This is a genomic window from Azospirillum sp. SYSU D00513, from assembly GCF_017356015.1.
GTDB lineage: Bacteria > Pseudomonadota > Alphaproteobacteria > Azospirillales > Azospirillaceae > Azospirillum.
On sequence record NZ_JAFIQV010000013.1, the window covers coordinates 1 to 56,180 of the forward strand.

General features: G+C 67.8%; 49 protein-coding genes. 22 read left to right on the forward strand and 27 right to left on the reverse strand.

The genetic code is table 11. The features are described 5' to 3' along the window. Positions 1-175: 175 nt before the first annotated feature. Positions 176-832: a response regulator gene (locus tag JUB11_RS11710; RefSeq protein WP_207458723.1), complete on the reverse strand. Its 657-nt coding sequence runs from the start codon at positions 830-832 to the stop codon at positions 176-178. 230 nt (positions 833-1,062) lie between these two features. On the opposite strand from JUB11_RS11710, the gene JUB11_RS11715 reads away from it, so the two are divergent. From JUB11_RS11715 to JUB11_RS11725, 3 genes are read left to right on the forward strand one after another with little or no spacing between them, the layout of a single operon-like run. Then, positions 1,063-2,058, forward strand: coding sequence for an ABC transporter substrate-binding protein (locus JUB11_RS11715; RefSeq protein WP_207458724.1), 996 nt, complete (start codon positions 1,063-1,065; stop codon positions 2,056-2,058). Positions 2,059-2,064: 6 nt separating this feature from the next. Next, positions 2,065-2,826 carry an ABC transporter permease gene (locus JUB11_RS11720; protein ID WP_207458725.1) on the forward strand — a complete coding sequence of 254 codons (762 nt, stop codon included), beginning with the start codon at positions 2,065-2,067 and terminating at the stop codon, positions 2,824-2,826. 1 nt (position 2,827) lies between these two features. Continuing rightward, on the forward strand, positions 2,828-3,532 hold the full coding sequence (locus JUB11_RS11725) for an ATP-binding cassette domain-containing protein (protein WP_207458726.1): 705 nt from the start codon (positions 2,828-2,830) through the stop codon (positions 3,530-3,532). 8 nt (positions 3,533-3,540) lie between these two features. Here JUB11_RS11725 and JUB11_RS11730 read toward each other — a convergent pair whose 3' ends face one another. The 9 genes from JUB11_RS11730 to JUB11_RS11770 all read right to left on the reverse strand — a co-directional run bounded on the left by JUB11_RS11730 (position 3,541) and on the right by JUB11_RS11770 (position 14,405). Next, entirely contained in the window at positions 3,541-4,347 is an 807-nt protein-coding gene (locus JUB11_RS11730) for an ABC transporter permease (RefSeq protein ID WP_207458727.1), read from the reverse strand. Next, positions 4,344-5,132 carry an ABC transporter ATP-binding protein gene (locus JUB11_RS11735; RefSeq protein WP_207458728.1) on the reverse strand — a complete coding sequence of 263 codons (789 nt, stop codon included), beginning with the start codon at positions 5,130-5,132 and terminating at the stop codon, positions 4,344-4,346. Before JUB11_RS11735 ends, JUB11_RS11730 begins: the two co-directional genes overlap by 4 nt. Before the next feature lie 116 nt (positions 5,133-5,248). Continuing rightward, complete coding sequence (locus JUB11_RS11740) at positions 5,249-6,502, reverse strand: MFS transporter (RefSeq protein WP_207458729.1); 1,254 nt, start codon at positions 6,500-6,502, stop codon at positions 5,249-5,251. A gap of 127 nt (positions 6,503-6,629) precedes the next feature. Continuing rightward, on the reverse strand, positions 6,630-7,334 hold the full coding sequence (locus JUB11_RS11745; RefSeq protein ID WP_207458730.1) for a phosphatase PAP2 family protein: 705 nt from the start codon (positions 7,332-7,334) through the stop codon (positions 6,630-6,632). 113 nt (positions 7,335-7,447) lie between these two features. Continuing rightward, positions 7,448-9,235, reverse strand: a complete 1,788-nt coding sequence (locus tag JUB11_RS11750) for a tetratricopeptide repeat protein (RefSeq protein WP_207458731.1) — start codon at positions 9,233-9,235, stop codon at positions 7,448-7,450. A gap of 51 nt (positions 9,236-9,286) precedes the next feature. Further along, on the reverse strand, positions 9,287-9,643 hold the full coding sequence (locus JUB11_RS11755; protein WP_207458732.1) for a Lin0512 family protein: 357 nt from the start codon (positions 9,641-9,643) through the stop codon (positions 9,287-9,289). Positions 9,644-9,775: 132 nt separating this feature from the next. After that, positions 9,776-10,855 (reverse strand): osmoprotectant NAGGN system M42 family peptidase, encoded by a 1,080-nt coding sequence (locus tag JUB11_RS11760; RefSeq protein ID WP_207458733.1) that lies wholly within the window; start codon positions 10,853-10,855, stop codon positions 9,776-9,778. Continuing rightward, positions 10,855-12,606 carry an N-acetylglutaminylglutamine synthetase gene (gene ngg, locus JUB11_RS11765; RefSeq protein WP_207458734.1) on the reverse strand — a complete coding sequence of 584 codons (1,752 nt, stop codon included), beginning with the start codon at positions 12,604-12,606 and terminating at the stop codon, positions 10,855-10,857. The genes JUB11_RS11760 and ngg overlap by 1 nt, the downstream gene beginning before the upstream one ends. Before the next feature lie 23 nt (positions 12,607-12,629). Beyond that, entirely contained in the window at positions 12,630-14,405 is a 1,776-nt protein-coding gene (locus JUB11_RS11770; protein ID WP_207458735.1) for an N-acetylglutaminylglutamine amidotransferase, read from the reverse strand. Between the two features lie 276 nt (positions 14,406-14,681). Here JUB11_RS11770 and JUB11_RS11775 point away from each other — a divergent pair, with 276 nt between their 5' ends. The 3 genes from JUB11_RS11775 to JUB11_RS11785 all read left to right on the forward strand — a co-directional run bounded on the left by JUB11_RS11775 (position 14,682) and on the right by JUB11_RS11785 (position 18,570). Next, positions 14,682-16,517, forward strand: coding sequence for a tetratricopeptide repeat protein (locus tag JUB11_RS11775; RefSeq protein WP_207458736.1), 1,836 nt, complete (start codon positions 14,682-14,684; stop codon positions 16,515-16,517). Positions 16,518-16,616: 99 nt separating this feature from the next. Beyond that, positions 16,617-17,726 (forward strand): NAD(P)/FAD-dependent oxidoreductase, encoded by a 1,110-nt coding sequence (locus JUB11_RS11780; RefSeq protein ID WP_207458737.1) that lies wholly within the window; start codon positions 16,617-16,619, stop codon positions 17,724-17,726. A 76-nt stretch (positions 17,727-17,802) separates the two neighbouring features. Then, a complete protein-coding gene (locus tag JUB11_RS11785) occupies positions 17,803-18,570 on the forward strand; it encodes an SDR family oxidoreductase (protein ID WP_207458738.1) in 768 nt (255 codons plus the stop codon). A gap of 124 nt (positions 18,571-18,694) precedes the next feature. Here the strand turns inward: JUB11_RS11785 and JUB11_RS11790 are convergent, their stop codons facing one another. Further along, a complete protein-coding gene (locus tag JUB11_RS11790; protein ID WP_207458739.1) occupies positions 18,695-18,901 on the reverse strand; it encodes a hypothetical protein in 207 nt (68 codons plus the stop codon). Between the two features lie 334 nt (positions 18,902-19,235). Here JUB11_RS11790 and JUB11_RS11795 point away from each other — a divergent pair, with 334 nt between their 5' ends. The 3 genes from JUB11_RS11795 to JUB11_RS11805 are packed head-to-tail and all read left to right on the forward strand — an operon-like array spanning position 19,236 to position 21,124. Then, positions 19,236-19,961 (forward strand): ABC transporter ATP-binding protein, encoded by a 726-nt coding sequence (locus tag JUB11_RS11795; RefSeq protein ID WP_207458740.1) that lies wholly within the window; start codon positions 19,236-19,238, stop codon positions 19,959-19,961. Next, the gene (locus JUB11_RS11800) at positions 19,942-20,535 is read left to right on the forward strand and encodes an energy-coupling factor transporter transmembrane protein EcfT (protein WP_207458741.1); all 594 of its coding nucleotides are present in this window, start codon (positions 19,942-19,944) and stop codon (positions 20,533-20,535) included. Before JUB11_RS11795 ends, JUB11_RS11800 begins: the two co-directional genes overlap by 20 nt. 34 nt (positions 20,536-20,569) lie before the next feature. Next, positions 20,570-21,124 (forward strand): biotin transporter BioY, encoded by a 555-nt coding sequence (locus JUB11_RS11805; RefSeq protein WP_207458742.1) that lies wholly within the window; start codon positions 20,570-20,572, stop codon positions 21,122-21,124. A gap of 70 nt (positions 21,125-21,194) precedes the next feature. On the opposite strand, the gene JUB11_RS11810 is transcribed toward JUB11_RS11805, so the two are convergent. From JUB11_RS11810 to JUB11_RS11830, 5 genes are all read right to left on the reverse strand, one after another. Continuing rightward, entirely contained in the window at positions 21,195-23,003 is a 1,809-nt protein-coding gene (locus JUB11_RS11810) for a PTS fructose-like transporter subunit IIB (protein WP_207458743.1), read from the reverse strand. Between the two features lie 30 nt (positions 23,004-23,033). Then, positions 23,034-23,978: a 1-phosphofructokinase gene (gene pfkB, locus JUB11_RS11815; RefSeq protein WP_207458744.1), complete on the reverse strand. Its 945-nt coding sequence runs from the start codon at positions 23,976-23,978 to the stop codon at positions 23,034-23,036. Further along, complete coding sequence (ptsP, locus tag JUB11_RS11820; protein WP_207458745.1) at positions 23,975-26,473, reverse strand: phosphoenolpyruvate--protein phosphotransferase; 2,499 nt, start codon at positions 26,471-26,473, stop codon at positions 23,975-23,977. The genes pfkB and ptsP overlap by 4 nt, the downstream gene beginning before the upstream one ends. Before the next feature lie 193 nt (positions 26,474-26,666). Further along, entirely contained in the window at positions 26,667-27,611 is a 945-nt protein-coding gene (locus JUB11_RS11825; protein ID WP_207458746.1) for a diguanylate cyclase, read from the reverse strand. Between the two features lie 87 nt (positions 27,612-27,698). Next, on the reverse strand, positions 27,699-28,643 hold the full coding sequence (locus JUB11_RS11830) for a LysR substrate-binding domain-containing protein (RefSeq protein ID WP_207458747.1): 945 nt from the start codon (positions 28,641-28,643) through the stop codon (positions 27,699-27,701). A gap of 102 nt (positions 28,644-28,745) precedes the next feature. Here JUB11_RS11830 and JUB11_RS11835 point away from each other — a divergent pair, with 102 nt between their 5' ends. The 4 genes from JUB11_RS11835 to JUB11_RS11850 all read left to right on the forward strand — a co-directional run bounded on the left by JUB11_RS11835 (position 28,746) and on the right by JUB11_RS11850 (position 35,657). Further along, positions 28,746-30,209 carry a catalase gene (locus JUB11_RS11835; protein ID WP_207458748.1) on the forward strand — a complete coding sequence of 488 codons (1,464 nt, stop codon included), beginning with the start codon at positions 28,746-28,748 and terminating at the stop codon, positions 30,207-30,209. Between the two features lie 299 nt (positions 30,210-30,508). Further along, entirely contained in the window at positions 30,509-31,648 is a 1,140-nt protein-coding gene (locus JUB11_RS11840; protein ID WP_247886998.1) for an ABC transporter substrate-binding protein, read from the forward strand. Positions 31,649-31,730: 82 nt separating this feature from the next. Beyond that, positions 31,731-33,857, forward strand: a complete 2,127-nt coding sequence (locus JUB11_RS11845) for an ATP-binding protein (protein ID WP_207458750.1) — start codon at positions 31,731-31,733, stop codon at positions 33,855-33,857. Between the two features lie 159 nt (positions 33,858-34,016). Then, the gene (locus tag JUB11_RS11850) at positions 34,017-35,657 is read left to right on the forward strand and encodes a carboxylesterase family protein (RefSeq protein ID WP_207458751.1); all 1,641 of its coding nucleotides are present in this window, start codon (positions 34,017-34,019) and stop codon (positions 35,655-35,657) included. A gap of 20 nt (positions 35,658-35,677) precedes the next feature. Here the strand turns inward: JUB11_RS11850 and JUB11_RS11855 are convergent, their stop codons facing one another. Further along, positions 35,678-36,721, reverse strand: coding sequence for a HAMP domain-containing sensor histidine kinase (locus JUB11_RS11855; RefSeq protein WP_207458752.1), 1,044 nt, complete (start codon positions 36,719-36,721; stop codon positions 35,678-35,680). Further along, complete coding sequence (locus JUB11_RS11860) at positions 36,718-37,485, reverse strand: histidine kinase N-terminal 7TM domain-containing protein (protein WP_207458753.1); 768 nt, start codon at positions 37,483-37,485, stop codon at positions 36,718-36,720. The genes JUB11_RS11855 and JUB11_RS11860 overlap by 4 nt, the downstream gene beginning before the upstream one ends. 359 nt (positions 37,486-37,844) lie before the next feature. Between JUB11_RS11860 and JUB11_RS11865 the strand changes: the two genes are divergently transcribed. Continuing rightward, positions 37,845-38,975, forward strand: a complete 1,131-nt coding sequence (locus JUB11_RS11865; RefSeq protein WP_207458754.1) for a hypothetical protein — start codon at positions 37,845-37,847, stop codon at positions 38,973-38,975. Positions 38,976-39,128: 153 nt separating this feature from the next. Here JUB11_RS11865 and JUB11_RS11870 read toward each other — a convergent pair whose 3' ends face one another. Then, positions 39,129-40,622 carry a DHA2 family efflux MFS transporter permease subunit gene (locus JUB11_RS11870; RefSeq protein WP_207458755.1) on the reverse strand — a complete coding sequence of 498 codons (1,494 nt, stop codon included), beginning with the start codon at positions 40,620-40,622 and terminating at the stop codon, positions 39,129-39,131. Next, on the reverse strand, positions 40,619-41,068 hold the full coding sequence (locus JUB11_RS11875; protein WP_207458756.1) for a MarR family transcriptional regulator: 450 nt from the start codon (positions 41,066-41,068) through the stop codon (positions 40,619-40,621). Before JUB11_RS11875 ends, JUB11_RS11870 begins: the two co-directional genes overlap by 4 nt. A 160-nt stretch (positions 41,069-41,228) precedes the next feature. On the opposite strand from JUB11_RS11875, the gene JUB11_RS11880 reads away from it, so the two are divergent. Continuing rightward, positions 41,229-42,008, forward strand: a complete 780-nt coding sequence (locus JUB11_RS11880; protein WP_207458757.1) for a hypothetical protein — start codon at positions 41,229-41,231, stop codon at positions 42,006-42,008. On the opposite strand, the gene JUB11_RS11885 is transcribed toward JUB11_RS11880, so the two are convergent. Beyond that, positions 42,009-43,073 carry an AAA family ATPase gene (locus JUB11_RS11885; RefSeq protein WP_207458758.1) on the reverse strand — a complete coding sequence of 355 codons (1,065 nt, stop codon included), beginning with the start codon at positions 43,071-43,073 and terminating at the stop codon, positions 42,009-42,011. Between the two features lie 250 nt (positions 43,074-43,323). Between JUB11_RS11885 and JUB11_RS11890 the strand changes: the two genes are divergently transcribed. Further along, complete coding sequence (locus JUB11_RS11890) at positions 43,324-44,202, forward strand: LOG family protein (RefSeq protein WP_207458759.1); 879 nt, start codon at positions 43,324-43,326, stop codon at positions 44,200-44,202. Positions 44,203-44,224: 22 nt separating this feature from the next. On the opposite strand, the gene JUB11_RS11895 is transcribed toward JUB11_RS11890, so the two are convergent. Beyond that, on the reverse strand, positions 44,225-44,998 hold the full coding sequence (locus tag JUB11_RS11895; protein WP_348771418.1) for a DUF3750 domain-containing protein: 774 nt from the start codon (positions 44,996-44,998) through the stop codon (positions 44,225-44,227). 279 nt (positions 44,999-45,277) lie between these two features. Between JUB11_RS11895 and JUB11_RS11900 the strand changes: the two genes are divergently transcribed. Then, complete coding sequence (locus tag JUB11_RS11900) at positions 45,278-45,760, forward strand: hypothetical protein (RefSeq protein WP_207458761.1); 483 nt, start codon at positions 45,278-45,280, stop codon at positions 45,758-45,760. A 164-nt stretch (positions 45,761-45,924) separates the two neighbouring features. Here the strand turns inward: JUB11_RS11900 and JUB11_RS11905 are convergent, their stop codons facing one another. The 5 genes from JUB11_RS11905 to JUB11_RS11925 form a co-directional block, all read right to left on the reverse strand. Beyond that, on the reverse strand, positions 45,925-46,956 hold the full coding sequence (locus JUB11_RS11905) for an anti-sigma factor (RefSeq protein WP_247887000.1): 1,032 nt from the start codon (positions 46,954-46,956) through the stop codon (positions 45,925-45,927). Then, positions 46,953-47,462 carry a sigma-70 family RNA polymerase sigma factor gene (locus JUB11_RS11910; RefSeq protein WP_207458762.1) on the reverse strand — a complete coding sequence of 170 codons (510 nt, stop codon included), beginning with the start codon at positions 47,460-47,462 and terminating at the stop codon, positions 46,953-46,955. Before JUB11_RS11910 ends, JUB11_RS11905 begins: the two co-directional genes overlap by 4 nt. 241 nt (positions 47,463-47,703) lie before the next feature. Further along, positions 47,704-48,084 (reverse strand): VanZ family protein, encoded by a 381-nt coding sequence (locus JUB11_RS11915; RefSeq protein WP_207458763.1) that lies wholly within the window; start codon positions 48,082-48,084, stop codon positions 47,704-47,706. A 123-nt stretch (positions 48,085-48,207) separates the two neighbouring features. Then, positions 48,208-50,133: a propionyl-CoA synthetase gene (locus JUB11_RS11920; protein WP_207458764.1), complete on the reverse strand. Its 1,926-nt coding sequence runs from the start codon at positions 50,131-50,133 to the stop codon at positions 48,208-48,210. A 147-nt stretch (positions 50,134-50,280) separates the two neighbouring features. After that, on the reverse strand, positions 50,281-50,742 hold the full coding sequence (locus tag JUB11_RS11925) for a DUF29 domain-containing protein (protein ID WP_207458765.1): 462 nt from the start codon (positions 50,740-50,742) through the stop codon (positions 50,281-50,283). A 129-nt stretch (positions 50,743-50,871) separates the two neighbouring features. Between JUB11_RS11925 and JUB11_RS11930 the strand changes: the two genes are divergently transcribed. The 5 genes from JUB11_RS11930 to JUB11_RS11950 all read left to right on the forward strand — a co-directional run bounded on the left by JUB11_RS11930 (position 50,872) and on the right by JUB11_RS11950 (position 56,169). Continuing rightward, the gene (locus JUB11_RS11930) at positions 50,872-51,243 is read left to right on the forward strand and encodes a hypothetical protein (RefSeq protein ID WP_207458766.1); all 372 of its coding nucleotides are present in this window, start codon (positions 50,872-50,874) and stop codon (positions 51,241-51,243) included. A 70-nt stretch (positions 51,244-51,313) separates the two neighbouring features. Then, complete coding sequence (locus JUB11_RS11935) at positions 51,314-53,119, forward strand: M3 family oligoendopeptidase (protein WP_207458767.1); 1,806 nt, start codon at positions 51,314-51,316, stop codon at positions 53,117-53,119. 899 nt (positions 53,120-54,018) lie between these two features. Further along, a complete protein-coding gene (locus tag JUB11_RS11940) occupies positions 54,019-54,333 on the forward strand; it encodes a hypothetical protein (protein WP_207458768.1) in 315 nt (104 codons plus the stop codon). A 187-nt stretch (positions 54,334-54,520) separates the two neighbouring features. Next, positions 54,521-55,867 (forward strand): AarF/UbiB family protein, encoded by a 1,347-nt coding sequence (locus JUB11_RS11945; protein ID WP_207458769.1) that lies wholly within the window; start codon positions 54,521-54,523, stop codon positions 55,865-55,867. Positions 55,868-55,965: 98 nt separating this feature from the next. Next, on the forward strand, positions 55,966-56,169 hold the full coding sequence (locus JUB11_RS11950; RefSeq protein WP_207458770.1) for a hypothetical protein: 204 nt from the start codon (positions 55,966-55,968) through the stop codon (positions 56,167-56,169). The last annotated feature ends 11 nt before the right edge of the window (positions 56,170-56,180 follow it).

Consider the following 56,180-nt stretch of genomic DNA (forward strand, 5'->3'; position numbering starts at 1 on the left):
GCTCGCCGTGATCAGCTTACGATGGGACTTGCACCCACAAGAGAACGCCCATGCTGGGCGCACCAAGAGAACGCCCATGCTGGGCGCACCAAGAGAACGCCCATGCTGGGCGCACCAAGAAAAAGGCGGCACCCGCTGGCGCCGCCTTTCTCCCTTTTCCGGCGTGCCGCAGGCCTCAGGCCCGCAGTTCGACCAGCTTCGGCGTGATCTTTCCGGCGTTGATGACGGCCTGGGTGCGGCTGGTGACGTTCAGCTTGCGCAGGACGGCCGAGACATGCGCCTTCACCGTGCTTTCGGCGAGATCGAGTTCGAAGGCGATCACCTTGTTCGACTTGCCGCGCACGAGCATCTCCAGGACCTTGCGCTGCTGGGCGGTCAGCTGGGCGATGCGGCTGCCGAAGTCGCCGTCGTCCAGCGCCGTCTGCCCCTGCGATTCCAGATGGTCGAAGGGCAGGAAGACGTCCCCCTGCAGCACGTTGCGCACGGCCTGGACCATCTGCTCCTTCGACAGCGACTTCGGGATGAAGCCCGAGGCGCCGAAGGTGATCGCCTCGTGAATCGAATCAGGCTCCTCGTCGGCGGACACCACGACGATGGGCGTCGCCGGAACCTCGTTGCGCATGGTCACGAGGCCGGTGAAGCCGTTCATGCCGGGCATGCGGAGGTCGAGCAGGATGAGGTCGAAATCCCCACCGGTGGCCATGCTCAGGGCGTCGGGCAGGTTCTTGGCCTCGTGATAGCTGCAGGCGCTGAAGGCGCTGTCCACCACTTGGCGCAACGCCTCCCGGAACAGCGGGTGGTCGTCCGCGATGAGCACTTTGGCGCTTTCCACGTCGTTCTCTCCCAAGGCGTAAACAGGTCGGCGGCTTTGAGGGGCCGGGCCGCGGCCCGGGAACGTCAGCTACACCATACTATATGACATACTAGCAATCTGTCCTCAACACGATAGGCCTGTTGCGCACGAAGGCGTGAGCGCCGAATATCTGGCCAGCCAACATCGACGCCCGGTCCGGCGCGCCGCCCAGCCGCCGATGCCCGGCCGAAAAGTAACCCGGAGTTGCAATGTTCGCCAAAGCATTCAGAGGCCTGGCCGTCCTGCTGGCGATGACCGCGGGCATCGCCCAGGCCACCGAGCCGGTGCCGTTGCGGATCGGGCTCGCCAAGTTCGGCACGGTGAGCTGGGAGATCGACACGATGGTCCGCAACGGGCTGGACCGTGCCGCGGGCCTGGACGTGGAAATCGTGGAGCTTGCCAACTCCGAGGCCGGAAAGGTCGCGTTGATGGGCGGCCGGGTGGACATGATCGTCGGGGACTGGCTGTGGACCTCGCGCCAGCGCAGCGAGGGGGAGGACATCAGCTTCGTTCCCTACTCCACGGCGGTCGGCGGGCTGGTGGTGCCAAAGGAGTCGTCCCTCGCCTCGCTGGCCGACCTGAAGGGCAAACGCATCGGCGTGGCCGGCGGGCCGCTCGACAAGAATTGGCTGCTTCTGCGTGCACTGGTTGAGAAGGAGCATGGCTTTGACCTCGCGAAGGATGCCGAGCCGACCTTCGCAGCACCACCCCTGCTGAACCAGCAGTTCGAGGCCGGCCGTCTCGACGCCGCGCTGACCTACTGGAATTACGGCGCGAAGCTGGAAGCACAGGGGCACCGGCGGCTGATCGACGTGGAGGAGGTCGCGGCCCGTCTTGGGGTCGAGACGGCGCCGCCGGCGCTCGGCTACCTGTTCCGCGAGTCCTGGGCCGCCAAGCACCCGCGCCTTCTGGAATCCTTCGTCGGCGCGAGCTGGCGGACCAAGATGCTGCTGGCCCGCGACGACGCGGCCTGGGAGCCGCTCCGCCCCCTGGTGCAGGCGGAGAACGCGGCCGCCTTCACGGCCCTGCGGGAGGGCTACCGCGCCGGCATCCCGCGCCATTGGGGCGAGAATGAGCGGGCGGGTGCGGCCAAGCTCTACGGCATCCTGGCGGAGATCGGCGGCCAGGACCTCGTCGGGCGCGGCACGGCACTCGCCGAGGGCACCTTCTGGCCCGGCGTCCGGATGCCGCCGGAAGGAGGCTGATCCGGGATGGTGGGCACGACGGCTTGGCAGACGGTCGCCTGGCAGCGCGCGCTGTCCTTCCTTTCACTGGTCACCGTTTGGCAGATCGCGGCGGCGGTGGCATCCAGCCGCCTGCTGCCGTCCCCCTGGACGGTGCTGGAGGTGATCATCGACGCCGCACTCCAGGGCGAGCTGTTCCTCCATCTGGGGGCGACGCTCGCGCGGGTGTCCATCGCCTTCGTGCTGTCCATGGTGATCGGCGCCGCCATCGGCATCGCGCTCGGCCGGTCGGCGCTGCTCGACCGGCTGTTCGACGGCTGGCTGCTGTTCTTCCTGAACATGCCGGCGCTGGTCATCATCATCCTGGCCTATGTCTGGTTCGGGCTGAGCGAGGCGGCGGCGCTGCTGGCCGTGGCGGTCAACAAGATCCCGAACGTTGCCGTGGTGATGCGGGAGGGTGCCAGGACCATCGACCGCGACTTGCTGGAGATGGCACGGGTCTACCGGTTCGGCCCGTCCCGGACCCTGCGGCACCTCGTTCTTCCCCAGCTCTTGCCCTATTTCCTGGCGGCGGCCCGTTCCGGGCTCGCCCTCATTTGGAAGATCGTCCTGGTGGTCGAACTGCTGGGACGCAGCTCCGGGGTCGGGTTCCAGCTCCATGTCTATTTCCAGATGTTCGACGTCGCCTCCATCCTCGCCTACGCCCTGGCCTTCATCGCCGTCGTCGCGTTTGTCGAATGGACCGTCTTCCAGCCGATCGAGCGCCGCAGCCGGCGCTGGCGGCGCTGACATGTTCATCCATGTGCGTGAAAAACTCTATGACGGCCCCACGCCGCGCGTGGCGATCCGCGGGCTCCGGCTGGAGTTGGCGAAGGGCGAGTTCGTGGCGCTGGTCGGGCCGTCCGGCTGCGGCAAGACCACGCTGCTGAACATCCTGGCCGGGCTGGACCGCGATTTCGACGGCGAGCGCCGGGTGCCCGAGGCGCGTCTCGGCATGGTGTTCCAGAACCCGCGCCTCCTGCCCTGGCGGACCGTGCTGGAGAATGTCGTCCTGGCTCAGCCGCCCGGCGGCGGAGCCGAGGCTCGCGCCCGGGCGGAACTGGCGGCGGTCGGGCTTGACGATGCGCTGAACGCCTACCCGGAGCACCTGTCGGTGGGCATGCAGCGCCGTGTCGCCATCGCCCGCGCCTTCTCCATCGAGCCCGAGCTGCTGCTGATGGACGAGCCCTTCGTGTCGCTCGACGAGCCCACCGCGCAGCGGTTGCGTGCCCTCCTACGCGCGCTGCTGGAGCGGCGGCGGATCACGACGCTGTTCGTGACCCACGACCTGAGGGAGGCAATCCAGCTCGCCGACCGCATCGTCTTCCTGTCGGCCTCGCCCTCGTCCGTGGTCGCGGAGGTGCCGGTCGGGATGGTCCAGCGCGACGACGCCTCGGTCGAGGCGTTCCGTCTGGAGCTGAAGGAGCGCTTGGGCGGCGTGGTGGAGTTCGGATAGGGCGCCGGCTACTCCGCCGCCGCCGCAGGGCCACGGTTGGTCATGCCGCGCGTCGGGGAATAGCCGCGGATCGCCAGGACCATGAACAGCAGCAGCGAGCCCAGCACCACCAGGGCGGCTTCCGCGCTGAACTGCCCGTAGAGCGCGTGGCGGATCAGCTCCACCCCGTGGGTAAAGGGGTTGAGGCGGCAGAGCGTGTACAGAAGCTCGCTCGACTCCTGCATTTTGTAGAGCGGATAGAGGGCCGAGGAGAGGAAGAAGAGCGGGAAGACGACGAAGTTCATCACCCCCGCGAAATTCTCGAGCTGCCGGATCGTCGAGGAGAGCAGCATGCCGAGCGCCCCCAGCATCAGCCCGTTGACGATCAGCGCCGGCAGCACCGTCACCCATCCCATGGCCGGCAGCTCGATGCCGTAGGCCAGGGCGATGAGGAGAAAGGCGTAGGCCTGGAGGACGGACACCGCGACGCCGGCCAGCAGCTTGCAGACCAGCAGATACCAGCGGGGCAGGGGGCTCGACAGCAGGATCCGCATGCTGCCCATCTCGCGGTCGTAGACCATGGACAGCGAACTCTGCATCCCGTTGAAGAGCTGGATCATCGCCACGAGGCCGGGGACGATGTAGGTCTCGTAGGTGATGTAGGTCTCGTAGGGCGGGATGATGGAAATACCCAGCGCCGCGCGGAAGCCGGCGGCGAAGATGAAAAGCCAGACGAGCGGCCGCACCAGCGCGCCCAGGAAGCGTTCGCGCTGATGCAGGAAGCGCAGCAGTTCGCGCGTCAGGATGCCGTACAGGCAGGTGATCCAGGCGTTCATGCGGCGGCTCCCTCGCGCGGGGCTTCGGCGGTCAGCCGGTCGAAAGCGTTGGCGAGGCTCGGCGCGCCGGAGCGCTTCATGACCTCCGCCACGTCGCCCTCGTCGCGGATGCGGCCCCGGTGCAGCACGACCACGCGGTCGGCCGCCGGGTCGATCTCGTCGATCAAGTGGGTGGCCCAGAGGGCGGCGATGCCCTCGTCCCGGCACAGGGAGTGGACATGGTCGATCAGCCGGCGGCGGGTCGGCAGGTCGAGCCCGACCGTCGGCTCGTCGAGCAGCAGCAGGGCTGGGCGGTGCAGCAGGGCGCGGGCGATCTCCACCCTGCGGCGATGCCCGCCGTTCAGCTTGCGAACCTTCTCGCCCGCCCGCTCCAGCATGTCCAGCCGCGACAGCTCCTCCTCCAGCCGCCGGTTCGCCTCGCTTCGGCCGATGCCGTGCAGGGCCGCGAAATAGCGCAGGTTCTGCGCCACGGAAAGGTCGAGGTCGAGGGTCGGCTGCTGGAACACGATGCCGAGCCGGGCCAGCGCCGCGCCCGGATCGGTCGCCAGGTCATGGCCTAGGATCGCGATGCGGCCGGAGGGCGCCCGGTGAAGCCGCGTGATCAGCGCGAAGAGCGTCGTCTTGCCGGCGCCGTTTGGGCCGAGCAGGGCCGTGAAACGGCCCGCCGGAGCGGTGAAGCGCACGTCGGAGAGCGCCTGCCGTTCGCCGTAGCCGAAGCTGACGGATTCGACGGACAGGGCAGGAATGGCGGAGCCGTGGTCCTGCTGTGTGTTGTTGGTCTGCATGCCCTGGTTCGCGCGCCTGTTTTTCGGGACGGGTCTTTTTTGCGTTTCCACCCGCCCCACTCTAACAGCCCCGCCGCACCGGCACGAGGGTTCAGTCCTCCGGCCGCCTCGCAGTCTCAGTCCAGCTTCAGGGAACCCTGCGACTCCTCGCCGCGCGGGTCGAGCGGCGCAATGACCGGCGTGGTGTTCGGCAGGGCGCGGAAGGGACCCTGCGCCTCGGCGGGGGGCGGCGGACGCATGCGGGTCCGCCACAGGCCGAGCACCATCGCCCCAAGCGCGCAGGCGCCGGTGAAGGCGAACAGGCCCGACGGCCCGATGGCCGACATGGTCCCCGAGGCCGCCAGCGGTCCGACGGTGGCCCCAACCGAAAAGGCCAGGATCAGGCCGCCGCTCGCGGCGACGAGGTCGGCGCCGTCGATGTGGTCGTTGGTGTGGGCGATGCAGACGGGGTAGAGCGTGAAGGCCAGCCCGCCGAACAGCAGCGACACCGCGAAGAGCGGCCATTGCGACGGCAGTCCGGCGGCGGCGGCCATGGCGGCGCTGGTCAGGGCTAAGGCCGCCGACAGGCCGATGATGACGGTACGACGGTCGAACAGGTCCGACAGCTTGCCGAGCGGCCATTGCAGCAGCATCCCGCCGAGGATGATCACCGTCATGAAGAGCGCCGTCCCGGCATCCCCGAAATTCAAGCGCGTGGCGTAGACCGGGGCCATGCCGTAGATGGCGCCCGAAACAAGCCCGCTGATGACGGTGCCCACCACCCCCAGCGGCGAGGCCTCGTAGAGCCTGCGGTACCCGAAGGACCGGATGTCGGGCAGCACGGGTGGCGCCACGCGTGTCAGCGCGACCGGCAGAAGCGCCACAGACAGCAGCAGCGACGTCACGGTGAAGCGCAGGGTCCCGCTCGGATCCTCCAGCGTGAGGAGCTGCTGGCCCAGCGCCATCGCCCCGTAGAGCGTGATCATGTAGAAGGACAGCAGCTGCCCGCGGTTGCGTGGCGTCGCCTGGTGGTTCAGCCAACTCTCGATGCAGATGAAGAGACCGGCCATGCAGAAGCCCTCGATCAGGCGCAGAACCGCCCAGAGGACGAGGTCGAGGGCCAGCACATGGGCGAGCGCCGCCGCCGACAGGGCCGATGCCAGCGCCGAGAAGGCGCGGATGTGGCCGACCCGCGCGATCAGCTTGTAGGCGTAGAGCGACCCGGCCGTGAGCCCGGCGTAGTAGGCCGCCATGGTCACGCCGATCGCGAAGGACTGCGCGCCGGCGGCGGCCAGCTGGACGCTCACCAGCGTGCCCAGCATGCCGGTGCCGAGCATCAGCAGCGCCACGGCGCACATCAGCGAGGATATGGAACGGAAGATCTGGACCATGGCCGGACCGGTCGGAAGGAAAGGAAGGGCAAGGGTTTAGACTGATCCGCCCCTTTGCGCAAAGCCTGTCCCTGCGCGACCGGAAAGGTTCACATTGCGTCCCGCCCTGGCCCGGCGGCGGGCGCCATCAGCTTCCCAGCAGGACCACCGACACCCCTTCGACGATGCGGCGTGCGTTGGCGAAGACCGTCGCCATCTGGTAGGTGCCCAGGAAGGCCAGGGCGTAGACCACGCCGGGCTGGCTGGCCTGGAGCCAGGCCAGCCCGCGATGCAGCCAGCCCGGTAGACGCACCCACATGGCGAAAGCCACCACGGCGACGCCGACCAGACCGCCGACGATGATGTCGGTCGCGTAGTGGAATCCGAGATAGACCCGGGGAAGGCAGATCACCAGGAGCGTCCACAGGAAGGCGGCGAGCCCGAGCCATCGGCTCGCCTTCCAGATCGCGAAGGAAAGGCCGAAGAACAGCACCGCGTGGTCGCTCGGGAAGGAACTCCAGCCGTCCACGCCGGCCATGTCGACGGTGTGCGGAAGCACGAAATCAAGCGTGGGTTCGTGGCCAGGCCTCAGCCGCATTGGCAGGTAGTTCTGCATGGCGCGCCCGACCAGGATCGCCAGCAGCGCCCCGACGACCGTCCGCACGGCGTAGAGATCCTCGCCGATCAGCCGTCCATCCCGGCGCGTCCAGCACCACCAGAGGATCGCCATGAGAACGCCACCCTTCAGCAGATCCGTCTGCGCGATGACGTAGACGGTCTTGTCGAAGGTGAAACTCACCCGGCTGAACGCGTTCAGATGCTCGATGACCCAGAGATCGACCGCCGTGGTCAAGGCCACTCCTCCCCTGTTGCAGCCCTTGGTCGGGCTTGTGCGGCTGCAACGCTTTTTGGAGGCAATATGACAGCTTTGTGAAGGTGTTACCCCCGATTAGGGGCCGGGATTCATCACTTCGCTCCGACGAATCGGCAATAGGGGAAGTTCAGGAAATCATAGGCGCGGACACGGATCGGATCGTGCCTGCTCATCCAGTCGAGGACCGCGTAAGGGGCCGTCTGGTCCAGCAGCCAGTACACGTTCGGCTGCCGCAGGAAATGCCCGATGTAGGCGACCAGCAGGGAGAAGAAGCGGACACCCCCATCCGTGCTGTTGTAGTAGTTGAAGCAAACCGTCACTTCGCGCGACGGACCGCGGCGGCGCGGGTCGATCAACAGCCCGACGTCATACCCGTCCATGTCCGTCCGAAATTCCCGAAGGTCTGCGGTAACGGTTGCGTCGGTGTCCAGCACGATCAGCGGGCGCTTCAATCGCTGCTGCCACTGGTAGGCGCGGATGAAGCGGCCCGCGGCATAGTAGGAAATCCGCTTGATGTCCGGCCAGCCGGCCGTGTCGGGCCGTTCGCGGGAATGGCAGAGCCGCAGGCGCGGATCCCGCCCCCAGCGGGCAAGTAGCTCCCCGGTCTCGGCGAAGGGGGTGACCACATGCACGATGACGGTCGCACCGGGCATGCGTTTCGCCACGGATTCCAGGAGAGACGGCGCGAAACGGCGGCAGTAGACGTCGTCGCAGGAGATCAGGATTGCGGGCTCCGTGGAGTCCGCAACCGCGTCCGGTGCCGGTTCCATGACGATCTCCAGCGGAACCATGCCCTCGGTCACCTCCGCCGCCGTGGGCAAGGACCGGAAGAAGGCCTCGTCGGCCCGCAGCATGGCCCAGATGCCGAGTTCGTGCTCCCGGGCGACTTCCTGTGCCGTGAAGCGCGCCTGGAACAGCCGGTTGAGCCGGCTCGCCAGCCGCAGGCGTCCGCTGCGGTAGATGTGGTACCCCACGACCGACGCCGCGACCGTGTCCTTCGGATGGCGGCGCAGCCGGCGCCACGCGGCCCGCGCGCCCTCGCGCAGCACCTGCTCGTCGGCCATCCCTGCCTGAACCAGGGTCGCGACGGCAGCGACCTGAAGCCGTTCGGCCTCATCATCGCCGGGAGCGGCGGTCGCGGCCCTGCCGAGCGCCGCGACAGCTTCCACGGCCAGGGCCTTGTCCACGGCGAAGGGCTTTCCGGGCTTTACCCCGGCGATGCCGCTCCGGTCCAGGAGCAAACGGCCCAGCAGCGCGTTCATGGCCGGGCTTCCGCTGTCCAGCCCAAGGGCCCGGCGGGCCGTTTCCTCCGCCGCCATGGGTTCGCCGACCGCGTCAAGCGCGAGCGCCCCTTCGGCGAGGGTATCGAGGTCCGTGCCGGGCAGCCGTCCGGTCTCCTTCAGCCGCGCGGCCTTGTTGAGGCGCGGTCCCCAGTCGCGCAGAAGTGCCGCGAGGTTGGCGGCCGCTCCGCCATGCGCCGGGTTCAGGGCGAGGGCGCGCCGGTACCCGCGCGCCGCAGGCGCGGCCAAGTTCCGTTTTCCGGCGGAATTGGCGAGGGTGAACCAGGAATCCGTACGGCTGGGGTCGAGCGCCAAAGCGCGCCGCAGGCAGCCGTCCGCCTCCTCCTCCTTGCCGGCCAAGCGCAGGGCCGCGGCGAGATTGGCGAGCATCGGCACCGCGCCGGGATCCAGGCGCAGGATCTGCCGGAACAAACCAGCGGCCTGCTCCGGCCGCCCGGTGTTCACCATCAGCAGCGCGAGGAGCTGGAGCGCGTCGCGGTTCTCCGGCTCCCGGTCGAGGATCGTCCGGTAGATCGGCTCGGCCTCGGCGTGACGTCCGGCCTGGTGCAGGCGCATCGCGCCCTGGAGGGTGTTGTCCATGGACCCGGATTATAAATCCGGATCGCGCCGCCACCAACAGCTGGCAGCGGGCTAATAGCCCACCTCGACTGCGGCGTTCACGATGTAGATCATGTCCTGCGTGTCGTCCTTGTCGGCCAGGAGGATTCCGCTGGGGGTCAGCATGCCGCCGTCCACGACGTCGAAGGTGACCTGCCCATAGGGGAAGACCGCACGGACGGCCTCGAGGTCCAGCTTGCCCTTGTCGGCCGGGACGGCCAGGCGGACATGGACCTTCATGTTGGCCGTGTCTCCGCCGACCAGTGCGCGCATGCCCGGCATGGAGTTGCGCTCGATGGCGTTGCGGGCCGCGCGGATGGCAGCCTTGGTGACGCTCTGACCGTGCAGGTCGGCCCCCATGCCCAGCTCGACGAACATCACGCGTTCCATAGCCGCCTCCGTCCAAGGGTCTGTCTGTTTGTCCGACTGTCCTGGGGCGCAATAGCAGCGCGGCGCCAAGCCGTCCAGGGGCTTGGCACCGACTTTCCAGGGTCCGGGAAGCGCTGGCCTACAGGGGCGGGATCAGGCGCTGTCCTCGGGCTGGCTTTGCAGGTAGACGACCAGGAGCCGGGTCAGAGCCTCAAGCGAATCCGCGTGGATGCGCTCGTAGCCGTGGGAGGCGTCCAGGCCGAATGTGACCAGTGCGGTGCGGATGTCGCTGCCCGCCTCGATGGCCGACGCGCTGTCGCAGCGGTAATAGCGGAAAATGTCGCGCTGGTGCGGAATGCCGTAATCCTGGCAGAGCGTCAGAAGCGAGCGGGTCAGTCGCCGGTCGAAGGGGCCGGTGCTGTCGGCCATGGCGACCGTGACGCCGTACTCGTAGCTGTTCTGGCCGGGCGCCACGGTCGCGTTGTCGATGGTCACCATCTCCGCCACGTCCTGGTGCAGGACGGAGGAGGCGCCCGACCCGACCTCCTCCGAGATGGTGAAGAGCAGGTGGCAGTCGATCGGCAGCTCGATCCCGGCGTCCAGCACAGCCTTCGCCGCCCCCAGCATGGTGGCGACGCCCGCCTTGTCGTCCAGATGGCGAGCGTTGATGAAGCCGTTGGGCAGGAACTCCGGCTGTGTGTCGATGGCGACGCAGTCGCCGACGTTGATGCCGTGCGCCACGAGATCGGCGATGCTGTCGCAGCGCGCGTCCACCCGCAGCTCCACATAGGGCCACCCGGTGTCCTGCGTGTCCACGTCGTCGCCGTAGGTGTGGCCCGAGGCCTTCAGGGGAAGGATGGTCCCGCGGTACTGGCCGGTGTCCGTGAAGATCGTGCAGCGGGAGCCTTCCGCGAATCGCGCCGACCAGTGGCCGATGCGCACGATCTCCAGCCGCCCGTTCTCCTTCAACCGCTTGACCTGGGCGCCCAGCGTGTCGATGTGGGCGACCAGCGCCCGGTCCGGGGTGTTCCGCCGCCCCTTGAGGTCGGCGCGGATCGCTCCGCGCCGGGTCAGGTCATAGGGAATGCCGAGCCGCTCCAGTTCCTCGCAGCAGAAGCGCTCGGCGGCGTCGGTGAAGCCGGTCGGGCTCGGTATGTCCAGAAGCTTGCGCAGCGTGCCCAGGACATAGTCCATGTCGATGCGCAGTTCCTCCGGTCTGTAGGTTTTCTGCATCAGGCGGCACCCTTGGTGTGCGGGAAGAGCAGGTCGATGAAGCGCTCCGCCGTCGGCTGCGGCTCGTGGTTTGCGAGGCCCGGCCGCTCGTTCGCCTCGATGAAGACATGGTCCGGCTGGTCCGGCGCCTTGATCAGCAGGTCGAGCCCGACCACCGGGATGTTCAGCGCCCGCGCCGCCTCGATCGACGCCTTGGCGAGCGCCGGGTGGAGCTGGGCGGTCACGTCGTGGATGGTGCCGCCGGTGTGCAGGTTGGCCGTCTTGCGGACCGGCAGCACGGTGCCGTCCGGCAGCACGTCGTCCATCGAACATCCGGCGTTGCGCACGCAGCGCTCCGTTTCCGCGTCCATGGGAATGCGGCTTTCGCCGCCCGTGGCTGCGGCGCGGCGGCGGCTGGTCGATTCGATCAGCTCACGGACGCTGTGCTCCCCGTCGCCGACCACCTGGGCCGGGCGGCGGATGGCGGCGGCCACGACCTCGAAGCCGATGACGATGACCCGCAGGTCATGGCCTTCGAAGAACTGCTCCAGCAGGACGGTTTCGCAGACGCGGCGCGCCGTCTCGACGGCAGCCGCCAGGGTTTCCGGATCGCGCACATCCACCGTGATGCCGCGCCCCTGTTCGCCGCGCGCGGGCTTCACGACGACGCTGCCGTGCTGCTTGAGGAAGGCGGCGTCTGCTTCCGGGTCCGTCGACAGCGTCTGGGCGGGGACCGACAGCCCGGCCTTTTGGAGGACGCGACGCGTCACCGTCTTGTCGTCGCAACGGCTCATGGCGACGGCGCTGGTCAGCTCGGTCAGGCTCTCGCGGCACATCACGCTGCGCCCGCCGGAGCTGAGGCAGAAATAGCCCCCTTCGGCGTCCACCACCTCCACGCCGATGCCGCGGCGGCGCGCTTCGTTGACGAGAATGGTCGCGTAGGGGTTCAGCTTCTCTTCGGGCGGGGGGGCCATGAACAGTCGCTCGTTGATGGGGTTCTTTTTCTTGACGGAGAAGGCCTGGATGCGGCGGAAGCCCAGCTTTTCGTAAAGCGCGATCGCCGAATCGTTGTCGTGCAGCACGGACAGATCCACGAAGGCCCGACCGCGCGCCAGGAAGTGCTCCGCGATGGTGCGCACCAGCGTTTCGCCGATGCCGGGGAAGGAGGCCTGCGGGTCCACCGCGAGGCACCAGAGGGAGCTGCCCTGCTCCGGATCGCCGAAGGCGCGGCGGTGGTCAACCCCGGTCACCGTGCCGACCGCCTGTCCGGTCCGGATGTCCACCGCGACGAAGTGCGACAGGGAGCGGCTGTGCCGGTTGGCGACCAGGAATTCCGGATCGACGCCGACCATGCCGCGGCTGGAGTAGATCCGGTTCACCGCCTGCGCGTCCTCCAGATGCCGCAGCCGGTGCACCGCGTAGCCGCGCGGACGGCGCCGGCTCGGCCGATAGTCGGTCAGCCAGAGGCGGTAGGTGTGGGACGGGTCGAGGAACAGGTCCTGGGGCGCCCGGGCCAGCGCCACGTGCGGATCCTGGAGATAGAGCGCGATGTCGCGGCGCCCCTGTTCCTCGCCCCGCAGGGTCTCGACGACGCGGTCCACGTTGGCGAAGGTGTGAGCGAAGATCAGCCGGCCCCACCCGCAGTCGAGGACGGCATCGCCGCGCGCCTCCTCCTGCTCGATCTCCCGTTCGGGCCGGTTGCGGCGGAAGCGGGCGAAAGAGAGGGCGGCGTTCCGTTCCAGCCGGTGGCTGGTCGTGCGGGCGAGACTCATGACTCTTTTCCTCCCGAGACGATTCAAATTTTTTGTTCCTGCAGCCAGAACTCCAGAAGCGCGACCTGCCAGAGCTTGGAGCCGCGCAACGGGGTGATGTGCTCCTCCGGGTTGTCGAGAAGGCGGTTGAGGTAGTCGGGGCGGAACAGCGAACGCTCGCGCGCCGCCTGGCTGCTCAGCACGTCCCGGACGAGCCCGAGGAACGGGCCGCGCAGGTATTTCAGCGCCGGCACGGGGAAATAGCCCTTGGGCCGGTCGATCACCTCCGCCGGGATGACGCGGCGGGAGGCTTCCTTGAGGACGTACTTGCCGTCGCCGCCGACCTTGTGCTCGGCGGGGATGCGCGCGGCCAGCTCGACCAGGTCATGGTCGAGGAAGGGCACGCGGGCCTCGAGCCCGGCGGCCATCGTCATGTTGTCCACGCGCTTGACCGGGTCGTCCACGAGCATGACCGTGGTGTCGAGCCGCAGCGCCTTGTCGACCGCGCGGTCGGCGCCGGGCTCGGCGAACATCCGCTCCAGCCAGCGCCGGGAGTGATCCTCCCCGACGAAGCGCGGGTCCAGCGCTTCGGCCATCTCGGACTGGTCGCGGTCGAAGAAGACGCGGGCGTAGTCGGCGACCGGATCGCGGCTTTCCAGCAGGGGCGGGTACCAGTGATAGCCGCCGAACACCTCGTCGGCGCCCTGGCCGGACTGGACCACCTTGACGTGCTTGGCGACCTCCTGCGACAGGAGGTAGAAGCCGATGTTGTCGTGGCTGACCATCGGCTCCGACATGGCGCGCACACAGTTCACCAGCTCGGGCAGGGCGCGCGAGCTGTCGACGAAAAGCTGGTGATGGTCGGTCTCGAACCGCTTGGCGACGATGTCCGAGTATTTGAACTCATCCCCGGCTTCGCTGCCGACCGTCTCGAAGCCGATGGAGAAGGTTTGGAGGCCATGCTGGCCGGCCTCGGCCAGCAGTCCGGTGATCAGCGAACTGTCCAGCCCGCCGGACAGCAGGACGCCGACCGGCACGTCGGAGACGAGGCGCCGCTTCACCGACAGGCGCAACGTGTCGAGAACCTCATCCTGCCAGTCGGAGAAGGACTTCTTCTCGTCACCGGGCCGCGGGCCGAAGTTGACGGTCCAGTAGCGCGTCTCCTTGCGGGTGCCGTCGGGCTCCACCGTCAGGATCGTCGCCGGCGGCAGCTTGCGCACCCCCTTCAGGATGGTGAGCGGCGCCGGGACGACGGCGTGGAAGCTCATGTAATGGTGCAGTGCCACCGGATCGATGTCCGTGTCGATCCCGCCCGAGGCGAGCAGGGCCGGCACGGTGGAGGCGAAGCGCAGGGCGCCGTCCACCTCGGCCAGGTAGAGCGGCTTGATGCCGAGGCGGTCGCGGCCGAGCACGACACGGCCGCTGTCGCGCTCCAGGATCGCAAAGGCGAACATGCCGTACATGCGCTTCACGAAATCCGGACCCCAGGCATGATAGGCCTTGATCAGAACCTCGGTGTCGCCGCCCGAGAAGAAGCGGTAGCCGCGCTCCGTCAATTCGGCGCGCAGTTCATGGTGGTTGTAGATGCAGCCGTTGAAGACGATGGCGAGGCCGAGTTCGGCGTCGACCATCGGCTGCTGGGAGGCTTCGCTGAGATCGATGATCTTCAGCCGGCGGTGTCCGAACGCCACGCGGCCATGCGCGAAGGCACCATGCCCATCCGGACCGCGGTCCGTCATGGTGCCCGCCATCGCTTCCACCGCGGCCAAGCTGGCCGGGCGCCCGGCGCGGAGTTGTATCTCACCGCTGATGCCACACATCGCTTGTCGAGCCTCCTCGTTGCTTCCTGAAGACGGCCGCCAGGGCACAGGAGGCACCCGGGCAGCCGGGCGCATCCCCCTTTGAATCCGCCGTTAACAGAAGACAACACCCAAAAAGGGCAAAAGGGTCACGCTGGTCTGCATTGACCAGAACAGGACACGGCACCCATGCCTCACGCGTGGGGGCGGTATGGGCATCGTTTTTGCCGTCAGGCCCGGTTACTCTGGGGCCAAGCGCGCGCCCGCGCGTCCCGTCAGAACTTTTTCGCGAAGACCATGGCCACGCCGCGGGAAGCCCTGCTTGTCGCCTTCGACCTTCACCAAAGCGGCAGGCCCGCCGAGGCGGAACTGCTGTATCGCCGCATCGTCGAAGCTGTCCCGGATCTGGCGGACGCCCATCATTTGCTGGGAGTCCTCCTGGCCGAGCAAGGCCGCACCGGAGAGGCGATCGCCGCGCTGGGGGAGGCGATCGCCTTGTACGGAGACAACGCCGATTATCACGCCAACCTCGGCAACGCCTTGCGGGCGGGCGGGCGCGCTGGCGAGGCCGTCGGCGCCTTCCTCCACGCGCTCGCTCTGAAACCCGACCATCCCGCGGCGCGGCAGGGCTTGGCTATCGCCTGCCGCGATGCCGCCTTCCGCGATCCGGCCAAAGCGGACGCGGCGCTCCGCTGCGCGATCGCTGCCGCTCCGGATTTGCCCGAACCCTACAAGGAGCGCGTCCACCTGGCGGCCGGCAGTCCGCAGAACGTCGTCACCTCGGCGGAGCGGGCAGTCCGCCTTTGGCCCGAGGACGCCGGGGCGTTCCTGCTGCTCGCAGTGGCGCGACAGGGCCTGACCGGCCAGGAGACCGTATCGGGCCATGGAGCGGGGACGGCCATGGCAGCCTATCGGGCAGCCCTCGCGCTGCGGCCGGCGCTGGCGGACGCCTGGAACAACATCGGCGGCGCCGAGGAACGGCTGGCCCGCTATGACTCCGCGGCGGCCTTCTACCGCCGCGCTCTCACGGCGGCACCGGCTGAACCGAGAATCCTGACCAACCTGGCGCTTGCCCTTCACCGGCAAGGACGCTTCGACGACGCCATGGAAACCCACGCCGAGGCGCTGCGCCGCGCACCGGACATGCCCATCCTTCATGCCAATCGCAGCCTGACGCTGCTGATCGAGGGCCTGTTCGAGGAGGGCTGGCGCGCTTATGAACAGGGCCTGCACTGCGAAGGATCCCCGCGCACCCGCCGAGCCTTTCCGCAGCCACGCTGGGACGGACGTCCGTTCCGGAACGGGAAGCTGCTGATCTGGGCGGAACAGGGCATCGGCGACGAGATCCTCTACGCCAGCCTTCTGCCGGAGGTCATGGCTGCGGGGACGGACTGCGTCCTGGAATGCGACGCCCGCCTCGTCCCGCTGTTCGGCAGATCCCTGCCCGGACTGGAACTGGTTCCACGCCGAAATCCGGCTGACGCGCGGCTTACCAGGCAGGACATCGCCGCGCAGATCCCCTGCGGCAGCCTTCCCATGCATCTTCGGCCCGACGTCGCCTCCTTCCAACGCCAGCGCCCCTTCCTCCGCCCGGACCAGCGGGCGCGCGAAGAATTTCGGTCCCGGCATATCGGCGGGAATGGGGACAGGGGCGGGCGCCTGGTTGGCCTGTCCTGGCGCACCAAGAACACGGCCAACGCCCTCGCGAGAAATATCGATTTGGCCGATGTCCTCTCCCTGTTCCAGGGAATGGACTGCACGGTGATAAGCCTGCAATACGACGGGACCAAGCCGGAAATCGAGGCCGCCAGCCGTCAAACCGGTGTCCGCATGGTGTTGGACGACTCGGTGGACCCCTGGAACGATCTCGATGGCTTGGCTGCCCTGATCGCAGCCATGGACCTCGTGATCTCCATCGACAATTCGACGGTGCATCTCGCCGGTGCGCTGGGGGTGCCGACCTTCACGCTCCTGAACCATGTGCCGAACTGGCGCTGGCTGCGCTCGGGCACCGAGAGCCTCTGGTACCCGCGCATGCGCCTGTTCCGTCAGCCCGCGCCGGGTGACTGGGCGGCGGTCCTGCGCGAGTTGGGGGCGGCGCTCTCGGAACGCTGGCCGGAACCTACCTCCTAAGCGCGCGCTCCTTCGGCCCGTTGAAAGATGGACCGCCGTCGGACAGGATGCCGCTCGGCGCGTCCATGCGCCCGTATTTTCGGCGGATCTGAGGCTTCCATGGCGGATTTCGATGCAACGGTGGTCGGGGCTGGCGTGGTCGGTCTGGCGGTCGCCCGCGAACTGGCTCTCTCCGGCTGTTCGGTTGTGGTTCTGGAAACAGCCGCCTCCATCGGCTCGGAAACCTCCTCGCGCAACAGCGAAGTGATCCATGCCGGACTTTACTACCCAAGGGGATCACTGAAGGCGCGGCTCTGCGTCGAGGGCCGCCGGCGGCTGTACGCCTACATGGCGGAGCGCGGGGTTCCTCACCGCCGCTGCGGAAAGCTCCTGGTGGCGAGCGACGAATCGGAGGTGCCCGAACTGGAGGCGATCCACCGGCGCGGGACGGAGAACGGGGTGGAGGAACTGCGAATCATCGACGCGGCCGAGGCCAGACGGCTCGAACCCGCGCTGCGCACCGCCGGGGCCGTGCTCTCGCCCGTTACCGGCATCCTGGACAGCCACGCGTTGATGGTCGCCTACCAGGGCGACGCCGAGAGCGCCGGAGCCTCCATCGCCTTCCGCACACCCTTCGAAGGGGCGGAAACTCTGGGCGAGGGCGAATTCCAGGTCCGGGCCGGCGGGGAAGAGCCGACGAGCTTCACCACCTCCATCCTCGTCAACGCGGCGGGTCTGCACGCCTCCAGGGTCGCGGGCGCCATCGCCGGGTTGGACGCGGCCCATGTTCCCCAGATGCGCTACGCGAAGGGAAACTACTTCGTGCTGGCCGGGCGCTCGCCCTTCACGCGCCTGATCTACCCAATGCCGAACAAGGCGGGGCTCGGCGTCCACCTGACGCTCGACCTCGGCGGGCAGGCGCGTTTCGGCCCGGACGTGGAATGGGTCGACGCGATCGACTACACGGTGGACCCGAATCGCTGCGCTGGGTTCTACGAGGCGATCCGCCGCTACTGGCCGGATCTAAGGGACGAGTCGCTGACGCCCGGCTATTCCGGCATTAGGCCGAAGCTGGTCGCCGCGAATGAGGCCGCCGCCGATTTCCGGATCGACGGGCCGGAGGCGCATGGCCTCGCCGGACTGGTCAACCTCTTCGGGATCGAGAGCCCGGGGCTCACCGCCTCCCTCGCCATCGCGAGCGAGGTGCGGGCGCGGCTTGACGCCGCGTGAGGCCAGCCTCTTCCGTCGCGTTCGCTCTGCCGCTAGGGTCCGGGTGCCAGAACACAAAATTTGCTGGAGACGCGACATGAGCAACGAAGCCCGTTATCCCAGCCTGCGCGACCGAGTGACCTTCATCACCGGCGGCGGGTCTGGGATCGGCGCCGAACTGACGCGGTCCTTCGCGGCGCAAGGTGCCCGCGTCGCCTTCGTGGACATTGCCGAGACGGAAAGCCGCGCCCTGTGCGACCGCGTGAAGGAGGAAACAGGGCAGGCGCCGCTCTTCATTCCCTGCGATCTCCGCGACATTCCCGCACTTCAGGCGGCCATCGAGCAGGTGCGCGGGCAACTGGGCGATGTCAGCGTCCTTCTGAACAACGCCGCGAACGACCAGCGCCACGCCGTCGAAGAGGTGACGGTGGAGTATTGGGACGAGCGCATGGCGATCAACCAGCGCCCGATGTTCTTCGCGGCCCAGTCCATCGCTCCGCACATGAAGCGGTTCGGGCGCGGCTCCATCGTCAATTTCGGCTCGATCAGCTGGAAGATCGGGCAGGGTGGCATGCCGGCCTACACCATGGCGAAGGCGAGCGTGCATGGGCTGACCCGGGGCCTCGCGCGCGATCTCGGGCCGTTCGGCATCCGCGTCAACACGCTGCTGCCGGGCTGGGTGATGACGCAGCGCCAGCTCGACCTGTGGGTCACGCCGGAAAGCGCCAAGCAGATCGACGCCAGCCAATGCATCAAGGACCGCGTCATGCCGCACCACATCGCGGCGATGGCGCTGTTCCTGGCCGCCGACGACAGCGCGGCCTGCACCGCCCAGGAGTTCACCGTGGACGGCGGCTGGTCCTGATCCGGCCGGGGCAAGCCGGCGAGAGAACGGGCAGGCGTGAAAACGAAAAGCCCCGCCGTCGCGCGGATGCGCGGGCAGGGCTTTTCGTAACAGGGACCGGCGGAATGGCCGCCGGAACCGCGCGTCAGGCGCGGTCGGACTCGAACATCGCCTGACGGGCGAGGGCGGCGCTGCCGTTGATCGTTCCGCCGCTCTGAGCGGTCAGCTCCTGGAAACGGGCGTAGGCGCGGTAGCCGTCGCGGATGCCCGCGAACACATCGGCCACGACACGCAGCAGCTTCGAGCCGGCGTCGCTACCAAACTCGGAGTGGCTGTAAGCAGTGTGAGCCATGGTGGCCTCCATCAATCTCGATGAGCTGAATATAGGCCCAGCGCGGTCGCGCAAGTAATGCTCGTATCGCATCACCGGAACGTGCTGGCGGTATAGATTTGCGGACCGAACAAAGCTATCGGCGTTTCTCTTTTCCATTGTTTGGATCGCCTGCAATAGAGAGATCGGTAAACGCCTCTCCAGCCCATCTTTGCTTCGGACGCCAAACGAATTCTCGGTTCAGCGGATTGTTTGCCAAGCCCGCAAGACCGGGCCTAGTAGCCGCACCGCGCCTGGGCTATAGCTGCCGCCGCTTCGACCATCCACCGCAGGACCGGGCCTCAAGACGACCGTCATGACCGAACAGGGCATTCATCTTCAGTCCGTGACCTTGCGCCGGGGCGCAGCGACGCTGTTCGACGGGCTGTCCCTGTCGCTGACGGAGCCGCGCATTGGACTCGTCGGGGACAACGGCGCCGGGAAGAGCAGCCTGTTGCGGGTCGCCTGCGGCCTTCTGGCTCCGGACTCCGGAAGCGTGACCGTCCATGGGGCGGATGCGGGCAAGGAGCGGACCCGGCTGCCCGGCCTCGTCGGCATCCTGTTCCAGAACCCGGACGATCAGATCATCTTCCCGACCGTCGTGGAGGAACTGGCCTTCAGCCTGACGGCGCAGGGAGAGGGGCGGCGGGAGGCCCGGCGCCGGGCCTCCGCCTATCTGGGCGAGCGTGGCCTGGATGGCTGGGCGGACCGGGCCGTCGGGAGCCTCAGCCAGGGGCAGCGGCAGAGGCTGTGCCTGATGGCGCTGGACATCATGGGGCCCCGCACCCTGCTGCTGGACGAGCCCTTCGCCAGCCTCGACCTTCCTGCGCAGGCCCGGCTGGTGCGGCATGTCCGGACCACCGACCGGCAGGTGGTGCTGTCCAGCCATGTGCTCGAGCCGCTCCTGGAGTTCGAGCGCGTGCTTTGGCTGGACGGGGGACGGATCCGCGCCGACGGGCCGGGGCGGGAGGTCTGCGCTGCCTATCGGGCGGATGTCGAGGATCGGGCGGAGCGGGCGGGCGATGCACAGCTTCTATCTTGAACGGCCGGGCTGGCTGCACCGTGTTCCCGCCGGGGTGAAGCTGGCGGGGCTGTCCCTGGCGGGCACGGCCCTATTTATGACGGCCGACCAGGCGCTGCTCGGCGCGGCGGCGCTGGCGGTCGCGGCGCTCTACCTCTCCCTTGGGCGGGAGGCGGGCAGGGCGCTCGGCGCCTTCCGGGGGCTGGCGGTCGCCCTGCTCCTCATCCTGCTCTTTCACGCGCTGGTGGGATCCTGGCGGGACGGCGCGGTCACCGCCCTCCGGCTGGGCAGCCTGTCGGCGCTCGGCATGGCGCTGACGCTCACCACCCGATTCGATGACCTGCTGTCCGTCGCGGAAACGCTGCTTCGGCCCCTGAAGCTGTTCGGCCTGCCGGCGGAGCGGATGGCTCTCGCCTTCGGGCTCATGCTGCGGTTTATCGAAACCTTCTTCGCGCAATGGCAGAGGCTCGACGAGGCGCACCGCGCACGCAGCGGGCGAGCCGGCGGCTGGCGTCTTCTGGCGCCCCTCGCGATTCAGGCCCTGGCGGCGGCTGACCGGGCCGCGGAAGCGTTGTCGGCGCGGCTCGGTCGGTGATAGTGGAGGGCCGTTCCTTTCCACCGAGGCCCCCATGCAGTCCGGCTCCTCCCGCTCCATTGCCCACATCGCCCTCTTCGCGGCGCTCGTCGCCGTCCTCGGGCTGATCCCGAAAATCGATCTGCCTTTCGGCGTTCCGGTCACCGCCCAGACGCTGGGCGTCATGCTGGCCGGCTGCCTGCTCGGGCCGAAACGCGCCTTCCTTGCCATGCTGCTGGTCCTCGGCGGCGTGGCGCTCGGCTTGCCCCTGCTGTCGGGTGGGCGCGGCGGCATCGGCGTGTTCGCCAGCCCGACGGCGGGGTACCTGCTTGCCTGGCCGTTTGGCGCGCTGGTCGCGGGTGCCGTCATGGGGCTGCTTCCCGGCCCGGTCTGGGCGCGGGCCTTCGCCGCCTCGGCGGCGGGCGGCATCGGCGTTATTCATCTCTCCGGCATCGTGGGGCTCACGCTGCTGGCGAGGATGGAGCCGACCCAGGCGGCGCTCGCCGACCTCGCCTTCGTGCCGGGCGACCTGATCAAGTGCGCCCTGGTGGCGGCACTGGCGCAGTCCGTCGCGCGCGGCCTGCCGGACTGGAACCTGCACCGCGCCTGATCCCGGCGGCAACCGGAACGAAAAAGCCCCCGTTCGCGAGGACGGGGGCTTTTTCTTTTCCAGAGCCTGATTACCGTGCCGCCGCCGTGGCACCGGAGGCGGGCAGGGGCTCCTCATCGACCGGACGCTTGAGGACGACGAGCGCCAGGGCCGTGATAACGGTACCGACGACGATCGACAGGATGTAGGGACCGAGCGGGTCCACCGCGTTCGGGATTGCGAGCACGAAGACGCCGCCGTGCGGCGCACGCAGGCCGCAGCCAAACCACATGGACATGGCCCCCGTCACCGCCGAGCCGATCATCAGCGCCGGGATGACCCGCAGGGGATCCTTGGCGGCGAAGGGGATCACCCCTTCGGTGATGAAGGAGATGCCCAGCACGGCCGCCGCCTTGCCCGCCTCGCGCTCCTGCAGGGTGAAGCGGTTCTTGGCGATGACGGTCGCCAGCGCCACGCCCAGCGGCGGAGTCATGCCCGCCGCCATGACGGCGGCCATCGGCAGGAAGGTGTTGCTGCTGAGCAGCCCGACCGCGAAGGCGTAGGCCGCCTTGTTCACCGGACCGCCCATGTCGAAGGCCATCATGGCGCCGAGCAGCAGGCCGAGCAGCACGGCGTTGGTGCCGCTGAGGCTGGTCAGGAAACTTGTCAGGGCGGCCATGATGGCCGCCACCGGCGCGCCGACCACATAGATCATCAGAAGCCCGACGATCAGCGTCGCGATCAGCGGGATGATGAGGACCGGCTTCAGCCCTTCCAGCGTGGCCGGCAGGCGGATGTAGTCGCGGCAGGCCCGCGCCACATAGCCGGCGAGGAAGCCGGCGACGATGCCGCCCAGGAAGCCGGCGCCCACCTGGCTCGCCAGCATGCCGCCGATGAAGCCGGGCGCGATGCCGGGCCGGTCGGCGATGGAATAGGCCATGTAACCGGCCAGCGCCGGCACCATGAGCGCGAAGGCTGCCTCCCCGCCGATCTGCATCAGCGCGGCGGGCAGAGTGCCCTTCTCCTTGAAGGCCTCGATGCCGAACACGAAGGACAGGGCGATGATCAGGCCGCCCGCCACCACGAAGGGCAGCATGAAGGAGACGCCGGTCAGCAGATGCTTGTAGGGGCCGGCGTCGACCTGCTTCTTGCCCGCCGGCGCGCCCGCGGTCGAAGCCGCACGCGGCTGGGCGCCGCCCGCCGGAACCGGCAGGGCCAGCGCCTGGGCGATGGCCCGCTCCGGCTGTTTCAGCGCCTCGCCGACGGAGGTCTTGTAGAGGCGCTTGCCGGCGAAACGGTCGGTCGAGACATGAGTGTCGGCGCCGATGATGACCGCGTCGGCGGCGGCGATGTCCTCATCCGTCAGCGTGTTCTTGGCGCCGACGGATCCCTGGGTCTCGACGCGGATGTCGTAGCCCTGGGCGCGGGCGGCGCGGGTCAGCGCCTCCGCCGCCATGAATGTGTGGGCGATGCCGGTCGGGCAGGCCGTGATGGCGACCAGCAGGCCGGACCGCGCCGCGCCGGCAGCGGCCTTGCTCGCGGCGGGCGCGCCTGCCGGCTCCGCCGCCCTTGCCTGCGCCGCGGGGCCGGTGACCGGCACCACCCCTGTCGCCTCGTCGATGATGCGGCCCGTTTCGCGGATCGCCGCCGCCGTGGAGGTGCGGACGATCCGCTTGCCCTGGAAGCGGTCCTCCTCCACGGCGATGTCCGCCGCGATGATCACCCCGTCGGCCGCCGCGATGGCCGCGTTGTCGAGCGGCGTGCGCACGCCGGCGGACCCGCTGGTCTCGACCTCGATTTCGTGGCCTTTCAGGACGGCCACGCGGCGAAGCGCCTCCGCCGCCATGAATGTGTGCGCGATTCCCGTCGGGCAGGCCGTTACAGCCACCAGTCTTGCCATTTTTCTTGTCCTCGACCCAATCGTCTGTCTTCAGCCATGCCCAAGGGATTCGACGCGCACGGCGCGCTTCAGGGCGTCGATGCAGTCCGGCGGCGGCAACACGGGCCCGAGCTGCGCCAGGGTTCCCGCCGCGAAGGCGGTGCCCTGCCGGGCGCAGCTTTCCAGGTCCAGCCCGGCGGCGCGCGCGGCGATGACCCCCGCCACCATGGCGTCGCCCGCCCCGACGGTGCTGGCAACCTCCACCTTCGGCGGAACGGCGAGAAGCGCACCCTCCTCGCCGACGAACACCGCCCCGTCGCCGCCCAGCGAGACGACCACGAGTCCGATGCCCGACGCGTGGAGGTCCCTTGCCGCGCGGACCACCGAATCGCGGTCGGGCAGGGGACGGCCGAGCAGTTCCGACAGCTCGTGCGCGTTCGGCTTCACCATGTCCGGCCTGACCTCGACGGCAGCCCGCAGGGGCGCGCCGCTGGTGTCCACCGCCACGAATGCGCCGCGTTCGCGCAGCCGCTTGGTCCAGGCGGCGTAGCTGTCCGGGGCGAGACCGGCTGGCAGGCTTCCGGCGAGCACGAAATGGCCGTTCTCCGCCGCCAGCGCGTCGAGCGCCGCCGTCAGCTCCTCCACGGCGCCGTCCGGAACGCTCAGGCCCGGAAGATTGATGTCCGTGACGGAACCGCCAGCCGCGTCCACCACCTTGATGTTGGTGCGGCTCGCCCCCTTCAGGCGGATGCAGCGGTCGCCGATGCCGCGCTCGCGGAACAGCGCCTCGAACACCGCCGCGTTGTCGGCCCCCAGGAAACCGGCGGCGGTCACCGGCGCCGGGCCGCCGCTCAGGAAGGCGGCGACGTTGATGCCCTTGCCGCCGGCCGTGCGCGTCTCCTTCGCGACGCGGTTGACCGTCCCCGCCGTGAAGCCGGGGCAGTCCAGCGTCTGGTCGATGGCCACGTTGGGCGTGACCGTGACGATCCCCCTCATGCCGCATCCTCCCCGGCGGGCATGGCGCGCACCAGCGCCCGCACCTCGGCGGCGGCGGCGCAGGCGAGCGCGTCGCGCGCCACGGCCTCCGCGTCGGCCATGGCGACGGTGCGCAGGCGCGCCTTGACGGAGGGAATGCTCGGGATGGCGACGCTGAGTTCGCTCACCCCGAGGCCCGACAGGACGATGGCGCCGGCCGGATCGCCCGCGATGCCGCCGCAGGCGCCGACCCAGATGCCGGCGCCGCGCGCGGCCTTCACCGTCTGGTCGATCATGCGCAGCACCGCCGGGTGCAGCCCGTCGGCCTGCGGGGCCAGCACCGGGTGCAGCCGGTCCATCGCCAGCACATACTGCGTCAGGTCGTTGGTCCCGATGGAGAAGAAGGAGACCTCGCGGGCGAGCTGGTCGGCCATCATCACGGCCGAGGGGACCTCGATCATGATGCCGATCTCGACCGGCGCGACCCCAATGTCCAGGCGGATCTCCTCCGTGATCCGCTTGGCGCGCCGCAGCTCGTCAAGCGAGGCGACCATGGGGTACATGATCCGCACCGGTCCGTGGGCGGAGGCCCGCAGGATGGCGCGGAGCTGGGTGCGGAACAGGTCCTCCCGCTCGAAGCAGAGCCGGATGCCGCGCACGCCGAGGAAGGGGTTCTCCTCCGCCGGAAGGGACAGGTAGGGGACGCTCTTGTCGCCGCCGATGTCGAGCGTGCGCAGGATGATCGGCAGCCCGTTCATGGCCTCCACCATCGTGCGGTAGGCCTCGTACTGCTCCTCCTCGCCCGGCGGCTCGTCGCGCTGGAGGAACAGGAACTCGGTCCGCATCAGCCCGACGCCCTCGCCGCCGGCATCGACGGCGCGGACCGCCTCCGCGGCCTCGCTGATGTTCGCGGCGACCTCCACGCGGCGCCCGTCGGTGGTGACGGCGGGCTTGTAGCGGTCCAGACGCTCCGCGTCGCGGCGGGCCAGGACCCGTTCGCGCTGGGCCGCGGCTTGGCCCCGGTCGGCCTCGGTCGGGCCGACGACCAGCAGGCCGCCGTCGCCGTCGATGATGCATTCCTGCCCGTTGGGCAGGTCGAGCACCGCCGGGCCGGCGGCCACGACCGCCGGGATGTCGAGCGAGCGGGCAATGATCGCGGTGTGGGAGGTGGCCCCCCCGCCGGCCGTGCAGAGGCCCAGCACCATCGCCGGGTCGAGCTTGGCCGTGTCGGACGGGGACAGGTCGTCGGCCAGTAGGATGACGGGGTGGGCGGGAAGCTCGGCCGCCCCTTCCACCACCTCGGCCAGCAGGCGCAGGACGCGCCGGCCCACGTCCCGCAGGTCGGCGGCGCGTGCGGCCAGCAGGGGATCCTTCAGCCGGCCGAGCGTCTCGGCGCGATCCTCGTAGACGGCACGCCAAGCCCAGCCGGCGCTGTGGCCGGCGTCGATGCGGCGGTTCGCGTCGGCGACCATGTCCGGGTCGTCCAGCAACTCCTGGTGGGCCTTGAAGATGGCCGCCTTGGCGGCGCCGGCCTTCTTCCAGAACTCCTCGTACAGGTTCCTCAGGTCGGCGGCGGCGCCGGCCAGAGCCTCGTCGAGGCGGCGGTGCTCGCGGGCGGCGTCGGGTGCCCTTTCCGCGACCTCAAGCTTCTCGCGCTGGTAGGCCCAGACCGGGCCGGCGTTGATGCCGGGCGAGGCCGACAGACCGGCGATGGTTCGGCCCTCATAATCGACGCGCACCGCCGGGGCGGCGGGGGTGGGGGCGTGCGAGGACGGCGCCGGGGCATCCTCCTCCAGCCCCGCCTCGAAGGCAGCGCGGATGGCGGCCAGCGCCTGCTCGGCGTCGTCCCCCTCGGCGGCGATGGTCAGCGGTGCGCCGCCGCTGGCGCCAAGGCGCAGCAGGGTCACCATGCTCTTCGCATTCGCGGACTGGCCGTTGTGGTGGACCGTGACGTCCGAACGGAAGCGCTTGGCGACCGAGACGAGCGCCGTCGCCGGGCGTGCGTGGAGGCCATGCGGCGCGGGCGACGTCACCTGGATCGTCCGCCCGGTGATGGGTGCGCCCGTGGCGCCGGGCTGCGGGGCGAGGGCCGAACCGTTGAGCGTGGCCGCGACGAAGGCGGCGTCGGTGGTGCGCCCCAGCTCCTCCGCCTTGGCGGGGTCGCCGAGCACGCCGGTGAGGTTGGCGAGGACCTGCAGATGCTCGTCGGACTTGGCGGCGATGCCCACCACGATCCGGGCAGCACCTTCCTCCGCCCAGGTCACGCCATCGGGGAACTGCACGACGACCACGCCGGTCTGGCGCACGAATCCGCGTGCCTCGGGCAGCCCGTGCGGGATGGCGATCCCGCTGCCGAGATAGGTGGCGGCCACCTGCTCGCGCCGGAGCATGCTGTCTATGTAGCCGGGCTCGATCAGGCCGGCCTCGACCATCGTCTGCCCGGCCATCCGGATCGCTTCCGCCTTGTCGGCGGCGGCGCGTCCCAGACGGACATGCGCTTGGGTCAATGTCAGCATCGCTTTCCTCTATGAGCGTTCCTGTTCCCAAGCCGGGGCTGGGCCGTGGGGGCCGCTTGACTAGCGTGGTGCCCGGCGTTTGAAAAGCGTTCCGTGGGTATAGGACCCGGAATCTTCAAATAGGCGGCGAGTGCCCGCCGGGAAGGTTGCTCCGGAGGGAAAAAGCAGGGATTACCAACAATTTGAAGGCCGATCAGGAGGCCGCGACATCCCGCGCGCCGGCCGCGCCGCGTCTCGCCGAGGCGTGGCGCAGCTGGGGTTCGACCTCCACGCGGTTGCGTCCGCCATGCTTGGCCCGGTAGAGAGCCACGTCGGATTTCGCCAGCAGCGCCTCGATCCCGCCGTCGGCCGGATCGATCCAGCTCAGCCCGACGCTGACCGTGATCCTCAAGACGTCCGAAGGCGGAACGGGAAGGGACGCCGCCGCGATGGCTTCGCGCAGCCGTTCGGCGACCGAGAAAGCGCTCAGCGGCTTGGTTTCCGGCAGCACGATCGCGAACTCCTCGCCGCCCAGGCGCCCGACGAAGTCGCTGGTCCGGATGGTCTGCTGGCAGCAGCGCACGGTCAGGCGGATGGCCTCGTCGCCGATTCCGTGCCCGTGCGTGTCGTTGACGCGCTTGAAATGGTCGATGTCGAGCATCAGCACCGACAGCGGGCGCTCGTAGCGGCGGGCCCTCAGGAATTCCTCGGCGCCGCGTTCGAGAAAACGGCGGCGGTTCAGCGCGCCGGTCAGGGTGTCGGTGGTGGCCAGCCGCTCGAGATCCCGCTGCATCGCGACCACGCGCGACGCGGCCAGCAGGCGGGCACCGGTCCATTTCCAGTCCAGCGGTTTGCGCAGAAACTCGTCGGCGCCTCCCTCGACCAGCTCATGATACTGGTCGGTCATGCTGCCGGGGATCATGATGATCAGATACAGGTGGCGCGCGCCCTGCTTCGTCCGGAGGTGCCAGCACAGCTCCACGCCCGTCATGTCGGCCAGCTTGACGTCGACCATGACGACGTCGAACTGCTCCCGCGCCGCCCGATCCAGGGCTTCGGCGCCCGTTGTCGCCGTCTCGACCGCGTATCCGAGCTTGCGAAGCTCATACACCATCATCGTGGAGTGATGCGGGGAGTCGTCAACGACCAGGATGCGCAACGCCGATGCTCCATCCGTCCGGCTCGGGACCGCTCCGTTGATCGGAACGGTTGTCCAGGCCGAGTGTAGGGAGCGCACCCCGCCCCATCAAGCGATGATGGGCTCTCCGGCGCCTGAGGCGGCGGTTTCCAGAGTCCCCGGCGGCGCGTGGCCCCGGATGAGAGCGGCCATCGCCCGGAAGCCGGCGCCGCGCGGGTCGCTCGCGCGCCAGACCAGCCCGACCGTGCGGCCCGGCGGATCGCGGTCGAAGGGGCGGTAGGCGATCAGCCCGCCCATGTCCGTCTGGTTCGCGACGGCGAGCAGGGGCATCAAGGTGTATCCGGCGCCGGCCGCGACCATGTGGCGTAAGGTTTCCAGGCCGGTGGCGTGGCGGGTCCCGCGCCCCTGGCGCCCGCAGAGCGACAGCGCCTGATCGCGCAGGCAGTGCCCTTCCTCCAGCAGAACGAGGTCTCCCGGATCGAGGTCGGCGAGGGCGACGCCGGGAAGCGCCTCCAGCGGGTGGCCGGCGGGGTAGGCGAGCAGGAAGGGTTCGAAGAACAGCGGCTCCGCGGCCAGCCCCTCGTCCTCGGCGGGCAGCGACAGGAAGACGGCGTCCACCCGCCCGTCGCGCAGGTCGGCCAGAAGCCCCTCCGTCCGGCCCTCCGCGAGGCTGAGCTGCACCTCCGGGAAATTCCTGCGGATCGGCGACAGGACGTGGGGAAACAGGTAGGGGCCGAGCGTCTGTATGGCCCCGAGCGTCAGGGGACCGGCAAAGGCGCCCTCCGCCCCGCGCGCAAGGGCGATCAGGCGCTGTGCCTCCTCCAGCACGGTGCGTGCCTGGCGGATCACCGCTTCGCCCTGTGCCGTCGGAAGGACCCGGCGGCTCGTGCGCTCGAACAGCGGAATGCCGAGCAGATCCTCCAGCTTGCGGATCTGCGCGCTGAGCGACGGCTGGCTCACCCCGCAACGTTCCGCCGCGCGGCCGAAATGGCGGTGGTCGGCGACGGCGACGGCGTATTCCAGGTCCCGCAGGGACAGGCCGGCGATGTTCATAGAAGGCGCCTATGGAAGCTGTACGATCAATGAATTGGATGTATCGCAAATCTGAGGCGATAACCAGGGTCAAGCACGGCCTGAACCATAAGGAAACGTTCGATGAGCACCCTGACCACCACCTTCGGCATCCCCGTCGGCGACAACCAGAACTCCCTCACGGCAGGGCCGCGCGGGCCGGTGCTGATGCAGGACTTCCATCTGATCGAGAAGCTCGCCCATTTCAACCGGGAACGCATTCCGGAGCGGGTCGTGCATGCCAAGGGCGCCGGAGCCTACGGCGTCTTCCGCGTCACGGCCGACGTCACCCCCTACACGACGGCCGGCTTCCTGTCCGCGGCCGGCAAGGAGACGGAGGTGTTCCTGCGCTTCTCCACCGTCGGTGGCGAGAAGGGGTCAGCCGACGCCGAGCGCGACCCGCGCGGCTTCGCCGTGAAGTTCTACACGGAAGAGGGCAACTACGACATCGTCGGCAACAACACGCCGGTCTTCTTCGTCCGTGACCCGCTGAAGTTCCCGGACTTCATCCACACGCAAAAGCGCAACCCGGCGACCAACCTGAAGGATCCGACCGCGGTCTGGGACTTCTTCTCCCTGTCGCCGGAAACCTTGCACCAGCTGACCATCCTGTTCAGCGACCGCGGGACGCCGCGCAGCTACCGCCACATGGACGGCTTCTCCAGTCACACCTTCTCCTGGATCAACGCGGCGGGCGAGCGCTTCTGGGTCAAGTACCACTTCAAGACCCGCCAGGGCATCCAGAACTTCACGGCGGAGCAGGCGACCGCCATGGCCGGCATCGATCCGGACCACGCCACCCGCGACCTGTTCGCCTCCATCGAGGACGGCGACTTCCCGGCCTGGACCGTCTCCGTGCAGATCATGCCGGAGCTGGAGGCCGACGGCTATCACGTGAACCCGTTCGACATCACCAAGGTTTGGCCGCACGCCGACTACCCGCTGGTCGAGATCGGCGAGCTTGTGCTGAACCGGAACCCGGAGAACTACTTCGCCGAGGTCGAGCAGGCCGCCTTCAGCCCGGCGAGCGTCGTTCCCGGGATCTCCTTCAGCCCGGACAAGATGCTCCAGGGCCGTCTCTTCGCCTATGCCGACGCGCACCGCTACCGGCTGGGCGGCAACTACGGCCTCCTGCCGGTGAACCGCCCCCACGCCACCAGCGCGGAGAACTACCAGCGCGACGGCGCCATGCGCTTCGACGGCAATGGCGGCGGGCGCCCGAACTACGAGCCGAACAGCTTCGGCGGTCCCGCCCAGCAGCCCGCCAGGGCCGAACCGCCGCTGCGAATCACCGGCGACGCCGCGCGTTACGATCACCGGCAGGGCAACGACGATTACTCCCAGGCCGGCGCGCTGTTCCGGCTGGTCGGTGCCGAGGCCCAGGAGCGGCTGATGGACAACATCGCCGGTTCCCTCGGCCAAGCGCCGGAAGACATCCAGCAGCGGCAGCTCCGCCACTTCCTGGCCGCCGACGCGGCCTACGGCGAAGGCATCGCGAAGCGCCTCGGCCTGACCGTGGCGGCCCGCGAGGCGGTGCCCGCCGAATAATGCGGCATCCTTCTCCAGGCCAACATGGGTGATGGACGCGAAGCTCCGCCGGGCGATGCCGCCCGGCGGAGCTTTTTTGTCGGGTTCGCCCATGCGAACGCGAGCGGAGTGGTGGCACCCATCGGCATATGCCTATCCGATTAGCTTACCTCCCATCCGAAAGGCTGGTACACGCGCGGGTGGATAGCTGCGATACAAGGACGGACGAAGACAAGGAACTCATCCCGGCAGCCCTGTTTCCCGACGCGTTAGGCACAAGAATGCGGAAAATTTTAGGCACGTTATTATCGGTTCTGCTCTTGTCGCTTGCCGTTTCCACCGTCCGGGCGGAGACGAAACCTGTCTACATTGGGCTGGACGGGGAGTTCGGCCTCAGGAACAGCACCTCGGCGGAGTCGATCGAGCGCGGAATCCTCGCCGCCCTGGACGAGATCAACACGGCGGGCGGCGTGCTCGGCGGACGGCCCCTGGCGCTGGTGAAGAAGGAACACCGCTCCATCGCCGCGCGTGGCATCAAGAACATCAAGGAATTCGCCGTAATCCCCGATCTCGTCGCGGTCTTCGGCGGCCGTTTCAGCCCGGTGGTGATCGAGGAGCTTCCGATCCTCAAGGAAACCAAGACGCTGTTCCTGGCCCCCTGGTCTTCCGCCGACGCGATCGTCGACAACGGCATGGTGCCCAACTATTCGTTCCGGCTGTCCCTGCGCGACAGCCTCGCCATGCCCAAGATGTTCGAGTACGCCCGCAAGCGGGGTGCGCGGAAGGTGGGGTTGCTGCTGACGAACACCGCCTGGGGGCGAAGCAATCTCGCCTCGGCGGAACGCCATCTCGATGCCGGCGGCGAGCCGCCGGTCGTCGCGACCGCTTGGTACAACTGGCGCGACAAATCGCTGATCGACAAGTACGAGATGCTGGAACGGGCGGGCGCCGAGGCGATCATCATGGTCGCCAACGACGACGAGGCGGCGGTGCTCGTCCGCGAACTGGCGGCACTGCCCAGGGAACGGCGCCTTCCGCTGATCAGCCATTGGGGCGTGACCGGCGGCGACTTCGTCGGCCAGGCCGGAGAGGCGCTGCGGGAGGTGGATTTCACGGTCATCCAGACCTTCAGCTTCTTCAAGGCGGACAAGGCGATGGTGGACCGCGTCCTCGGGGTCACCGAACGGCTCTTCGGGATCAGGCGGGTGGAGGACATCATCTCGCCCGTCGGCTTCGCCCACGCCTACGACCTGACGCACATTCTGGCGCGCGCCATCGATCTGGCCGGGACGACCGACCGGGCGACGGTGCGCGACGCGCTCGAAAAGGTGGAGAACTACCGCGGCCTCGTGAAGAACTTCGAACGCCCCTTCACGCCGGACCGGCACGAGGCGCTCGGGCCGGAGGAGTTGCTGATGGCCCGCTTCGACCGGCAGGGCGTCCTTGTCCCCGCCGAGTAAAGGCCTGGCCTTGCGCACGGAGCCGGAACGGCGGAGCCTCGCGGGATGGGCCCGCGGCAGCCTCGCGCGCCGGTTCGCCCTGATGTCGGTCCTGTTGTCGGTGGGGCTGGTCTCGATCCTCGGCGGCGGCTTCTACGCCCTGACCCGCCACCAGCTTCTGGAGCAGTACGAGGCATCGCTCCAGGCGAGCGCCACCACGCTGGCCAACCAGACCAACGGGCTCCTCGCCGTGATCACGGACACGATGGCGCGGCTGTCCCAGAATGGGGTTCTGGCGACGGCCCTGGTGGATTCGTCCGGACGCGAAACCTACCTCGTCCCCTTCCTGAACAGCTACCGCTCGATCTCCGGAATTCCGGTTTCGATCACCTTCACGGACTTCGAGGGGGAGGTGATCGCCACGAACGGCGAGCCCGGAATCACCGGCCAGGACATGGCCTGGCTGCGCGCGGCGATCGCGCGGGGAAGCGCTGCCGCCGCCGTCGTTTCGGACAACGGCATCCTGTCCCTGATCGCCGCCGAAATGCTGGTCTACGACCGGACTGAATCGCCGGAGGGCGCCGTCCTCTACAAGGTTCCGCTGGACGCACTGGTGCCCTACGGGGACGCCCGCATCGTCCACGCCGTCTACGGCACGGAACAGGTCCCCTCCGATGACGGCCGCATCGTGGTCGAAATTCCGCTTCAGGTCTCCAACGTCTTGGTGCCGCTGAAGCTCGCGCTGCGCATGACCGCGCCGCCAACCCCCACCGCCGGTCTGTTCCGCTGGATGCTGCCGCTTTATATCGCCGCCGGGCTGCTGGCGATCGGGCTGGTGGCGGTCGCGGGCAGCCGGCTGGCCGGGCGCTATCTCACCCGTTCCCTGCGCGACCTGGAGGAACTGTCCAGCACCATCGTCCGCGACGGCTACAGGGGCCAGCGCGCCGCCGTGCGCGGGCGGGACGAGGTCGCGCGTCTCGCCAACGCGTTCAACCACATGCTCGACGAGCTGAGCGCCGCGCGTCACGAACTGGAAGAGCGCTCCGCCCTGGAAATCGCGGCACAGCGCGACCTTGCCGAGCGGGCGGACGCCGCGCGGTCCGCCATGGAGCGGGCGCGCAACGAGGCCGAGCGCGCGAACGCGGCCAAGACCCGTTTTCTCGCCGCCGCCAGCCACGACCTGCGCCAGCCCGTGCAGTCACTGATGCTGCTGACCTCCGCGCTGGGCGGGAAAATGGCCGGGCGGGAGGACGCGAAGCCCCTGCTCGGGCACATGGAAACCGCTCTCGAAGCCTTGCGGCACCTGCTGGACAGCCTTCTCGACATCTCCAAGCTGGAGGCGGGCGTCATCCAGGCGGAGTTCCAGACGGTCCGCCTGTCCGACCTGCTGAGCCGGCTGGAGGGGGAGTACAACCTGCGCGGGGCGGAAAGCGGAATCGCGGTGCGGGTCGTTCCCTGCACGCTGTCGGTCCGCACCGATCCCGCCCTGCTGGAGCGCATGCTGCGCAACCTGCTGGAGAACGCGTTGCGCTACACGCAGTCCGGCGGGATCCTGATCGGCTGCCGCCGGTCGGGCGGCGCGGTCCGGCTCCAGATCCTGGACACCGGCATCGGCATCCCGCAGGACCAGCTCGACGACATCTTCCAGGAATTCTATCAGGTCGGGAACGCCGGCCGCGAGCGGGAGAAGGGCCTTGGGCTCGGGCTCGCCATCGTGCGGCGGCTGTCGCACCTCCTCCGACACCCGGTGCGCGTGACCTCGGCGGTGGGGAAGGGCTCCTGCTTCTCGGTCGAGCTGCCGCTGGTCGCCACGGCACCGGTGCAGCCTTGCGCCGAAGCGGAGGGGTCCCCGTCGCATGAACGCGGATTTGCCGTCGTGATCGACGACGAGGCGCTGGTGCGTGAGAGCCTCGGATTCCTGATTGAATCCTACGGCTGGCGCGTGCTGATGGCGGATTCCGGGGACGCCGCGCTGTCGAGGCTCTCCGCCACGCCGGAACCTCCCACGCTGGTGATTGCCGATTACCGGCTGGAGAACGGAAAGAGCGGCATCGACGCGGTGCGCCGGCTGCAGGAAACCTATGGCCCGGGGCTTCGCGGGGTCATCCTAACCGGGGACACGGCGCCCGAGCGAATCGCCGAAGCCCAGAGCAGCGGACACCTGATCCTGCACAAGCCGATCTCGGCGGCGGTGCTTCGCGGGGTTCTCGCGGACGCCCATTCCGCCTGATCGGCATCCGCTCGCATGCGGACGTGCGGCAGGGCATAGCCCTCCCGGCCGGCGGAAGCGCTCTCCGCGCCACTGCCGTCCTATGCCGATGATCCTGATTGGTTGAGCCGCGCGGCCTCTACCACAATGGAGGTCATCATTCTGGGAGAGAAACGAGCCATGCCGCGCCTTGCCTTGTCCTTGACCTTGTCACTCCTGGCGACCGTGCCGGCGCTGCTGTCGGCGCAGCCCGGCGCGGCGCAGGCGGCGGAGGCGGCCACAGCCTGCGGCTCGGCCGATGCCGCCGTGGCCTGCACCGAAACGGGCGCCGTGCGCGGCGTCGCCGAAGGCGCCACGCTGGCCTTCAAGGGCATTCCCTACGCCAAGCCCCCCGTCGGCGATCTGCGCTGGCGGCCTCCGCGGCCGGCGGAGGCCTGGAGCGGCGTGCGCGACGGGTCGAAGACCGGCCCGTCCTGTCCGCAGCTGTCCGGGAAGGAGGTCGTCGGGTCGGAAGACTGCCTGACCGTGAATGTCTGGAAGCCCCAGGACACGCCGGCGGCGCAAGGGGCAGGGCAGGCGGCGAAGCGTCCGGTCATGGTCTGGTTCACCGGCGGCGGCAACCATTCGCTGTCCGGGCAAGGGACCGCCCAGTATGGCGGAGTCACCTATGACGGCGAGGCAATGGCAGCGCGCGGCGTGGTCTTCGTCAGCTTCAACTACCGGCTCGGCGCGCTGGGCTTCCTGGCGCACCCGGCGCTCGACGCAGAGCGCACGGAGACGGTGTCCGGCAATTACGGCAGCCTCGATCAGATCGCGCTGCTCGGCTGGGTCCGGCGCAACATCGCGGCCTTCGGCGGCGATCCCGAGCGGGTCACCGTCTTCGGCACCTCGGCCGGCGGCGCCAACATCTGCGCCCTGATGACGGCTCCGGCCGCCAAGGGGCTGTTCGCCTCCGCGTCGATGCAGAGCAGCGTTCCGACAGGCTGTGAACTCCCGACCCTGGCCGAGGCCGAGGCCCGCACCGGAAATCGGGTCGTCTCGGCGCTGGCCTGCGAGGGCGGGAGCGACGTGGCCGCCTGCCTGCGCGGCAAGAGCATGGCGGAGGTGGTGAACGCCGTGCCTGGCACCTTCGGCGTTTTCCCCCGGATCTATGGCCCGAACGTGGACGGCCATGTCTTCCCCCAGCAGCCGATCAGCCGCATCCGCGCCGGCGCGCACGTGCCGGTCATCATCGGAAACAGCGCCGAAGAAACCATGCAGTTCGTCGATGCCGCCGGGCCGGTGACCGACGAGGCCGGCTACGCCGCCGCCGTGGAAAGGATTTTCGGTTCGAAGGCGCGCGGCGCCGTGCTCGCCCGCTATCCCGCGACCCGCTACGGGAGCCCGCGCCGCGCGCTTGTGCAGGCGACCACCGACGCCCTCTTCACCTGCACCAGCCGCCGCGTGGCGCGCGCCATCGCGGACGCCCAGACGAAGCCGGTCTTCCGCTACCTGTTCGCCCACACGCTTGAAAACGACCCGGCCTTCAAGGCTGCGGGCATCAACCACACGATCGAGCACCCCTTCTTCTACGCCTGGAAGGGCAAGTACCAGCCGACGGCGGACGACCTCGCGATCCAGCGCCTCATGCTCGCCTCCTGGACCAACCTGGCGAGGGCTGGAAACCCGAACGGCGCGGGCGCTCCCTCCTGGCCGGCCGTCGCGGCGGGCGCCGACACGCTGCTGACCATCGGCGCGGCGTCGGCGACCGCGGGGCAGGGTCCGGCCGAGGCGAACTGCGGTTTCTGGGACGGCATCGAGCTGCCGGCACCGCATCTCTGATCCCGTGGGCGGCTACGCGTTCACGCCGCCTCGGCGAGGACGGCGGGCAGCAGCAGCGTGAAGCTGCTGCCCAGCCCGAGCGTGCTGGTCACCCGGACATCGCCCCCGTGCAGCCGCGCGATCCGCCGGACCACGTTCAGCCCGACACCACTGCCCGATGCCGTACCGGCGTTGGAGGCCCGGAAATAGCGGTCGAAGATCCGCCCGATCTCATCCTCGGCGATCCCCACGCCGGAATCGCGGACCGTGATCTGAACCCCGTCCGCGCCGTAGCCGCAATGAACCGCCACGGTCGTCCCTGCGGGCGAGTATTTGACGGCGTTGCTCAACAGGTTGTCCAAGGCCATCGCGAGCAGCGCCGGATCGCCGACCAGGGCCGGGGGCGGCCCCGGATCGGAGGTCAGGACGATGTCATGGTCCGGGGCGTGCAGGCGATGGAAGGCTGCGGCGTTCTCCAGCAGATCCGACAGGGCCACCGGCTCCTCGCGGAGGCGCAGCCCTTCGTCGTTCAGACGCTCGTCGGCCAGGCAGGTCTCGATGACCGCGACCTGCCGCCGCACGGCCTGCCGGATCGTCTCCAGCCGGGGCAGGAAGTCCGGGGCTGTCTTTTCCGCCTTGAACAGCAGCATCTGTGCCGCGCTGTCGATCACGGCCAGCGGCGTCTTGAACTCGTGCGCGGCCATGGACAGGAACTGGTTCAGCTCCCGCCGCGCGGACTGCTCCGCGGCCAGCAGGGATTCCGCGCGTTCGCGGGCGGCGGCCAGGGCGGAGACGCTCGCCTCCAGCCGCTCCTCCGCCAGTTTCCGGTTGGTGATGTCGCGGAACAGCAGGAGTTGCCCGGCCGCGCGGGCGCCAAGCGCAAGCGGAACGCGCCGGACCTCGTAATGCCGTTCCGGCGAACCGACGACGATGTCATCGGCCAAGGCCCCGGTGCCATTGCCGGCACGGGCGAGCAGGGGAGCGAGGGCACGTTCCAGGTAGGGCAGGGCGCCGAGCGGCTGGCCGACCGGCGAGGCGGCATCGCCGACGAGATCGCGCGCGGCCGGATTCGCCTCCACGATCATGCCCCGAGGACCGGGTCCGGCGACACGTCGAGCAACAGGCCCCGCGCGACCGGCACCAGCTCGAAGAGCCTGCGTCGCTGGACCAGCCAGTGAAAGACGCATCCCATGACGATCAGCGCGAAAGGCGTTCCATCGAAGCCGAACAGGGTCAACGTGCCGGTCAGATAGCCGGCGTTCGCCATCCAGGGGATCAGCATCGCCGCGAGGAAGCCGAGATAATGGCTGCGGTAGGCCGCCGGCGCCCGGGTGACCGCCATGATGACGATGACGAGGCTCGCCATCATCTGCACGTAGATGGCGGTGGTCGCCATGTAGAAATAGGCGCCATGCTCGTAGACCAGCGGCGCGCCAGCATCGGCCGTCGCAGGAACCGCGCTCAGATACATGAGGTGATGGGCGTCGTTGGTCAGCCCGACGGCCCAGCTCACCAGCGCGAAGACGGCCAGCGCATGAAACCAGCCGCGCCGGGCGCCGCCTTGCGTGTAGGACCAGACGAACATGGCCCAGAGGCCGGGCGCGGAGGCGATGCCGATCCAGGCCATCTTCGCCCAGAAAAGCTTGGCCTCCGGGCTGATCACATGATTCTCGACGGCGGCGGCGGAGGTCCACCAGACGGCGGCAAGCTGCATGCCGATGAAGCTGGCCCGGCCCGGAAAGGGAGTGCGCCGCCAGCAGCGCCAGACCAGCCAGAGCGCCACGGCCACGCCCGCGCCAAGCGGCAGTTCGGGAGCATGCCAGCCAAACAGGGACGGCGAGAAATCCATCGCAATCAGTCACTCGTCAAAACCTGCCGGCAGCATAGGCCAGATCAACCGAAAGGGGTAGAACCCTTCGCTCCGCTCACGCGCAATGAAAATCATATAAGATGGATTATGGAAAAACCTGTGGGTACATCGCCCATGTCAGGAACGTCCAATACCCAACCACTCTGGACATTTAAGCCATGTTGCTGACGGGCTTACCCTAAGTCTGTCAGATGGCCCGTTGACCATGTTCAGGTCCGGCGAAGGAGTCGCTTGACGCCGCGTCTTTAAACCCTCCCCGAATCACCAGTTCCAGGATCGGTTGCGAGTTTGGTATTCTCAATCCATGCATATTGTCGTGCACGAACGAGGGCGACTCCATGAGCAGCGCACACAATGATGTTATAAAGTTCGATATTCGCCCCATTCATACACTGAATTCCCGTGGCAATATTCAGCTAGAGGTTGCCAGCGAAGTGGTGTCTGGCAACACAATTAGCATGCTCTCTTATATTCAATGGCTTCGATCTGAAGTTGAGGAAGCTCTTACGCGAAAGGGTATCAACTATTCCGATCTTCGGTCCACTCTAGAGCCGCAGACACATCGGCGAGAAATCGCTCTTGTTTTTGATACTGAGCACAATAACGGCTGGTATGGCTGGGAAATTTTTAATGAAGTGATCCCGCTTTTTGATAAAGGCAGCAAGCATAGTGTGCTGGCTGGAGATTATTTACCCCTTGATGGTCTTAGCAAAGCCGTTCTTCTTGATGCTATGGAAGAAGCCGTTAATTTGGTGCGCAGCACTACAGCGCATTACGTCAACCAGTATTTCATTGTTTATATAAACAATTTGACGGACGCAATGGTAAGTAAATTTGACAATAACCTAAGAAATTATAGGCCATACATTGGCATGGCCGACATGACCTATGGTTCGAAGTTTAAGCATTTGCTATCATTCATGCTGCCAGACGCCTTCATCAAACATGGTAAGATTATAATTCAGGGATGTGAAAACGACTCATATGATGATGTAGATTACAATACTAAGGGCTGGGCTTTTGAGGAGAATGGATATGTCTGCCGCAGTATTCGAGACGAATTATATGGAACGCTTCTTTCATACAAAATTGAAAGACCGATTCTCCGGGGCGCAGACATAGATACATTTATGTCGCTAAACTCTATTGAGCTGCATCCCGTTCCTATTGATGATTTTAAGATTGAACTCGCCGCCGCTAAGGCTGAATATATCCGCAATCACAACGCTTCTGCATCTGCACTTTCAGGAATCAATTTGCTCAGCGACGACGCCTTAAAGGAGCTAATCAGAGAGAAAATTCGAGGAAGCTATATATACCACATGTCATACTTGTACGAGCATGATGTGAGGAAGTTTAATGTTATGATTGAGATTGTACCTCCGCATAATGGAAGACCAGTACGCATGCGCGCTTCTCTTGAATATAAACCGTCGGATGGTTGCTTGAGGGTTATCACGCTGTATTGAAAAAATGTAGATAATTTCTATATGCGCGTGCAAATCGGAAAGAAAAGTCATTGCAGTGTACGTTTTATTAAAAATTGCATCACAAAAGCACGCGCGTTTTCCGCAGCGCGCCCTAGGATGATTTCAAGTTCGGCTTAAGCTGGGGTCGCGTGGTCACCCGGCCCCAGTTGGCCTGTCCACCCGGCCGCTCCGGTGCAGCCGCCACAAAGGCACCAATGCGACGGCGAACAGCACGGCCAGAACCCAGAAGGCGGTCTCATACGCGCCATGGCCGGTCACGCCGGCCTGATCCTCGCCGCGCGCCACCAGGATTGCCAGCAGATTCACCCCGGCGGCACCGCCGAATTGGCGCGCGAAGTTGATGGCACCAGAGCCCTGCGGAACCAGCGGGCGTTCCAGCAGGCGCAGCGCGCCGGCCGTCGTGGGCGTCATCATCAGCCCAAGCCCGACACGGCCGACCAGCGTCCAGACGACCAGCGCCGTGATGCCGGCGCCGGCCGCGACCTCCCAGGCCAGCAACCCACCGGACAGCAGGCACAGCAGCGTGCCCGAGGCCAGCACGGTGGTCGGCGCCAGTCGGTCGGTCAGCAGCCCCGCGACCGGAAAGGTCGCCGCCATCGCCAGCCCGGCCGGCATCAGCATGAGCCCGGCGGCCGACGCCGTTAGGCCATGTTCATGCTGGACGAAGACCGGCAGAAGATAGGTCGATCCGAAAAGCCCGGCCCCGATGCTCATGGAGATGAGGAAGGCGCTGCCGAATCCCTTGCAGCGGAAGATCCGCAGGTTCAGCAAGGGCTGCCGCGCCATCGCTTCCCAGAACAGGAACGCCACGGCAAGCGCCGCAGCACCCAGCAGCCCCGCGAGGATCAGCCCGTCGTCCCAGCCGCGCCTTTCGCCGTTCGCAAGGCTCCACAGCATCGTGGTGACGGACGCCGCGAGCATCAGCAATCCTGCGAAGTCGAGGCGCGGACGCGGCTGGCTCCGGTCTCGCCCGCGCAGGAAAACCCACGCCAGCGCCAATGCCGCCAGAGCCGGCAAAGGGATCATCAGGAAAATGGCCCGCCAGGAATAGGCATCCACCAGCATGCCGCCGATGACCGGGCCGACCGCCGGACCGAGCACCACTCCGAGCCCGTAGATGCCCATGCCGCGGCCGCGTTCGGCGGGCGGAAAGACCTCGTAGAGGATGACCATGCCCAACGGCTGAACGATCCCGGCCATGGCGCCCTGCAGCACGCGGGCGGCGACCAGCAGTTCGAACACCGGGCTCAGGCCGCCGACGACCGAGGCAACCAGAAAGACGGCCATCGCGCCGGTGTAGGTGGCGCGCGGCCCGAAGGCGTTCACCGCCCAGGCGTTCACGAGCATCGCCGAGGCCATGGCGGCCAGGAAGCCGGTCGCCAGCCACTGCGTCTGATCATGACCGACGCCGAAGCCGCGCATGATGTCCGGAAAGGCGACGTTCACGATGGTGGACGTCATGGCCATGGACAGGGTGCCGAGAATGACCGTCAGCGTCGCCAGCCACTTGTAGCGGGGACCGTGACGTTCGAAGAGCCGGGCGACCTGGGCGTCCGCCCCGGTGCCGGGTGTGCCCTGCCCGTCCCTGCCCGCCTCGTCCCGTGCCTTCGGCTCGGCAGGGCTCAAGTCCGGTCCTCCGCCCTGCCACGGATCCGCGTCAGCATGTCGGCGAGCGCCTCCACCTCCTCCGATTTCAGATCCGACAGAAGTTCGCGCCGCAGGTCGGCGGCGATCGTTTCGATCTGCTTCAGCAGGTCGCGGGCGCGCGGGCGCAGATGGATGCGCTTGCTGCGGCGGTCGTCGGTGCAGGCGCGCCGTTCGACCCAGTCATCCGCCTCCAGCCGGTCGAGCAGCCGCACGAGCGTCGGCCCCTCGACCCCCAGCCGTTCGGCGAGGTCACGCTGGGTGATGTTCTCCTCCGCCCGGCCGAGGATCATCAGCGCCCGCCATTTCGCCTGGCTGAGCCCGAGCGGCCGCAGGCGCTTGTCGAGCGCGATCCGCCAGCTGTGGGCCGTCTCGTGCAGAAGGATGCCGATGACGTCGGCCGCCTGTCGTTCATTGGAATTCGTCATCGCCGAGGCGGCCTCCCTGTGCATCAATTAGCATGCTACAAATTCGCCTCGGGGGCGGTCAAGGTCGGGACATGGCTCCGGCGGACGAGCCGCTTGGCAATCCGGCTTCGTCCGGTGAACACTGAGGCGCAGCCACGAACAACGCAGGCAGGAAGCCTTCATGTCCGAATCGACCAACCCCGCCCCGGTGCGTATTGCCCCGATTCGCGTCGCCCCGATTCGCATCGCCATGTGGTCCGGCCCGCGCAACATCTCGACCGCCATGATGCGGGCCTGGGAGAACCGGCCCGACACGGCGGTGGTGGACGAGCCCTTCTACGCCTGCTACCTCGCGGCGACGGGGCTCGACCATCCCGGACGGGAGGAGGTGCTGGCGAGCCAACCGACGGACTGGCGCGCCGTGGCGGCGTCGCTGACGGAGGAGCCGGTGCCGGGCGGGCGGGCCGTCTTCTACCAGAAGCACATGACCCACCACATGCTGCCGGAGATCGGGTTGGAGTGGCTGAACGGGGTGCGCAGCGCCTTCCTGATCCGCGATCCGGCGGAGGTGGTCGCCTCCTACATCCAGCGGCGCGGCTCCGTCACGCTCGAGGACATCGGGGTGGTCCGCCAGGCGGAGCTGTTCGACCGGGTCGCCGACCGGCTCGGCAGCGCGCCGCCGGTCATCGAGGCGCGCGACGTGCTGGCCGATCCGGAGGCGGCGCTGGACCGTCTCTGCGCCGCGCTGGGCGTGCCCTTCACGACCGCCATGCTGAGCTGGCCGGCGGGGCGGCGCGCGACGGACGGCGTGTGGGCGCCGCACTGGTACAGATCGGTGGAGGCCTCGACCGGGTTCGGCGCCCTGCCCCCGCCATCCCCGCCCCTGCCCGGCGATCTGGCGCGGGTCGCCGATGCCGCCCGCCCCTATTACGAGCGGCTCAGGGCTTGGCGGCTGGCCTGATCAGGGACCGCCCTGCGCGAGGACGGAGCCCAGGAGCGGAGCCCCGGCGAAGGCGCCCAGGAGGAATCCCGCGACCAGCCCGACCAGCCCGGCGGCGATGACGGCGCCCCGGCTCCGGCCGCCCTGCCCGGCCGTGCCGCCGGGGCCGTCGTCCGAATCCACGTTTCCGCGCGCCCGCTCGGTGCCGCTGTAGGACGCGTCGTTGTCCGCGTGCCATTGGCGGATGCGGTCCTGCGCCTTCGCCAGTTCGGCGTCCGACGCGACCTTGCCGCGACCGGCGACGACCTCCGATGCCAGGGCCAGGAAGCGGGTGGTGGTCTTGCCTTCCGGGTTGAAGATCATCGCCGGCATGCGGCGGTAGGTCGCCTTCACCACGTCGATGTCGTAGGCGATGGCGGTGCGGAACAGCAGTTCCGGGCATTCCGCCCGCAGCTGCGTCAGCGATTCCCGCCCGATCTCGTCGTTGGTCACCGACAGCATCAGGACGCCGGCGACGTCCAGCGCGGGGTTCATGCCGTTCTGGATGTGCTCGACGACGGACAGGGTCCGCTTCAGCCCGTCCAGCGCGTAGCGGCCGGGGAAAACCGGCAGCACCAGCCGGTCGGCCGCCGCGAGCGCGCCGGCCGCGAGATGGCCCAGCGCCGGCGGGCAGTCGATGACGATGTAATCCGGCGGGTTGCGCGAGAAGTGCAGCGCCCGGCGCAGCCCCCGCTGCGAGCCGCCACGGTTGTCCAGCGCGTGCTCCAGGGAATAGAGCTTTCGCGCGCCGATGATCATGGACAGCCCGTCGAAGGCGGTCGGCGTCACCGCGTCCTCCACGAAGGCGTCCTGGTTCAGCAGGTCGTGGATCCCGACCTCGGCCTTTTCCTTCAGGAGGAAATTGCTGGTGGCACTGCTCTGCGGGTCGAAATCGATGAGGACGACCTTCTTGCCGAGCGCGGCCAGGCCGATCGCGAGATTGACCGAGGTGGTCGTCTTTCCGACGCCGCCCTTCTGGTTGTAGACCGCCAGGATGGTCGGCTGCCGCGTCTCCGGCCCGTCGAAGACGTCTTCGTGGCTCTGCATGTCGGTTCCGCTTCCTCGTTCTGCGACTGGGCCGCGGCTGCTCCGACCGGCCGCCCGTTTCTCCGCGCCCGGCCCGGGGGCGCGATGGCTGGAACTATGCGGTTCGGCGAGGCTGGAGCAAAGCCTCGCGTCGCGGTACCCCGCGGTCTAGTCCGAGGGTATAGCGCGCAACCCGGTTATCAAGCTGCTACATTTTGAAACGGGGCTGGAGCCGAAACGGTCCGGTCCCGCCATCGATCAGGAGCAGGACATGTTCAGCCGCACGCCAAACCATGAATCGAAGAGCTATTCACTCGCCTTCGAGGACAGCGAATTTCTCCTCAGCGAGTCGATGCGCGGCGTGCGCTTCATGCTCGAATACAGCAAGCCGGAGGAATATCTGAAGGCCTGGGGCGTGCGCTCCACCATCGTGGCCTTCGGCAGCGCCCGCGTGCCCTCGCCGGAGATGGCGGAGAAGATGCTGGCCGAGGCTCGCACCCCGGAGGAGAAGAAGCGCGCCGAGCTGCGCGCCGGCCAGGTCTCCTGGTACGAGGAGGCGCGTCGCTTCGGCCGCATCGTGTCGGAGCGCGGCGGCGCGCTGGCGCCGTCAATCGACGGCAAGCGCGACAACGTCATCGCCACCGGCGGCGGGCCGGGCCTGATGGAGGCCGCGAACCGTGGCGCCAACGAGGCGGGCGCGCCGAGCATCGGCTTCAACATCAGCCTGCCGCACGAACAGTATCCGAACCCCTACAGCACCCCGGACCTCACCTTCCGCTTCCACTATTTCGCGATCCGGAAGATGCATCTGGCCATGCGGGCGAATGGCCTCGCGGTGTTCCCCGGCGGATTCGGCACCTTCGACGAGGCGTTCGAGATCCTGAACCTGCGCAACACCAACAAGGCCTCGCCTCTGCCCATCGTGCTGGTCGGCAGCCAGTACTGGAACGAGGTGGTGAATTTCCGCGCGCTGGCCGACCACGGGATGATCAGCCCGGAGGACCTGAACCTGTTCGAGATCGTGGACACGGCCGAGGAAGCCTGGGAAGCGATGGTCCGCCGGGGCCTGAAGCGCGGCAGCCCGTCGCTCGGACCCTCGGGCACCGGCCAGACCGCCGCCGAGGATGTTGCGGACGAGGCCGGCGGCTGAGGAGGACGGCCGCCGCGGCGGATCAGCCCGGCGGCGTGACGGACGGCTCCACCGTGGCGGCCGTCCGCACGCCGAACCGGCCGATCCCCGGCAGCTTGACGGCGAGGTCTAGGAGGTCGACGCCGAAGGTCATGCCGAGCAGGTTCACCTCGATCCCCTCCTCCTTCGCCAGGAGCAGTCCGGCCAGCCCGAACAGGCTGATCTGCCAGCCCGTGCCGCTCGGCGCCCGTGCGATCAGGCCGCTGCCGAGATAATCCTTGCCCAGCGCGGTCGAAGGCAGGTCGAGCCGCAGTTCCGGCACGGCGCGGCCGACCCAAGCGGCGAAGGTGTTGCTGTTGGGGCCGGGCCAGATCCGGTATTCCCCGGCGTAGGGATAGCTGCGGACGGCTGCCTCGATCTTGGGGATCGCCGCCTCCGCCGCAGGCCCGCGCAGTTCGGCCAGCAGGTCCGGCATGGATCCGAACCAGCGCCCGTCGGGATCGCGGCCGCTGGTGACCACACCCGGCATGCCGCGGTAGACCCGCCAGCCGATGACCTCATGGACGGTGTAGGAGGAGGCACCCGCCGGCTTCACGGCGAACCAGGGATGCACGCCGAACGCGCCGCGCCAGGACAGGGCGCGCGCCGCGTAGACCTGCACCACGGCCTCCGGCGTGGTCGCCGGATCGGGAGCCAGCCCGGCGGGGCTGCGGTCGGCGGTGGACCAGTGGACGCCGAGCGCCACCGTGCCCGAGGCAATGACGAAAGCCGGCCCGGCAAGCAGCAGGGCCAGCAGCATGAGGCTGATCCAAAGCACTTTCAAGGAGGCTCCACCTTTCCCGCGGCACCACGGAACGATAGCACCTCCGGCGTTCTCCCCGTGTGGAACAAAGGAGAACATGTTCCTGTGGCAAGCTTATGGCGGCTGAGGCCGGCCTCAGTGCGGCATGCGCGTTGACGCGCGGCGCCTCCCTCCCGCACACATCGGCAGCGCGACGCATTTGCACCAGCGCTTTGGCTTGCTTACCTATTTTTCATATATCTAGAGTAATACGACCTTGCAGATCAGCAACTTCAACGCTTGAAAGGTGCCGGGATGAAATTCGGGATTAAAGCGCTCATTCTTTCCGCGGTCGCTGGTGCCGCCATGTCCGTCATGAGCACGGGCGCACAGGCCGCCAATGTGACCCTCTGCTTCGCCAATGCCGTTCCGAACGTGGCGTTGGGCTCCTCGGTCGAGGGCGTGGAAAACGCCATCGTGATCACCGACACGAACGGCAATCCGCTTTTCAAGGCCGACAATTATTATGGCAACGGAGCCGGCGGCTACTGGGCGTCCACCCTGCCCACCACCGTCACCCTGCCGGCGGGCTGCAGCGTCTTCTACTTCATGACCAAGTCGGCGCCGCCGAACGCCAGCAACAGCTGGATGTGCAACAACCCGAACGCCGCGCTCGGCACGAACGTGACGACGGTGACCGGTTCGTTGGCCGCGCTGCAAACCGGGTACGTCATCATTCCCGCCACGCCGAATGCGGCGCCCACCGGGTCCGACGCCGCCTGTCCCCCCGGCTACTGAGCGCGATGCCGGGTTGAAGGTGCGGTTTCGCCGCCTCCCGGGAGAAACGGCGAAACAGCGCCTGAAGCAACGAAGGCCATGCACCTCCATCGGGGTGCATGGCCTTCTTCCATACGAAAACTCCTCGATCCTGGTCCGCCCGCGATCCGGCCGGGCGGAGGATGTCAGCTCCCTTTGCCAGGATGCGTGTCGCTGACCGGCTGCACGCCATTCTGCTCCGGCGGCTGGCCCTGCGTCCGCTGGTCCCTGTGCGGCTCGGGCTGCCCAGGCTGCTGCGGCGGCTGCCCTTGCGGCGGGGCCGGCGGCTGTTGCTGCTGAGGTGCCGGCGGTTGGACCTGGGGCGGGGCCGGCGGCGGGTTGGGGCGCGAGCGGACGTCGTTGTAGACCGCCTGCGAGACCTGAAGCAGTTCCTCCTTCGAGAGGCGGCCGATCAGCGCGTAGGCGAGCGAGCCCTCCACCCAATAGAAGGTCGCCACGTCGCCGTTCTGGGCAAAGCTGAAGCTGGTTTCCTGGCCGGACTGCGGCGCCACGAACAGGGTGATGCGCTTGTTCTGGTCGTTGGCGTACATGTACTGGGCGCCGGCCCCGCGGTTGATCGGCATGGATCGGCCGCCGATCAGACGGTACCCGACGCGCGACAGGTCCGGGCCGAACACGTCGCGGCCGACGCGCTGGGACAGCCAGTTGTTCAGCTCGTTCTGGTTGTCCGCCCCCATCTCGACCTGGAAGCGCTCGTCGGATGTGTAGAAGCGGTGGGCCTGGGTTGCTTCCTCGGCGAAGGCCTTCAGGTTCTGCTGCTGTTGCGGCGGCACCGCCTGCTGCTGCTGGGCGACGTTCACGGGGGCGGGCGCACCCCGCCCGAAATAGCCGCCCGTCGCACCGGCGACGACCAGCGCCACGGCGGCGGCCATGCGCACCCAGGGACGCGCGTGCCAGACCGGGCGGTTGTCGTTGAAGGCCAGCCGGCCCTTCAGCTTGTCGGTCAGGTCCTGGGACGGATCGCTCAGCGGTTCGCGGAGGACGGAGTCGAACACCTCGTGCAGCAGAACGGTCTGGGCGCGGTAATCCTCCACGCGCCGCAGCGCGTCGGGGTCGTCGGCCAGCCATCGCTCCACCGCGAGACGCCGGTCGCCATCCAGTTGCCCGTCCACATAGGCGTGCAGTTCGTCTTCCGTCACCCGTCGCGCGTTCATCATTTCACCCGCCTGAGGGTTGTCGAACCCTCGTTCGCCAGCTTCGCCCTGACCGCCTCGCGCGCCCGTGACAGGCGCGACATGACGGTCCCGATCGGCACGCCGAGCAGCTCGGCGACCTCGTCGTATTTCAGGCCCTCCAGCGCGACGAGCAGCAGGACCTTCCGCTGCTCCTCGGGCAGATCGTCGATGGCGCGCATCATCTCGCGAGCCTCGACGCGCTCCTCCTGCCGTGCCGGGGTCACCAGCCGCGACTCGACCGAGTCGACATCGACTTCGTCGGGCCGCGCGGCCTTGGAGCGGACCTGATTGACGTGGACGTTGTGCAGGATGGTGAAAAGCCACGCCCGCAGGTTCGTCCCCGCCTTGAAGCTGTCGGCACGCGCCACCGCGCGCGTCAACGCTTCCTGCACCAGGTCCTCGGCGTCCGTGCGGTTGCGCAGCAATGCCCGCGCATAGCGGCGCAACGACGCAATGTGGACTTCCAGCTCGACCCCGAAATTGCTCAACCGCGCACCCGATCGGTTCGATGCTCCACGAAACCCGTGGGCCATCTACAGGTAGGAACACGCAGCGTCGCTTCCCAGGACAAGCCTTCAAGGCCTGGTCTTGCCTGGATGAACGCGCCACGCCGATCCTTTATTCCAGAGTTTGATGCCGATGCAGCAAAATTTCGGCAGAAAAGCGGCGGGGCCTTGAATGCGGGCGCAACAGAGACACTGGAGGCCCTGGAAAGCCGTCCTTTCCCGGTCAGTTGCGGACCAGTTTCGACAAGAAGGGCAGCATCACTTCCACGGCGGCTACACCCACCCCGATGCCGATTATGTCGCCAAGGAGATCGTTGAGGCTGGCTGAGCGTCCCGGCACCATGGACTGGCCGATCTCGATGAGAGCGCCGAGGCCCGTGAGCGCGAGCACGGCCAGGAGGAGCCATCGGCGGCTGGTCCTTGCCAGGGCCGCGAGGCCGCCCAGGACGGCGAAGGCCAGGATGTGGACGATCTTGTCGGCGTGATAGGCGCTGGGCGGCGTCAATTTCGGCTGGAGCGCCGCCCAGAAGGCGAAACAAGCTGCGGCAATGAGCAGTGCTGCGGCAAGGCGGCGGATATTGGGCGCGCGGAGCAGCTCGTCCATGAGGTCTCTCGATCGGAATGCAAGACTGTAAGTTAAGTGCGGATGCTGCGGCGCGGGAAGGCGCATCGGTGTGACCACCCATGGGGGATATCACACCCACGACGCCCTCCTCGTCCGGGCGGATCAGAAGGCCGCCGGCTGGTCCTTCGCGTAGCCGAGCGTGCGGAGCGCCTCGGCGATCTCCGGCAGGATGGCCGGATCGTCGATGGTCGCGGGCATGCGGTAGTCCTGCGCGTCGGCGATCTTCTGCATCGTGCCGCGAAGAATCTTGCCCGACCGGGTCTTCGGCAGCCGCTCGACCACGACGGCGCGCTTGAAGTCCGCGACGGGGCCGATACGGTCGCGGACCAGCGCCACCACCTCCCGCACGATCTCCTCGCGCGGGCGCGAGACGCCGGCCTTGAGGCAGAGAAGCCCCAAGGGCACCTGCCCCTTCAGGGAGTCCGCCACGCCGATGACCGCGCATTCGGCCACGTCCTTGTGGGAGGCCAGGATCTCCTCCATCGCGCCGGTGGAGAGGCGATGACCCGCCACGTTGATGATGTCGTCGGTCCGGGCCATGATGTGGACGTAGCCGTCCTCGTCGATGAAACCGGCGTCGCCCGTCTGGTAGAAGCCCGGGAAGTCGGACAGGTAGGCCTTCCGGAAACGGTCGTCGGCGTTCCAAAGGGTCGGCAGCGCGCCGGGCGGCAGCGGCAGCCGGATGCAGATGGACCCGATGTCGCCGCGCGGCACCTCCCTCTGTTCGGCGTCCAGCACGCGGACGTCCCAGCCGGGCATCGGGCGCGTCGCGGAGCCGTGCTTGATCGGGAATTGCTGGATGCCCAGCGGGTTGCCGGAAATCGGCCAGCCGGTTTCGGTCTGCCACCAGTGATCGACAACCGGCACGCCGAGATTGTCCTCCGCCCAGCGCACCGTGTCGGGGTCGGACCGCTCGCCCGCCAGGAACAGCGCGCGCAGGCCTGACAGGTCGTGCCGCTTCAGCAGCGCCGCCTCGGGATCCTCGCGCTTGATGGCGCGGAAGGCTGTCGGGGCCGTGAAGAAGGTGCAGACCTTGTGCTGCTGGATGACGCGCCAGAAGGCGCCGGCGTCGGGCGTGCCGACGGGCTTGCCCTCATAGACGACCGTCGTGCTGCCGTTCATCAGCGGCGCGTAGACGATGTAGGAGTGGCCGACCACCCAGCCGACGTCCGAGGCGGTCCAGAACACCTCCCCCGGCTTCACGTCGTAGAGGTTCCGCATCGTCCACATCAGTGCCACGGCGTGGCCGCCGTTGTCGCGCACCACGCCCTTCGGCTGGCCGGTGGTGCCGGACGTATAGAGAATATAGAGCGGGTCGGTCGCGGCGACCGGAACGCACTCCGCCGGTTCGGCCGAGGCCATGGCCTCCACCCAGTCCAGGTCCCGGCCCGCCCGCATCTCCGCCACGGCCTGCGGCCGCTGGAAGACGATCACGCTGTCCGGCTTGTTCGCCGCCGCTTCGATGGCCGCGTCGAGCATCGGCTTGTAGGCCACGGTGCGCGTCGGCTCGATCCCGCAGGAGGCCGTCACGATGACCTTGGGCTTCGCATCGTCGATGCGCGTCGCCAGCTCGTTCGGGGCGAAGCCGCCGAACACGACGGAATGAACGGCGCCGAGCCGCGCACAGGCCAGCATGGCGATGACCGCCTGCGGGATCATGGGCATGTAGAGGATGACGCGGTCGCCCTTCTCAACCCCGCGCGCGCGCAGGGCGCCCGCGAGGCGGGACACCTGGTCCAGAAGCTCACGGTAGGTCAGGGTCGTCACGCTGCCCGTCACGGGGCTGTCGTGGATGATGGCGGCCTGATCGCCGCGCCCGCCTTCCACATGGCGGTCCACCGCGTTGTAACAGCTGTTCAGCACCCCGCCCGTGAACCAGCGGTAGAAGGGCGCCCGGCTGTCGTCCAGCACCTCGTCCCAGCGCTTGATCCAGCTGACCGCTTCGGCCGCCTCCGCCCAAAAGCCCTCCGGGTCGGACAGGGAACGGGCGTAGAGCGGATCGTAGAGCGGGCTGTCGTTGCGGGTCATGGCGGCGCCTTTTTCTTATTGGGTTTGGTGCGTTTCCTCCCGGCTGCCCGCCCTTTGACAAGGCGCGCGGCGGACGCCCATTGTGCGCCCAACAAACCGTCCGCGCAAATCGACGATGGTCGAAGGGGATGCCACGGGAGGACGCGTTCAGGCACCCGGCCAGAAGGACGGATCCATGATGGATTCCGCGCCATAGGGGCAGATCTGCGGAAAGGCGTTTGGCGGAAGGCCCGTTTCGGCAGCTGCCTGTTCGACCGCATCGGTGTAAACGGCCGGATCGGCGGCGAGGTCGGCGAACCAGCGGCGCAGGCTTGGACTCTCCTCGATCGTGTCGCGGATTCGGCGGCGCTGCTCGACGATGCTGCCCCTCCAGCTTCCCGATCTCATGGCGGGCTGGAACTCGTGCTTGAGGAGATGGACAAGCAGGACGACCAGCCGGTTGCGCAGTTCCCGCCGCTCGCTCCGCACCATGACGTCCAGCTCTTCCGCCAAGTTCTCCAGATCGAGCGCGCCGGACCGGCCGGCACGCGCAAGCGCCGCCTGGTTTTCCAGCCAGGCTAGCCGGTCCACGTCATAGAGGGGAGCCTGTTTCAGGATCGCCTTGTTCATGACCGTACCTCCCGGTTCCGCGCATCGCAGAGCCTAACATGGAATCCGGGCGGTGAAGACGCCTTCGCAGGTTTGAAAGCCCCGCCCTTGTCTCTGGCGTTGTGCCGGTCCGGACGCTATGCATGCGCCATGTCGCCCGACCGTCCCATCGCCGGAATCCGCCCCATCCTGTCCGTTGTTCATCCGAACGGCGAGAGGCTGATCGTCGCGCGCCTCACCAACGTCGGCGGCTCCAGCCAGTCGAACCGCTTCCTGCTGCGCCGCGCGGATTTCAAGGCGCCCTGGCCGCAGCCGGACAAGGGCTATTTCGGTTATGCCGAGGTGGCGCGCGCGCTGGACGCCAACGGCTGGCGCGGCTGCGGGATCGAGGCGATGCCCTCCGCCGACCTGGAAGAGCGGCGCACCCGCCAGCTTGCCCGCAAGAAGCTGCACCTGCAATGCGTGGAGGCGGCGATCCGGCGCGTCCAGGACATCGAGGCCCAGGACGCGTCCGGCGGCTGAGGCCGCGTTCCAATCTTTTCCGGGGCGCCCGGCGCGCTTATATCCTCCTGACGATCAACGGAGGATGTTCATGACCCGCAGCGCCGCCCTGGCAAGCACCGAAAGCCCTGAACTGGGCACCCTTCCCGGCTGGGACCTGAGCGACCTCTATCCCGGCATGGATTCGGCCGAGCTGAAGGCGGATCTCACGAAGATGGAGGAGGCGTCCAAGGCCTTCGCCGCGGCCTACGCCGGCAAGCTCGCCGAACTGGAGGGCGCCCGTTTCGCCGAGGCGATCCGGGAATATGAGCGGATCGACGAGGTCCTGTCGCGGATCATGTCCTTCGCCGGCCTGGTCTACAACGGCAACATGACCGACGCCTCCATCGCGCAGTTCTACCAGTCGATGCAGGAACGGGTCAGCGCCATCTCCACCGACCTGATCTTCTTCACGCTGGAGATCAACCGGCTGGAGGAGCAGGCGCTCCAGGCCAAGCTGTCCGCCTCGCCGGAGCTGGCGCATTACGGCCCGTGGCTGCGCGACGTGCGGCTCTATCGCGAGCATCAGCTCTCCGACGAGATGGAGAAGCTGCTGCACGAGAAGTACGTGGCCGGGCGCGCCGCCTGGAACCGCCTGTTCGACGAGACCATTGCGACCCTGCGCTTCACCATCGGCGGCAAGGAGCTGTCCTGCGCCGAGGCACTGAACAAGCTGTCCGACCGCGACCCGGCGGTGCGCAAGGAAGCGGGCCAGGTCGTCGGCAAGGTGATGGGCGACAACATCCGCCTCTTCGCGCTGGTCACCAACACGCTCGCCAAGGACAAGGAGATCGAGGACAAGTGGCGCAACTACCCGACGCCCACCTCGGCCCGCAACCTGTCCAACCGCGTCGAGGACGAGGTGGTGGACGCGCTGGTGACGGCGGTGAAGTCCGCCTATCCGGATCTGTCGCACCGCTATTACGCGATGAAGGCGAAGTGGTTCGGCCAGGAGCATCTGGATTACTGGGATCGCAACGCCCCCCTGCCGAACGACGCCGACCGCAGCATCCGCTGGGACGAGGCGCGCGACATCGTGCTGAGCGCCTACGGCCGCTTCTCCCCGGAGCTGGCGAGCATCGGCAAGCGCTTCTTCGACAACGCCTGGATCGACGCGCCGGTGCGCCCGGGCAAGGCGCCGGGCGCCTTCGCGCACCCCACCGTGCCGAGCGTTCACCCCTATCTTCTGGTGAACTACCAGGGCAAGACGCGCGACGTCATGACGCTGGCGCATGAGTTGGGGCACGGCGTGCACCAGATCCTCGCCGGCAGCCAGGGCCACCTGATGTCCGACACGCCGCTGACGCTGGCGGAAACGGCGTCGGTGTTCGGCGAGATGCTGACCTTCCGCTCGCTGCTGGCGGCGGAGACCGATCCGAAGCGCCGCAAGATCATGCTGGCGACCAAGGTCGAGGACATGCTGAACACGGTGGTCCGTCAGATCGCCTTTTTCGATTTCGAGCGCCGCGTCCACACCGAGCGCCGTGAAAGCGAACTGACGCCGGAGCGTCTGGGCGAGATCTGGATGTCGGTGCAGACGGAAAGCCTGGGTCCGGCGCTGCGCTTCGACGAGGGCTACCGGAACTACTGGTCCTACATCCCGCACTTCATCCATTCGCCCTTCTACGTCTACGCCTACGCCTTCGGCGATTGCCTGGTGAACTCGCTCTACGCGGTCTACCAGGACGCAGAGCAGGGCTTCGCGGAGAAATACCTGAAGATGCTGTCGGCCGGCGGCACGCTGCGCCACCAGGATCTGCTGGCCCCCTTCGGGCTGGACGCCTCCGACCCGGCCTTCTGGCAGAAGGGCCTGGGCGTCATCCGGGGCTTCGTGGACGAGCTGGAAAAGATGGACTGATCCGGGCCCATCCGGCCGGCTCCATCATGTAGCCACTTCCAACGTGCACCGGGGCGGTGGCCTCCGGTGCACGTTGCCCCCTCGCCGCGCGGGGTTGCGCGGCCACTCCTTGGCCCACCCGACCGTTCCGCCTCGCAACTGGCAGGGCATGCGGCGAACCGCTGTCCGGGGGCTATCACCATTTCCCGCAGGGTCATTGACGGCACGCGGGCAAGAACAGCCTGGCGTGGAGGACAGCCCTTTGCGGTCGCAGCCTTGGCACGCATAAGAATGCGGACCGACAGCTTCGCAGCCTCTTCCCGTATGCACGCTCAATAACAGACATATTTATTATTGGTTTTACTTCCTTCAGCGGAGCGCCTCTCCCATCGTTTCGTTGGCGGGCCGCCCAACATTCCGGCGGAAGGGCAGTTTTCTGCGGATTTTCGAGCCATGGAGCGTGCAAAGATGTTTGCAGCGCAAACAAGTTGTGATCGCCACCGTTCGTGTGTCGAGATAATGATCCAGATCAAAAAATGCTTTCCGTTTCGGCAAGGGATTCCTTGCAGATTACGGAGATAAGAAACTTATTGCCTCGATGCAGGATCGGAAATGAGCTAATTTATTGCTTTATGTTTCACAGAATCAGCTATCAGTGAACGAAAACACCAAAAGGTTGCTTTTTAGCCAAACGCTCAACATGTTCGAACGGCTGATTATAGCGGCCTATCAACAAATATTCACCGTTTTGAAACGCCTTTTGTCTTTTGTGCTCTGCGAAATACTTGCTATGTTGTCTTCACGCTCCTTGATGGATCGTTGGAAAGAGCAGCCTGGGTCTTTGATCCGGAGCGCCTTTCTAGGATCGAGAGCGGCTCGTCCGGTAGCTTCTCCGGTCATTTTTTCGAAGGGTTTGAATCATGCGTAAGAACATCGCCATCCTCGTTGCCGCCGCCGCGCTGATCGCCGTGCAGGCTCCCGCCCTCGCCGGTGAGACCACGGTCGCCCGCCCGCTGCACGCCCGCCTGATCGCCGCCCCGACCTATGCTGCCTTCTCCGACGCGTCGCGCCTCGTCGCGGTGAAGCCGGTTCAGACCGCCTCGACCGTCGCTCCGGCCGCCGTCGCCCGTCCGCTGCATGCCCGCCTGATCGCCACCCCGACCTACGCGGCCTTCGCCGACGCGACCAAGCTGCGCGTCCGCAACGACAACGAGTTCGCGATGCTGCCGCGCTGACACGTCTCCGGCCTACCCGGCCGGACACAACGTCAACGCTTGCCGGACCGGGGATGCGAGCCTTTCGGCGCTTCATTCCCCCAGGTCCGGTGGTGAGGATAAGACGACCGTTTCCGGTCGGACCAAAGCCCTGGGACACCCGTCCGCAGGGCTCGTTTTTTATCCACCGCATGCCCATTTAGGGGACATGCCGAACAGTGACGACAACAGGTTGGGCGGGCGGATCGCGCGGTACGCGCGGGTCGGGACCGCCGTGGGGGGCCTCGCGGCCCGTTTCGCCGGACAGAGGGTCCTGGGCATTCCCCTGGAACGGGAACGCCATGCCGCCGAACTGCGCCTTGCGCTGGGCGGGCTGAAGGGACCACTGATGAAGGTGGCCCAGCTCCTCTCCACCATTCCCGACGCCCTGCCCCGCGAATATGTGCAGGAGCTGTCGCAGCTCCAGGCCGACGCGCCCGCCATGGGCTGGCCCTTCGTGAAGCGCCGCATGGCGAGCGAACTGGGCCCCGCCTGGCACACCCGATTCAAGAGCTTCGAGCGCACCGCCGCCGCGGCCGCCTCCCTGGGACAGGTCCACAAGGCCGTCGCCCTGGGCGGGCGCGCGCTCGCCTGCAAGCTCCAGTATCCGGACATGGCGTCCGCCGTGGAGGCCGACCTCCGCCAGCTTGGCCTGATCTTCTCGCTTTTCGAGCGGACCGACAGCGCCATCTCCACCCGCCAGATCCAGGCGGAGATCGGCGCCCGCCTGCGCGAGGAGCTGGATTACGAGCGCGAGGCCAAGCAGTCCCGCCTCTACGCCGCTATGCTGGCGGACACGCCGGGCGTCCATGTGCCGCCCGTGGTCCCGGAGCTGTCCACCCGGCGCCTGCTGACGATGGAGTGGGTGGAGGGGCGCCGGATCCTGGACTTCGTCGCCGAAAATCCGGACGCCCGCAACGAGCTGGCGATCAACATGTTCCGGGCCTGGTACGTGCCGCTCTACGAGTACGGCGTGATCCACGGCGACCCGCATCTCGGCAACTACACGGTCCGTCCGGACCGTTCGATCAACCTGCTCGATTTCGGCTGCATCCGCGTCTTCCCGCCGCGATTCGTGAAGGGCGTCATCGACCTGTACGACGCGCTGCGCACCGGCAACGAGGAGAAGGCGGTGGAGGCCTACCGGACCTGGGGCTTCGCCAGCCCGTCGAAGGAGCTGGTGGACGTGCTGAACATCTGGGCGCGCTTCGTCTACGCCCCGATCATGGAAGACCGCACCCGCGCCATCGAGGAGACCAACGGCAGCCATTACGGCCGGGAGACCGCCGCGAAGGTCCATGCCGAGCTGCGCCGCGTCGGCGGGGTGGAGGTCCCCCGCGAGTTCGTCTTCATGGACCGCGCCGCCATCGGGCTCGGCTCCGTCTTCCTGCACCTGAAGGCGGAGGTGAACTGGTACCGTCTGTTCCAGGAGATGATCCGGAACTTCGACGTGAACGTCCTCGCCACCCGCCAGACGGCCGCGCTGAAGGCTCAGGGGCTTCCGCTTCCGGAATAGGCTCTGGAGCCAAGCGCTTGGCTCCAGCGTTGAAGATATTGGAATCGGATCGAATGCTGTATTGTTGAAGACGTTTGCATGACCGCAAGGGGCCAGCCGTGAGCATTCTGATCGCCGAAGTGTATGAGGCTCTGAAGGAAGCCGGCGCCTCTGAGGAGAAATCGAAGGCGGCAGCCAAAGCCATCGCGGAACATGAAGGGCGGTTTTCGAAAACTGAGGCCGATCTTCTGGTTTTGAAATGGATGGTCGGCGCGATCCTCGCCGGTGTAGCCGGCATCTTCGTAAAAACCTTCTTCGCGTAGAGGTGCTGCCG

What these genes read in the sequence shown, in the direction of transcription:
- JUB11_RS11780 (WP_207458737.1), top strand. Translation starts at nt 16,617, where the DNA reads ATGGCGGATTTCGATGCAACGGTGGTCGGGGCTGGCGTGGTCGGTCTG.
- JUB11_RS11810 (WP_207458743.1), bottom strand. Translation starts at nt 23,003, where the DNA reads ATGGCAAGACTGGTGGCTGTAACGGCCTGCCCGACGGGAATCGCGCAC.
- JUB11_RS11935 (WP_207458767.1), top strand. Translation starts at nt 51,314, where the DNA reads ATGACCCGCAGCGCCGCCCTGGCAAGCACCGAAAGCCCTGAACTGGGC.
- JUB11_RS11865 (WP_207458754.1), top strand. Translation starts at nt 37,845, where the DNA reads ATGAGCAGCGCACACAATGATGTTATAAAGTTCGATATTCGCCCCATT.
- JUB11_RS11760 (WP_207458733.1), bottom strand. Translation starts at nt 10,855, where the DNA reads ATGCAGAAAACCTACAGACCGGAGGAACTGCGCATCGACATGGACTAT.
- JUB11_RS11805 (WP_207458742.1), top strand. Translation starts at nt 20,570, where the DNA reads ATGCAGTCCGGCTCCTCCCGCTCCATTGCCCACATCGCCCTCTTCGCG.
- JUB11_RS11750 (WP_207458731.1), bottom strand. Translation starts at nt 9,235, where the DNA reads ATGGACAACACCCTCCAGGGCGCGATGCGCCTGCACCAGGCCGGACGT.
- JUB11_RS11905 (WP_247887000.1), bottom strand. Translation starts at nt 46,956, where the DNA reads ATGATGAACGCGCGACGGGTGACGGAAGACGAACTGCACGCCTATGTG.
- JUB11_RS11730 (WP_207458727.1), bottom strand. Translation starts at nt 4,347, where the DNA reads ATGAACGCCTGGATCACCTGCCTGTACGGCATCCTGACGCGCGAACTG.
- JUB11_RS11885 (WP_207458758.1), bottom strand. Translation starts at nt 43,073, where the DNA reads ATGCAGAGCCACGAAGACGTCTTCGACGGGCCGGAGACGCGGCAGCCG.
- pfkB (WP_207458744.1), bottom strand. Translation starts at nt 23,978, where the DNA reads ATGAGGGGGATCGTCACGGTCACGCCCAACGTGGCCATCGACCAGACG.
- JUB11_RS11740 (WP_207458729.1), bottom strand. Translation starts at nt 6,502, where the DNA reads ATGGTCCAGATCTTCCGTTCCATATCCTCGCTGATGTGCGCCGTGGCG.
- JUB11_RS11770 (WP_207458735.1), bottom strand. Translation starts at nt 14,405, where the DNA reads ATGTGTGGCATCAGCGGTGAGATACAACTCCGCGCCGGGCGCCCGGCC.
- JUB11_RS11790 (WP_207458739.1), bottom strand. Translation starts at nt 18,901, where the DNA reads ATGGCTCACACTGCTTACAGCCACTCCGAGTTTGGTAGCGACGCCGGC.
- JUB11_RS11860 (WP_207458753.1), bottom strand. Translation starts at nt 37,485, where the DNA reads ATGGATTTCTCGCCGTCCCTGTTTGGCTGGCATGCTCCCGAACTGCCG.
- JUB11_RS11920 (WP_207458764.1), bottom strand. Translation starts at nt 50,133, where the DNA reads ATGACCCGCAACGACAGCCCGCTCTACGATCCGCTCTACGCCCGTTCC.
- JUB11_RS11890 (WP_207458759.1), top strand. Translation starts at nt 43,324, where the DNA reads ATGTTCAGCCGCACGCCAAACCATGAATCGAAGAGCTATTCACTCGCC.
- JUB11_RS11850 (WP_207458751.1), top strand. Translation starts at nt 34,017, where the DNA reads ATGCCGCGCCTTGCCTTGTCCTTGACCTTGTCACTCCTGGCGACCGTG.
- JUB11_RS11930 (WP_207458766.1), top strand. Translation starts at nt 50,872, where the DNA reads ATGTCGCCCGACCGTCCCATCGCCGGAATCCGCCCCATCCTGTCCGTT.
- JUB11_RS11915 (WP_207458763.1), bottom strand. Translation starts at nt 48,084, where the DNA reads ATGGACGAGCTGCTCCGCGCGCCCAATATCCGCCGCCTTGCCGCAGCA.
- JUB11_RS11845 (WP_207458750.1), top strand. Translation starts at nt 31,731, where the DNA reads ATGTCGGTCCTGTTGTCGGTGGGGCTGGTCTCGATCCTCGGCGGCGGC.
- JUB11_RS11785 (WP_207458738.1), top strand. Translation starts at nt 17,803, where the DNA reads ATGAGCAACGAAGCCCGTTATCCCAGCCTGCGCGACCGAGTGACCTTC.
- JUB11_RS11855 (WP_207458752.1), bottom strand. Translation starts at nt 36,721, where the DNA reads ATGATCGTGGAGGCGAATCCGGCCGCGCGCGATCTCGTCGGCGATGCC.
- JUB11_RS11715 (WP_207458724.1), top strand. Translation starts at nt 1,063, where the DNA reads ATGTTCGCCAAAGCATTCAGAGGCCTGGCCGTCCTGCTGGCGATGACC.
- JUB11_RS11795 (WP_207458740.1), top strand. Translation starts at nt 19,236, where the DNA reads ATGACCGAACAGGGCATTCATCTTCAGTCCGTGACCTTGCGCCGGGGC.
- JUB11_RS11775 (WP_207458736.1), top strand. Translation starts at nt 14,682, where the DNA reads ATGGCCACGCCGCGGGAAGCCCTGCTTGTCGCCTTCGACCTTCACCAA.
- JUB11_RS11830 (WP_207458747.1), bottom strand. Translation starts at nt 28,643, where the DNA reads ATGAACATCGCCGGCCTGTCCCTGCGGGACCTGGAATACGCCGTCGCC.
- JUB11_RS11835 (WP_207458748.1), top strand. Translation starts at nt 28,746, where the DNA reads ATGAGCACCCTGACCACCACCTTCGGCATCCCCGTCGGCGACAACCAG.
- JUB11_RS11880 (WP_207458757.1), top strand. Translation starts at nt 41,229, where the DNA reads ATGTCCGAATCGACCAACCCCGCCCCGGTGCGTATTGCCCCGATTCGC.
- JUB11_RS11800 (WP_207458741.1), top strand. Translation starts at nt 19,942, where the DNA reads ATGCACAGCTTCTATCTTGAACGGCCGGGCTGGCTGCACCGTGTTCCC.
- JUB11_RS11940 (WP_207458768.1), top strand. Translation starts at nt 54,019, where the DNA reads ATGCGTAAGAACATCGCCATCCTCGTTGCCGCCGCCGCGCTGATCGCC.
- JUB11_RS11720 (WP_207458725.1), top strand. Translation starts at nt 2,065, where the DNA reads ATGGTGGGCACGACGGCTTGGCAGACGGTCGCCTGGCAGCGCGCGCTG.
- JUB11_RS11875 (WP_207458756.1), bottom strand. Translation starts at nt 41,068, where the DNA reads ATGACGAATTCCAATGAACGACAGGCGGCCGACGTCATCGGCATCCTT.
- ptsP (WP_207458745.1), bottom strand. Translation starts at nt 26,473, where the DNA reads ATGCTGACATTGACCCAAGCGCATGTCCGTCTGGGACGCGCCGCCGCC.
- ngg (WP_207458734.1), bottom strand. Translation starts at nt 12,606, where the DNA reads ATGAGTCTCGCCCGCACGACCAGCCACCGGCTGGAACGGAACGCCGCC.
- JUB11_RS11945 (WP_207458769.1), top strand. Translation starts at nt 54,521, where the DNA reads ATGCCGAACAGTGACGACAACAGGTTGGGCGGGCGGATCGCGCGGTAC.
- JUB11_RS11925 (WP_207458765.1), bottom strand. Translation starts at nt 50,742, where the DNA reads ATGAACAAGGCGATCCTGAAACAGGCTCCCCTCTATGACGTGGACCGG.
- JUB11_RS11725 (WP_207458726.1), top strand. Translation starts at nt 2,828, where the DNA reads ATGTTCATCCATGTGCGTGAAAAACTCTATGACGGCCCCACGCCGCGC.
- JUB11_RS11735 (WP_207458728.1), bottom strand. Translation starts at nt 5,132, where the DNA reads ATGCAGACCAACAACACACAGCAGGACCACGGCTCCGCCATTCCTGCC.
- JUB11_RS11900 (WP_207458761.1), top strand. Translation starts at nt 45,278, where the DNA reads ATGAAATTCGGGATTAAAGCGCTCATTCTTTCCGCGGTCGCTGGTGCC.
- JUB11_RS11755 (WP_207458732.1), bottom strand. Translation starts at nt 9,643, where the DNA reads ATGGAACGCGTGATGTTCGTCGAGCTGGGCATGGGGGCCGACCTGCAC.